General features: G+C 41.9%; 54 protein-coding genes, 1 other RNA gene and 2 pseudogenes. 9 read left to right on the top strand and 48 right to left on the bottom strand.

Translation table 11 applies throughout. The features are described from left to right. Window positions 1-138: 138 nt before the first annotated feature. The 4 genes from FC60_RS05615 to FC60_RS05600 form a co-directional block, all read right to left on the bottom strand. Window positions 139-1,491 (bottom strand): glucose-6-phosphate isomerase, encoded by a 1,353-nt coding sequence (locus tag FC60_RS05615; protein WP_056937460.1) that lies wholly within the window; start codon window positions 1,489-1,491, stop codon window positions 139-141. Window positions 1,492-1,642: 151 nt separating this feature from the next. Continuing rightward, complete coding sequence (locus FC60_RS05610) at window positions 1,643-2,518, bottom strand: GRP family sugar transporter (RefSeq protein ID WP_056937459.1); 876 nt, start codon at window positions 2,516-2,518, stop codon at window positions 1,643-1,645. Window positions 2,519-2,654: 136 nt separating this feature from the next. Further along, window positions 2,655-4,205 carry a sensor histidine kinase gene (locus FC60_RS05605; protein ID WP_056937458.1) on the bottom strand — a complete coding sequence of 517 codons (1,551 nt, stop codon included), beginning with the start codon at window positions 4,203-4,205 and terminating at the stop codon, window positions 2,655-2,657. A gap of 3 nt (window positions 4,206-4,208) precedes the next feature. Beyond that, a complete protein-coding gene (locus tag FC60_RS05600) occupies window positions 4,209-4,928 on the bottom strand; it encodes a response regulator transcription factor (protein ID WP_056937457.1) in 720 nt (239 codons plus the stop codon). A gap of 134 nt (window positions 4,929-5,062) precedes the next feature. Between FC60_RS05600 and ssrA the strand changes: the two genes are divergently transcribed. Beyond that, window positions 5,063-5,434: a transfer-messenger RNA gene (ssrA, locus tag FC60_RS09300) on the top strand. A 74-nt stretch (window positions 5,435-5,508) separates the two neighbouring features. Continuing rightward, window positions 5,509-6,066: a hypothetical protein gene (locus tag FC60_RS05595; protein WP_056937456.1), complete on the top strand. Its 558-nt coding sequence runs from the start codon at window positions 5,509-5,511 to the stop codon at window positions 6,064-6,066. A 177-nt stretch (window positions 6,067-6,243) separates the two neighbouring features. Here FC60_RS05595 and FC60_RS09820 read toward each other — a convergent pair whose 3' ends face one another. Then, entirely contained in the window at window positions 6,244-6,375 is a 132-nt protein-coding gene (locus tag FC60_RS09820; RefSeq protein WP_123383476.1) for a transposase, read from the bottom strand. Window positions 6,376-6,380: 5 nt separating this feature from the next. Then, window positions 6,381-7,790 carry an aminotransferase-like domain-containing protein gene (locus FC60_RS05590; protein WP_056937455.1) on the bottom strand — a complete coding sequence of 470 codons (1,410 nt, stop codon included), beginning with the start codon at window positions 7,788-7,790 and terminating at the stop codon, window positions 6,381-6,383. 139 nt (window positions 7,791-7,929) lie between these two features. Between FC60_RS05590 and FC60_RS05585 the strand changes: the two genes are divergently transcribed. Beyond that, complete coding sequence (locus tag FC60_RS05585) at window positions 7,930-9,345, top strand: amino acid permease (protein WP_056937454.1); 1,416 nt, start codon at window positions 7,930-7,932, stop codon at window positions 9,343-9,345. Between the two features lie 44 nt (window positions 9,346-9,389). Here FC60_RS05585 and FC60_RS05580 read toward each other — a convergent pair whose 3' ends face one another. The 21 genes from FC60_RS05580 to FC60_RS05490 form a co-directional block, all read right to left on the bottom strand. Beyond that, complete coding sequence (locus FC60_RS05580; RefSeq protein WP_056937453.1) at window positions 9,390-10,736, bottom strand: DUF438 domain-containing protein; 1,347 nt, start codon at window positions 10,734-10,736, stop codon at window positions 9,390-9,392. After that, complete coding sequence (locus tag FC60_RS05575) at window positions 10,726-10,959, bottom strand: DUF1858 domain-containing protein (RefSeq protein WP_056937452.1); 234 nt, start codon at window positions 10,957-10,959, stop codon at window positions 10,726-10,728. The genes FC60_RS05580 and FC60_RS05575 overlap by 11 nt, the downstream gene beginning before the upstream one ends. Beyond that, window positions 10,946-11,236 (bottom strand): metal-sulfur cluster assembly factor, encoded by a 291-nt coding sequence (locus tag FC60_RS05570; RefSeq protein WP_056937451.1) that lies wholly within the window; start codon window positions 11,234-11,236, stop codon window positions 10,946-10,948. Before FC60_RS05570 ends, FC60_RS05575 begins: the two co-directional genes overlap by 14 nt. A gap of 115 nt (window positions 11,237-11,351) precedes the next feature. Then, window positions 11,352-12,125, bottom strand: coding sequence for an L-threonylcarbamoyladenylate synthase (locus FC60_RS05565; RefSeq protein ID WP_056937450.1), 774 nt, complete (start codon window positions 12,123-12,125; stop codon window positions 11,352-11,354). An 11-nt stretch (window positions 12,126-12,136) separates the two neighbouring features. Next, entirely contained in the window at window positions 12,137-12,721 is a 585-nt protein-coding gene (gene leuD, locus FC60_RS05560) for a 3-isopropylmalate dehydratase small subunit (protein WP_056937449.1), read from the bottom strand. A gap of 9 nt (window positions 12,722-12,730) precedes the next feature. Continuing rightward, on the bottom strand, window positions 12,731-14,116 hold the full coding sequence (gene leuC, locus FC60_RS05555) for a 3-isopropylmalate dehydratase large subunit (protein WP_056937448.1): 1,386 nt from the start codon (window positions 14,114-14,116) through the stop codon (window positions 12,731-12,733). Window positions 14,117-14,133: 17 nt separating this feature from the next. Continuing rightward, window positions 14,134-15,174 carry a 3-isopropylmalate dehydrogenase gene (leuB, locus tag FC60_RS05550; RefSeq protein ID WP_056937447.1) on the bottom strand — a complete coding sequence of 347 codons (1,041 nt, stop codon included), beginning with the start codon at window positions 15,172-15,174 and terminating at the stop codon, window positions 14,134-14,136. A gap of 13 nt (window positions 15,175-15,187) precedes the next feature. Continuing rightward, window positions 15,188-16,360, bottom strand: a complete 1,173-nt coding sequence (locus FC60_RS05545) for a 2-isopropylmalate synthase (RefSeq protein WP_056937446.1) — start codon at window positions 16,358-16,360, stop codon at window positions 15,188-15,190. Between the two features lie 339 nt (window positions 16,361-16,699). Next, complete coding sequence (gene nrdG / locus FC60_RS05540; protein ID WP_056937445.1) at window positions 16,700-17,371, bottom strand: anaerobic ribonucleoside-triphosphate reductase activating protein; 672 nt, start codon at window positions 17,369-17,371, stop codon at window positions 16,700-16,702. Next, complete coding sequence (gene nrdD / locus FC60_RS05535; protein WP_056937444.1) at window positions 17,361-19,526, bottom strand: anaerobic ribonucleoside-triphosphate reductase; 2,166 nt, start codon at window positions 19,524-19,526, stop codon at window positions 17,361-17,363. The genes nrdG and nrdD overlap by 11 nt, the downstream gene beginning before the upstream one ends. Before the next feature lie 462 nt (window positions 19,527-19,988). Continuing rightward, the gene (gene sufB / locus FC60_RS05530) at window positions 19,989-21,392 is read right to left on the bottom strand and encodes a Fe-S cluster assembly protein SufB (protein WP_056937443.1); all 1,404 of its coding nucleotides are present in this window, start codon (window positions 21,390-21,392) and stop codon (window positions 19,989-19,991) included. Continuing rightward, window positions 21,393-21,839, bottom strand: a complete 447-nt coding sequence (gene sufU, locus FC60_RS05525; RefSeq protein ID WP_056937442.1) for a Fe-S cluster assembly sulfur transfer protein SufU — start codon at window positions 21,837-21,839, stop codon at window positions 21,393-21,395. Further along, a complete protein-coding gene (locus FC60_RS05520) occupies window positions 21,829-23,064 on the bottom strand; it encodes a cysteine desulfurase (protein ID WP_056937441.1) in 1,236 nt (411 codons plus the stop codon). Before FC60_RS05520 ends, sufU begins: the two co-directional genes overlap by 11 nt. Next, on the bottom strand, window positions 23,048-24,322 hold the full coding sequence (gene sufD, locus FC60_RS05515; protein ID WP_056937440.1) for a Fe-S cluster assembly protein SufD: 1,275 nt from the start codon (window positions 24,320-24,322) through the stop codon (window positions 23,048-23,050). The genes FC60_RS05520 and sufD overlap by 17 nt, the downstream gene beginning before the upstream one ends. Before the next feature lie 9 nt (window positions 24,323-24,331). After that, window positions 24,332-25,126 (bottom strand): Fe-S cluster assembly ATPase SufC, encoded by a 795-nt coding sequence (gene sufC / locus FC60_RS05510; RefSeq protein ID WP_056937439.1) that lies wholly within the window; start codon window positions 25,124-25,126, stop codon window positions 24,332-24,334. 22 nt (window positions 25,127-25,148) lie between these two features. Further along, on the bottom strand, window positions 25,149-25,319 hold the full coding sequence (locus FC60_RS09295) for a FeoB-associated Cys-rich membrane protein (protein WP_081478394.1): 171 nt from the start codon (window positions 25,317-25,319) through the stop codon (window positions 25,149-25,151). Next, window positions 25,319-27,433, bottom strand: coding sequence for a ferrous iron transport protein B (gene feoB, locus FC60_RS05505; protein WP_056937438.1), 2,115 nt, complete (start codon window positions 27,431-27,433; stop codon window positions 25,319-25,321). Before feoB ends, FC60_RS09295 begins: the two co-directional genes overlap by 1 nt. Then, window positions 27,433-27,714 carry a FeoA family protein gene (locus FC60_RS09665; protein WP_235806087.1) on the bottom strand — a complete coding sequence of 94 codons (282 nt, stop codon included), beginning with the start codon at window positions 27,712-27,714 and terminating at the stop codon, window positions 27,433-27,435. Before FC60_RS09665 ends, feoB begins: the two co-directional genes overlap by 1 nt. A gap of 27 nt (window positions 27,715-27,741) precedes the next feature. Continuing rightward, window positions 27,742-27,909 (bottom strand): FeoA domain-containing protein, encoded by a 168-nt coding sequence (locus tag FC60_RS09660; RefSeq protein WP_235806085.1) that lies wholly within the window; start codon window positions 27,907-27,909, stop codon window positions 27,742-27,744. A gap of 203 nt (window positions 27,910-28,112) precedes the next feature. Continuing rightward, on the bottom strand, window positions 28,113-28,997 hold the full coding sequence (scrK, locus tag FC60_RS05495) for a fructokinase ScrK (RefSeq protein ID WP_056937437.1): 885 nt from the start codon (window positions 28,995-28,997) through the stop codon (window positions 28,113-28,115). Window positions 28,998-29,134: 137 nt separating this feature from the next. Next, window positions 29,135-30,823 carry a phosphoenolpyruvate carboxykinase (ATP) gene (locus FC60_RS05490; RefSeq protein WP_056937436.1) on the bottom strand — a complete coding sequence of 563 codons (1,689 nt, stop codon included), beginning with the start codon at window positions 30,821-30,823 and terminating at the stop codon, window positions 29,135-29,137. A gap of 181 nt (window positions 30,824-31,004) precedes the next feature. On the opposite strand from FC60_RS05490, the gene FC60_RS09290 reads away from it, so the two are divergent. After that, window positions 31,005-31,415, top strand: a complete 411-nt coding sequence (locus tag FC60_RS09290; protein WP_082601354.1) for a zinc-ribbon domain-containing protein — start codon at window positions 31,005-31,007, stop codon at window positions 31,413-31,415. 36 nt (window positions 31,416-31,451) lie between these two features. Here FC60_RS09290 and apf read toward each other — a convergent pair whose 3' ends face one another. The 9 genes and pseudogenes from apf to ilvB form a co-directional block, all read right to left on the bottom strand. Further along, complete coding sequence (apf, locus tag FC60_RS05480; protein ID WP_056937435.1) at window positions 31,452-32,045, bottom strand: aggregation-promoting factor; 594 nt, start codon at window positions 32,043-32,045, stop codon at window positions 31,452-31,454. 298 nt (window positions 32,046-32,343) lie between these two features. Further along, window positions 32,344-33,165, bottom strand: coding sequence for a Cof-type HAD-IIB family hydrolase (locus FC60_RS05475; protein ID WP_056937434.1), 822 nt, complete (start codon window positions 33,163-33,165; stop codon window positions 32,344-32,346). 11 nt (window positions 33,166-33,176) lie between these two features. Further along, the gene (locus FC60_RS05470; RefSeq protein ID WP_235806083.1) at window positions 33,177-35,006 is read right to left on the bottom strand and encodes an acyltransferase family protein; all 1,830 of its coding nucleotides are present in this window, start codon (window positions 35,004-35,006) and stop codon (window positions 33,177-33,179) included. Window positions 35,007-35,036: 30 nt separating this feature from the next. Next, window positions 35,037-35,345: a hypothetical protein gene (locus FC60_RS05465; protein ID WP_056937432.1), complete on the bottom strand. Its 309-nt coding sequence runs from the start codon at window positions 35,343-35,345 to the stop codon at window positions 35,037-35,039. 191 nt (window positions 35,346-35,536) lie between these two features. Further along, window positions 35,537-36,863 (bottom strand): annotated as a pseudogene (locus FC60_RS05460) (MFS transporter). A 38-nt stretch (window positions 36,864-36,901) separates the two neighbouring features. Beyond that, a pseudogene (locus FC60_RS09655) lies at window positions 36,902-37,283 on the bottom strand (ATP-binding cassette domain-containing protein); the annotation flags it as partial. A gap of 1 nt (window position 37,284) precedes the next feature. Beyond that, window positions 37,285-37,729, bottom strand: a 445-nt coding sequence (locus FC60_RS09650) for an ATP-binding cassette domain-containing protein (protein ID WP_235806081.1), incomplete at its 3' end; no start/stop codon positions are given. A 76-nt stretch (window positions 37,730-37,805) separates the two neighbouring features. Continuing rightward, window positions 37,806-38,816: a ketol-acid reductoisomerase gene (ilvC, locus tag FC60_RS05450; RefSeq protein ID WP_056937430.1), complete on the bottom strand. Its 1,011-nt coding sequence runs from the start codon at window positions 38,814-38,816 to the stop codon at window positions 37,806-37,808. 32 nt (window positions 38,817-38,848) lie between these two features. After that, entirely contained in the window at window positions 38,849-40,516 is a 1,668-nt protein-coding gene (gene ilvB / locus FC60_RS05445; protein WP_056937429.1) for a biosynthetic-type acetolactate synthase large subunit, read from the bottom strand. Window positions 40,517-41,273: 757 nt separating this feature from the next. Between ilvB and ilvD the strand changes: the two genes are divergently transcribed. The 3 genes from ilvD to FC60_RS05430 are packed head-to-tail and all read left to right on the top strand — an operon-like array spanning window position 41,274 to window position 44,348. Next, window positions 41,274-43,028 (top strand): dihydroxy-acid dehydratase, encoded by a 1,755-nt coding sequence (ilvD, locus tag FC60_RS05440; RefSeq protein ID WP_056937428.1) that lies wholly within the window; start codon window positions 41,274-41,276, stop codon window positions 43,026-43,028. 17 nt (window positions 43,029-43,045) lie between these two features. Beyond that, window positions 43,046-43,366 carry a metal-sulfur cluster assembly factor gene (locus tag FC60_RS05435; RefSeq protein WP_056937427.1) on the top strand — a complete coding sequence of 107 codons (321 nt, stop codon included), beginning with the start codon at window positions 43,046-43,048 and terminating at the stop codon, window positions 43,364-43,366. Between the two features lie 22 nt (window positions 43,367-43,388). After that, complete coding sequence (locus FC60_RS05430) at window positions 43,389-44,348, top strand: bile acid:sodium symporter family protein (RefSeq protein ID WP_007122593.1); 960 nt, start codon at window positions 43,389-43,391, stop codon at window positions 44,346-44,348. Window positions 44,349-44,390: 42 nt separating this feature from the next. Here FC60_RS05430 and glmS read toward each other — a convergent pair whose 3' ends face one another. From glmS to murB, 5 genes are all read right to left on the bottom strand, one after another. Continuing rightward, entirely contained in the window at window positions 44,391-46,211 is a 1,821-nt protein-coding gene (gene glmS, locus FC60_RS05425; protein ID WP_056937426.1) for a glutamine--fructose-6-phosphate transaminase (isomerizing), read from the bottom strand. Window positions 46,212-46,384: 173 nt separating this feature from the next. After that, entirely contained in the window at window positions 46,385-47,731 is a 1,347-nt protein-coding gene (gene glmM / locus FC60_RS05420; RefSeq protein WP_056937425.1) for a phosphoglucosamine mutase, read from the bottom strand. Window positions 47,732-47,754: 23 nt separating this feature from the next. Beyond that, entirely contained in the window at window positions 47,755-48,606 is an 852-nt protein-coding gene (locus FC60_RS05415; RefSeq protein WP_056937424.1) for a CdaR family protein, read from the bottom strand. Continuing rightward, on the bottom strand, window positions 48,596-49,441 hold the full coding sequence (cdaA, locus tag FC60_RS05410) for a diadenylate cyclase CdaA (RefSeq protein ID WP_056937423.1): 846 nt from the start codon (window positions 49,439-49,441) through the stop codon (window positions 48,596-48,598). Before cdaA ends, FC60_RS05415 begins: the two co-directional genes overlap by 11 nt. Window positions 49,442-49,461: 20 nt before the next feature. Continuing rightward, entirely contained in the window at window positions 49,462-50,355 is an 894-nt protein-coding gene (murB, locus tag FC60_RS05405) for a UDP-N-acetylmuramate dehydrogenase (protein ID WP_056937422.1), read from the bottom strand. Window positions 50,356-50,491: 136 nt separating this feature from the next. Here murB and FC60_RS05400 point away from each other — a divergent pair, with 136 nt between their 5' ends. After that, window positions 50,492-51,025, top strand: a complete 534-nt coding sequence (locus tag FC60_RS05400) for a 3'-5' exonuclease (protein ID WP_056937421.1) — start codon at window positions 50,492-50,494, stop codon at window positions 51,023-51,025. Window positions 51,026-51,083: 58 nt separating this feature from the next. Here FC60_RS05400 and FC60_RS05395 read toward each other — a convergent pair whose 3' ends face one another. From FC60_RS05395 to FC60_RS05380, 4 genes are read right to left on the bottom strand one after another with little or no spacing between them, the layout of a single operon-like run. Next, entirely contained in the window at window positions 51,084-51,587 is a 504-nt protein-coding gene (locus FC60_RS05395; RefSeq protein WP_056937420.1) for a GNAT family N-acetyltransferase, read from the bottom strand. Next, entirely contained in the window at window positions 51,580-52,050 is a 471-nt protein-coding gene (gene tsaE / locus FC60_RS05390) for a tRNA (adenosine(37)-N6)-threonylcarbamoyltransferase complex ATPase subunit type 1 TsaE (protein WP_056937419.1), read from the bottom strand. The genes FC60_RS05395 and tsaE overlap by 8 nt, the downstream gene beginning before the upstream one ends. A 1-nt stretch (window position 52,051) precedes the next feature. Continuing rightward, the gene (gene pta, locus FC60_RS05385; protein WP_056937418.1) at window positions 52,052-53,029 is read right to left on the bottom strand and encodes a phosphate acetyltransferase; all 978 of its coding nucleotides are present in this window, start codon (window positions 53,027-53,029) and stop codon (window positions 52,052-52,054) included. Between the two features lie 18 nt (window positions 53,030-53,047). Next, on the bottom strand, window positions 53,048-53,734 hold the full coding sequence (locus tag FC60_RS05380) for a uracil-DNA glycosylase (RefSeq protein ID WP_056937417.1): 687 nt from the start codon (window positions 53,732-53,734) through the stop codon (window positions 53,048-53,050). Window positions 53,735-53,847: 113 nt separating this feature from the next. On the opposite strand from FC60_RS05380, the gene FC60_RS05375 reads away from it, so the two are divergent. Next, window positions 53,848-54,414, top strand: coding sequence for an LURP-one-related/scramblase family protein (locus FC60_RS05375; RefSeq protein WP_056937416.1), 567 nt, complete (start codon window positions 53,848-53,850; stop codon window positions 54,412-54,414). 25 nt (window positions 54,415-54,439) lie between these two features. Here the strand turns inward: FC60_RS05375 and smpB are convergent, their stop codons facing one another. From smpB to secG, 3 genes are read right to left on the bottom strand one after another with little or no spacing between them, the layout of a single operon-like run. Further along, a complete protein-coding gene (smpB, locus tag FC60_RS05370; protein ID WP_056937415.1) occupies window positions 54,440-54,910 on the bottom strand; it encodes an SsrA-binding protein SmpB in 471 nt (156 codons plus the stop codon). Window positions 54,911-54,924: 14 nt separating this feature from the next. After that, the gene (gene rnr, locus FC60_RS05365; protein WP_056937414.1) at window positions 54,925-57,261 is read right to left on the bottom strand and encodes a ribonuclease R; all 2,337 of its coding nucleotides are present in this window, start codon (window positions 57,259-57,261) and stop codon (window positions 54,925-54,927) included. A gap of 59 nt (window positions 57,262-57,320) precedes the next feature. Then, window positions 57,321-57,560 (bottom strand): preprotein translocase subunit SecG, encoded by a 240-nt coding sequence (gene secG, locus FC60_RS05360; RefSeq protein ID WP_040468719.1) that lies wholly within the window; start codon window positions 57,558-57,560, stop codon window positions 57,321-57,323. Between the last annotated feature and the right edge of the window lie 111 nt (window positions 57,561-57,671).

Here is a 57,671-nt window from a genome sequence, read left to right as displayed (position 1 = left end):
AATACTATAAATAGCACTGATTACTGCCATCAAAAAAATAGCTTTCCATGGATACAAGAGATTAACTAATCCAAGGCTAACTGTGGTGACTAAGCCAATTATTAATTGTTCATGTAATAATTTTAATTGATGCTTCAATTAGTCATCCATTTCAGCGCGCAATTGGTCACCAACTTCTTCAAAACCTGGTTTACCAAGCAAACCAAACATGTTGGTCTTATATGCTTCAACCCCTGGTTGGTTGAATGGATTAATTCCATTTAGGTAACCAGAAATCCCCATGGCTACTTCAAAGAAGTAAATCATGTAACCTAACGTATATTCATTTTCTTCATCAATGTGAACCGTCATAACTGGGACCCCACCAGCATTATGAGCAGCAACCACCGCCTTATATGCTTGAGTATTAACCCAATCGATACTCTTTCCTTCAAGATAGCCTAAACCATCAAGATCATTTGCCGCTCCTGGAACGTCCAAATCATGATTTGGTGTATCTAACTTGACGACCGTTTCCATCAGGTTCCGTAACCCTTCTTGGATATATTGGCCTAATGAATGAAGGTCCGTTGTAAAGTTGGCGCTAGATGGGTAAATTCCCTTTTGGTCCTTACCTTCAGATTCACCGGCTAATTGCTTCCACCATTCGGCAAACATGGCCATATTTGGTTCATAGTTTTCCAGTAATTCGGTCGTGTAGCCTTTCCGGTATAAGATATTCCGATAAGCTGCATATTGATATGCTTCATTCTTACTTAAATCAGGATCCACATAGGCCTTTTCGGCTTCCGCAGCGCCAGCCATTAATTGATCAATATCAGCACCAGAAGCGGCAATTGGTAATAAGCCAACGGCAGTCAAAACAGAGTAACGACCACCAACACCATCAGGAATCACAAAGGTTTCCCAACCATTAGCGTCCGCTTCCGTCTTCAAAGCTCCCCGTGCTCGATCTGTCGTTGCGTAAATCCGTTGGTTAGCAGCTTCTTCACCATACTTCTTTACCAATAATTCATGGAAAACCCGGAAAGCAATGGACGGTTCCGTGGTCGTTCCAGATTTGGAAATCACGTTAATGGAAAAGTCGTGATCACCGATCAAAGTAATTAAGTCTTGCAGATATGATGAGCTCAAGGAGTTCCCAGCAAAGACCACAAATGGGGCCTTACGGGCTTCTGGAGTTTGGGCTTGGTAAAAACTATTATGTAAGAAATCAATGGCCATCCGTGCACCTAGGTATGAGCCACCTATCCCAATCGTAACTAAGAAATCCGAATCAGCTTGAATCTTTTTGGCAGCGGCCTTGATCCGAGCAAATTCCTCTTGATCATATTCAGATGGTAAATGGAGCCAATCACGAAAGTCAGCTCCAGCTCCCGTCCCATTCCGTAACTGACTATCAGCCGCATTCACCATAGCTTGCATTTCACCCAATTCGTTATCGTGAACGAACTTCTTTAAAGCGCTACTATCAAAACTTAAATGAGCCATCATTACTACCTCTTTTTCTTTATTCTTATACATCTTTTATGATAAACGTTTATGAAACCCTTTTCAATAAAGGATACCGATTTTGTGTAATTTTAAACAAATCGTAAGTAAATAAAAAGTGACGTCGCTTTAGACGACGCCAATCAGCTTGTTAAGCAAAAATCGTTAAAACACTACCGACAATAATGCAAATAATTCCTGCTACCGTGTACTTCATTTCCCGTGGGCTCTTGTGTTCATGCAAAATTAGGATCCCCCCAAAGGTAGCAATGATCACATTTAACTGGGTAAGCACAAAGGCGGTATTCGTTCCTAAACCTCGTCCGGCAAAGATGTAGGCAAAGGCGGCAATCCCCCATGATAAACCTGGAATAATATTTAAGTATTGTTCTTTATCTTTAAAAGTTTTTAATTCTCCCGTAAAGATTAAGTAGAGTAAGGCCCCTAATAAAATCCCCAAGACTTCTGGTAAAAAGATTCCTTCTGAAGAATGGGCACCTAAATTAATCTTATTAAAGACATTCGGAAAAACCGAGTATACCCAGTAACCAATCGTGGTTACTAACAAGAATAAGACATTTCCAACGGTAATCTTCCCAGCTTCTTCACCGTTCTTATCCGTCACTGACGTTAATAGAGCCCCGATAACAACAATCACTAAGGCGCCAAAACCAATCGTAAGGGCTTTAGCACCTTGCCATTCTCCTAACCAAAGGGTTCCGATGATTGAATTTCCAACCAATTGGAAAACCGTTGATAAAGGAACCGTGGTTGAGACTCCCATCCGCTTGAATGAAATAAACTGACCAATCTGAGCCGTGGACCAAATGGCCCCACAAACCATGGAAAAAATAAAGGCTTGCCAGCTAACCGAAGGCTTTGTGATGATAAAAGCTAAGATCCCGATAATGCTGGCACCAGCTCCAATCCCAAAAATTTGGTTCTTCTCCGACCCACCAGCTTTGGTTGCTAGTAGCGGCATGATCCCCCAACCTAAAGCCGGGATTAAACCGATTAAATAATTCATTAAATTTTCACCTCATACAAATTTTGGTATTTTAATTGTCGACTTTGTCTAGTTTACTGACTGAATCCGCTTACTTCAAGTATTATTTATTTTTTTCACAAAAAAATCAGTAAGTTAACCTTACTGATTTACTATTTTATTCCTCTGGTTTTTTGGACCGTTTCGGTGAATATTGTGGAGCATGTTGGCGATCAGGGAAAAAGACAGTAAAGGTTGAACCCTGATTAGGCTTACTCTTGACCGTGATTTTACCACCATGTAATTCCACTAATTGATGAACAATCGCCATTCCCAGTCCCGACTCACCATATTTAGTACTCATCCGTGAAGGATCAGCTTTATAGTAGCGGTCCCAAATGTGTTTAATTTGATCTTCCGACATTCCAATCCCCGTATCAGAAACTGAGAACTCAGATCCATTCGCAACCAATTGTCCACTAATCGTGATTACCCCATTTTGGGTAAATTGAATCGCATTTTGAATGATATTAAACATAATCTGGACAAACCGATCATAATCAGCATAAACATCCATGGCTTTAGGAGCATATATTTCAATTCGATCTTGGTTAGCTTCCGCCTTCTTGGACAACTGTTTATGTAACGTTTCCAAGACAGCACTGGCATCAAAGATTTTCCGATCCATCGAAATTTGATTAGTCCGAATCTTTTCATAATCCAGATTGTCATTGACTAATCGAATCAAGCGCTTAGTATCATTTTGCATTAACTTAATACTTTGCATCCGATCTTCTTCTGGAATGGCATCATAAGCTAGCCCTTCCAGTAGTCCATTGATCGTGGTCAATGGGGTCCGCATTTCATGAGCCGCATTGGCCATAAACTGTTTACGACGTTCTTCTTGTTGGTGAATTTCTTCTTTTTGCGCAGCCAAGGAATCCACCATGAAGTTAAAGTCTTCACTCAGTTGATCCAATTCATCCTTACCTTTCGGATTCAAATGAATATCATAATCACCTTGGGCAATCTGATGAGTCGCTAACTGAATCTTCTTAATCCGATTAGTTAAAGACCGGGCAATCAAGTAACTCAAACCAATGGCTAAAATCATCGCAATAATAAAGGCACCGATAAAGTTTAGAATTAACTGATTAATCGATTGATGGACAGTTGAAACATAAGTCCCAATCGCAACCACTGCCACCAATTTATTCTTATAGAAATATGGTCGAATGATTTCCGTCATTGGCGGACTGATTTTTTTGCCGGATTTATCAGACTTCTTAGTATCTTTATCCTTGCTTGAAATGGTATCGTTTGGCTTTTTCTTAGCTTCCTTCTTGATGGAAGGATGATCAATCCGCCGATGAATCGTATCACCATCTTGTAACTTTTTCCAATCACTAGCCGTAATCTTTAATTGAAATTCGTTACTGGAGAAAACCTTCTTTTTATTACTTCCGTATATTACAAAATGAACATTTTGCATCGATAACAATTCGCCATTATAACGTAACGGATCATTATTAAAACCGACCACTTTTTGTTGGCTAGTGTCATAGCGGACTGAAGTACTGACAATACTGTCAGCATACTTACTTAGTTGCATCCAAGTACTACGATAGATGGTACTATTAGTAACGCTAATAAAGGTGATCGTCAGCATGATCATTATGGTCGCAATTACCACTAGGTAACCGATCATCTGTCGATAAATTAGTCGCATACATTATTCACCCGCATCGGAATCATCAAACTTATATCCGACCCCCCAAACTGTTTGAATTACCTTTGGACCAGCCTTTTCAATCTTTTGCCGTAGCTTTTTAATATGAGCATCCACAGTCCGTTCATCACCATAAAATTCGTAATTCCAAACTAATTGTAATAATTGTTCCCGAGTAAAGACTTGCTTGGGCTTCATGGCCATAGTCTTTAAGAGGTCAAATTCCTTTGGTGTCAGGTCCTCGATTAATTGATCATTAATGTAGGCCTCACGGGTCTTACTGTTTAACTTAAAGTGATCCGTTTGAACATCGTATTCAGAGCTTTCTGATTCGGTATCATCCGAAATTTGGCTCAATTGAATTCGCCGATGTAGGGCCTTAATCCGGGCAATTAAAGTAATTGGACTAAAGGGCTTGGTGACGTAATCATCTGCGCCCATTTCCAAACCTAAAACTTGGTCACTTTCTGAATCACGAGCCGTTAACATAATAATTGGAATCGTTGGCGACTCCCGCCGAATATCAGCAGCCACTTGCATTCCGTCTTTTTTCGGTAGGTTCAAATCTAATAAGATAATGTCATAATCACCATTAGCTTCACTAAATTTTTCAACCCCTTCTTCCCCGTCGTAAGCAAAAGTCGCTTCCCATTGTTCCTTTTTAAAGAACATGGCCATCATTGCCGAAACTGAATTATTATCTTCAATCATTAAAATTTTCATCGTATCGCTCCTTATATTCATAGAGTTCTAAAGTTATTATAAGCGACTTTATTGATTAAAGCATAGTCAAAACTTGATCGATTTATGAAATTGAAATTAAATTTAATTTGATGTACAATACTTTTACTCTTTTCGGGGATGTTCTTGGATTCGACGGGTATAGGTTGAGTTCCAACTGCGTTTCGAAGGTTGCGACTTCGTAAAAACGCTCAGTTTTAAATTATAACTGCAAACAATAATTCAAACTCTTACGCTTTAGCTGCCTAAACCACAGCGGGTGTAAATCCAGCTGGGCTCGTCCATGGTGCAGTCCTGGGTTTTAACAATAGTGGACTACGTAATTAATTGCTGTTAGAGATTAATTAAAGAGTTTTTCTAACTAGCTAGGAAGGTTAGCCTTGATTAGCGGCGGACGACCTAGCGAAATTTAAATAGTTAATCTATGAACGTAGACGTTGGAATGGCAATATGCTCGGACGCGGGTTCGACTCCCGCCATCTCCATTTTTAGGAATAATGAAAGATAATAATATCAAGTAGTTTTTTAACTTAAGTTAAAAATTTATTGGGGGGGTAAAAACATGAAAAAAGTAAAAACTATACTACTTATATTAACTACTCTTTGTTTTTCGATCGGAATGTTACTGGTAGTTAACGCTAATGCTGCTAAGGTAAGCACTGATAAATCAAAAACAGAATTGCAGGCAGCGGTGTCACAACCGATGACTAAGGATAACTATCAGAATTTAGAAAATAACCTGTTGGATGCGGCTAAGGTTGATGACATCCACAACAGCAGCGATCCGGGCACACAAGGATCACTTACCAGCTTTCATAATCAACTCGAGAACATCCTTGATAAAAAGGTTAGCAAAAAAGAGTTAAAGAAAGAAAAAAAGTATATGACATCCGCCGATTACAAGACATATAAAGGCTATGTCAAGAAACTAAATGCTTATCTCAACTCACTACATGATTATGCGAGTGAATACCAAACAGCTACTCCTGTTTTGAACGATAACAACACAACTGAATCTGAAAAATCAGATTATCATGAAGAGTTAAATGAGGCACAGACTAAGTTTAACGACAACAAACAAGCATGGAGTGACGCTTACGATAATATAATGAACAATTAGAGAATGTTTTTTAATTGAATTAACAATCTAGTAATATTAAACGATGACAACTATAATCGAGTTAAATGTCCAGCTTAAGATCGCCTAGGCGGGTACATTTATTGTTCCGGGTCTCCGTCAACTGGTATTGATAGACCTGCACACCACTCCTAATGCTGGGGGTGGTGCTTTTTATTTCTATGCAAATGAAAAATTAATACGTTTGAAAAAGTATTCAATATTTGAAAAGCCATAACAGCCACATCTAAGAGCCTTTATCTTACGTATAATACCTTCTAGCGGGTCGTTGGAGTTTTCTAATTTGGGCATAAAATTTAATCAAGCCTACTAATAATTTCTATCAATCGCTCAACCCCCACTTCAATCTGACTATCTTTAGCTGGAGCCAGCGATAATCTTAGATATTGATCCGGTTGTTGATCTACAAAATAACGATCACCATTTTCGACTAAAACACCCGCTTGTCGCGCCTGTTGACAAACATCTTTCGCTGAACTGTCTACCGATAGTTTCAACCAAAACCAGGAACAATGATCAACCGCTTGCCAAGTAATTGGTAACTGCGACTCTTTTAACAATTGATTTACGAGTCGGTATTGTCGTTGATAAACCATTTGCGATCGATGAAGATACCGTTGCCATGATTGACTCGTTAAACACTGTTCAAAGATTCGTTGGGCCAAACCTGAAGTTGATAAATCCGCAATTTGTTTAGCATTAACGATTCTTTCAACCATTCCTTGGGGTAAAACCATATAACCTAATCGAATGCCGGCAGCTAAAATACGCGACAAGCTCCGCAAGTAAATTACTCTCTCATCCCGATCGAACATCTTAATTGTCGTTGGTTGCCAATCTCCAGAAACATCAACTCCATAATCATCTTCAATAATCCAAAGATCATAATGATGAGCTAAACCGTAAATTTGGTGTTTTTGTTGATCAGTTAAGGAAAAGCCCGTCGGATTGGCCATGTTTGACATTAAATAAAGTAATTTGGGTTGGAATAACTTAATTTTTGCTTCTAAGGTCGCAATAAATTCCTCGCTTGGTTCGGGACTGATCCCGATTATATGAGGCCCACTAGCTCGAAAAGCGTCAATGGCACCCGAATAGCTTGGATTTTGCATCAAGACAATATCCCCTGGGTGTAATAAGGTCCGGGCACATAAATCAATTGCTTGTTGGGATCCTGACGTAATCTGGATCAGGTCAGGGCTAGTTACAATCTGATTATGATTTAAATAATCCCTTATGGTTTGGCGTAAACTAAATAAGCCCATTGGGTCATTCACCGTAAAAGCCTCCCCTCCTGCATCAGCCAGAACATGGTCTACCGCCTGCTTAATTTCCGCCACGGCCACCCGCTCTGGATGAAGAGAGTAACTAGCAAAATCGATCATTCTTTCTGCAGCTGGTAACTGGTGGCTCTCTTCGACACGATGCTGATTAGCTTCCACAATTCCTTGCGGAAGCTGATGAACATAATAGCCACTCCCCCGGCGGCTAATCACTTCTCCGGTCATCATTAAGGATCGATAAGCCGAAATTACCGTCACCGGATTAATTTTTAAATCATCGGCTAATTGTCGGATGGCGGGAAGTCGTTCATCAATTTGCCAATATTGTTGCTTAATTAAAGCACGTAATTGGTTCGCCAATTGCTGATACAATGGGATGGTCGCTTGATGAGTTAATTTGATTGGTATTTTTAATTTTTCCATCTTACTTACCCTCATGATTTGCTACTTAATTAGATTGTAAAAGGGATGTTATTAGGATTCAATCCCTATCGAAAATGATTACATTTCCATTAAAATTGTTTTAAAATAGTTACTAATAATAAGCAATTTGGAGGATATTATGGATCAAAATCAAGGTGAAATGAAACACTCCTTAAAAACACGTCATCTTTCAATGATCGCCTTAGGAGGGACGATTGGAACTGGATTATTCATTGCCAGTGGTTCTGCTATTTCTACAGCTGGACCAGGTGGTGCACTAGTAGCGTATTTAGTAATGGGGCTGGTGGTCTATTTCATCATGACCAGCTTGGCCGAAATGGGAACATTCAACCCTATTAGTGGCTCTTTCACCCAATACGCTCGGGAGTACGTTGATCCTGCTCTTGGTTTTGCCATGGGGTGGAATTATTGGTTTTGTGGTGCTATTTCAGTGGCCGTCGAGCTGTCAACAGTTGGGATTATCATGAACTTCTGGTTCCCGCATATTGCCAGCTGGTGGTTCAGTCTCGGAGCCTTTCTCCTCATTAGCCTGATTAATTATCTAACGGTAAATGTTTATGGAGAAACCGAATTCTGGTTAGCCTTCTTGAAAATTGCGGCCGTTGTGATTTTTGTAATCGTTGGGGCCCTCGTAATCATCGGTAAACTTGGCCATCAAGGATTCGTCGGCTTCAAATTTTTCCATTATCGCGATGCTCCCTTTGTCAACGGCTTCCTTGGAATCGTGAGTGCTTTTGTGGTTTCTGGATTTTCCTTCCAGGGAACTGAAATGGTCGGGATTGCGGCTGGAGAATCAAAGGATCCCAAGCAAAGTGTTCCCCGTGCAATTCACTCCACTTTCTGGCGGATTCTCCTCTTTTACGTTTTGACCATCTTTATCATCGCTTGCCTCATTCCTTATGACAACAAAAATTTATTAAGCTCTGATGTCACCGACATTGTTACCAGTCCCTTCACTTTAATTTTTCACCAGGCTGGTTTAGAATATGCGGCTACCTTAATGAACTTCGTTATCTTGATTGCCGTCTTATCTTCAGCTAATTCTTGGCTCTACGCGATTATCCGAATCTTATATTCCCAAGGACGTAGTGGGGATACTTGGCGGGGCTTCGGTTTTGTTAATCGTCGAGGGGTCCCGATTAATAGTTTCCTAGCGATGGCTGGTTTAAGCTTTTTGATCTGGTTAATTCAATTCGTCGGCCCGCAAGCCTACAATTATTTGATTGCCGCTTCCGGTCTAGGTGGTTTTATGGAATGGCTCGGGATTGCGTTAACCCATTATCGATTCCGGCGCGCTTATCTCAAACAAGAATATCAACTTAACGACCTCCCTTATCGTGCCAGCCTCTTTCCTTTTGGACCCATTTTTGCCTTTATCCTTTGTATCATTGTCATTGTGGGACAAAATGTAAATGCCTTCGTCACTTGGGATTGGCAAAGTATTTTGATTACTTATATGAGCGTCCCACTCTTCTTTATTTTTATGTTCTATTACAAACTTCGTCACCATTCCCATCCAATTCCTTTAGATTAAGTGAAGTTAAAATAAAAGGTCAGCCAATTTGGCTGACCTTTTATTTACCGACGTTGCTCACCAGTGAGCTCTTTAAATTTACTAATATCTTGACTACACTCCAGGCAGCCTAGGTATTGACCATCTGCATCATGGATCCCAATATATTGGACATATACAAAACGCTCGCCATGCAGATTAAACCAATACTCAAACCGATCCCGCGATCCCGCATGTAATTCAGCGATGATTTTCTTCACTTTATCAACACTACGCGGGGGATGACATTCAAAAACCGACCGACCTAGCACACTCTTGGTCCGCGGAAAAATTCGGTCATCTGTATCAGTAAACCATTGCACTCGATCATTTTCGTCTACAAAAGTTAAATCAAGGGGTAATAAAGGAAAGATGGCCTTTAATTCACGCCCGGATAGAGTCCCTGATCCTAAATCGATTCGGACATCATCACCTGTTAAAGCTACTGGAAGTTGCTTATCGTTTAATTGATCATAAACTTCCTGTGTTGACAAATGTCCCTGCGCTTGTGAATCTGCTTGCGCCATTTGAATGGCGGCCGCATTTAACTCTACAGCAATGGACGATTCATGTGGATGAGCTTTGGCTTCTTCAATTTCAGCCTGAGTAGGCTTCCATGGTAATGGAGGATTAATTAAAGTATAACCAAATTGTTCTTCATCTTGGCGCGCCGTTGCCCAATCTTCTGGACTAGCAACTTCCGCTAACATTGGAATCATAATGTCTTCTTCTTTAAAGATCATTGCCGTCACTTCATTGGCCGCATTCGTAACAGCGGCCTCGATCTCATACTTGTCGGGTAATGGATCCTGATTAACGAGATCATTGACTCTTTGAATCAAGTCCCGAATTTGATCATCGACCCCCCACATAACTTGCGGGGGAGCTGTAATTCCATACTTATTCATGATCGGAAAAATCGTTAATTCTTTCCGTTTATAATGGCGCCCAATTGCCTTTAAATCCTGCAAAGCCTTCCGCATCCGTACTAAATATTGATTATCAGCACCGTCTTGTTGCCATTTTTTCAAACATGGTAACAACTCATCATTAACCAGCGAATTGATCACCATATTTTCCAATTTCATAGTATGAACCGGGTGTCCCGGCTTTTGAAAGGCCGGGGTCCCTTGATTATCAGTAATCTGCCCCTCAAAAAGAGCCACATGAACATTACATAGATTTTGAATTTCAATTGGATTAAGTCCCCCGGCGATTAATTGTCGCTCGGCCGCCGTAATTTCAGCGACATCAACTTGATCAAATTGATCTTTAAACATTTGCTTGGCTTCATCAAAATCGCCGCCCTCATGTAAAAAGGTCAAAATTTTGACGATCGCCGCTTGCCGTTCTTGACTCAGTTCACTTGTCATCGTTGATTACCTCATAGCCAGCGTCCTTAAAATATGCCACAACCTTATCTTTTGGAATGCCCATAATCCGGCAACCTTTATTCAGAGTAACAAACCGGCCAACTGAATCTAACATTCCCGGAACAGTAATTTTAGTAAAGCCTAATTCCACCATTTGATCGACAAATTCAGGATTTTGATGGGCTAAATTTCGAACTGGTTGATCAAAATCAATTGTTTTCATCCTTTACCTCCACTGGAATTCCCAGGGTTGTTTTTGCTTGATCCGACATTTTTCCTAATCCCCATACGGGATACCAGACAAGTTCAATCTTAACCTGATTAATCCCAGCGACCTTAGTGACAGCCTCAGTAATATCATTTTTAATCATATCACTAAGCGGGCAGCCCGGAATCGTTAAGGTCATCGTAATAGTACATAAATCGTCACTAACATCAATCCCATAAATCAGTCCTAGGTTGACAATATCGACCCTCAATTCTGGATCAATCACTGTCATCAGGGCTTGTAAAATTTCATCTTGAATCGTAATCGCCTTCCTTCTAGATTATACTTTGCACAAGAAATTTTCTTAGTCTTAGTATACCGTGAAGGCCCTTGATTACTCAAAACTTTTAGTAATATTGACCATGTCGATAGTCCCAAACATCGTATTGATCGGCCAGATTCATCATAATCTTATCAATATCTAGCCCTTTGCGAATGACCACTGGGCATGCTTGCCCCGCTTCTGGTTGATCGTTAATGATCTTTCCGACTTCGTCTACCATTGAAACCATGACCCCTTGTTCATAACGGGTATCAATGGTTTTATCAGGCTGAATTGACTCCACATAATCATCAGCATCTAAAATTAGATCGGCCTTGGACTCGATCCGTTCACCGATCCCAGCAACTTTCCCCCGATTACCTTTTCCTGACGGGTTAGCGCTAGAGGCATATACCATCTTACCTTCTTGTTCCCACATTGCTTTAGCCATTTGTTCACTTGGCGTCCCAAACTTAATGACAAAACAACTAGTTTGGCGCCGGTCCATCATTAATTCTTGTCGATCATCATCTTGTAAATACTTTTCAATGGCTTCTGGTTGCCATGGCAAGATACAGCCTAGCAAAATATCTTCATCCCAGTGGCGTTGATATAATGCTTCAATACTTGGGGTTAACTGTGCTAACTCCTTTAATTCGTCCATGCTTCCACAAAGCACCACCCCCGGCTTATTCCGGTTCCGTTGTTTGGCATCGAACTTTCTTTCCAGCCCGGCTTTATCGTTAGTCATGATGATATAGCCCACCTTGGTTGGGCTAACAATCATACTACCTGGTTGATTTAAAGCATTGTATACTTCCTGGTCAATTTGGCCTTGCCATTGAACATGTTTTGTCATAATTTCCTCTCCTATCGGTATTGTGGAATTTGAGCTTCATAAGCTTCAATTTCTTGGATGTGTTTCATCGTGATATCAATATCATCATCACCTGAAATGAATTTTTCTTTCCAGGTTTGGTCAATTTCAAATGGGTAAGTATATTCCCCGTTTTTCACCACTTGATGTGGCAAATCAACTACGATGGCTTGATCGCTGTTTAATCGTGCCAGTTGATCCCGCGCTGCCTGCGGTAATTTAATTGGTAAGACCCCATTTTTGGTACAGTTCATATAAAAAATATCACTGAAACTTCCAGCGATCACCACGCGAATCCCCCAATCTTTCAGGGCCCAAGCCGCATGTTCCCGTGATGAACCACTCCCAAAATTAGAGCCCGTAATAAGAATCGTTGCTGCTTGACGTTCCGGAGCGTTCAAAATGAACTTGGGATCCGGGCGGCCATCAGGCAGGTAACGCCAATTATAGAAAAGAGCATTCTCATATCCGGTCTTCAGTAAATTCTTGAGAAATTGTTTCGGGATAATCTGATCCGTATCAATATCATCATTCATAATCGGGATGGTCGTTCCCGTATGTACTACGATTGGTTCCATAAAACACTCCTATCCTAATTCACGAATATCTACAAAGTGACCATGAACGGCGGCAGCAGCGACCATCGCTGGACTTGCAAGATGCGTCCGAGCTCCCGGCCCCTGTCGTCCTTCAAAATTTCGATTAGTGGTGGAAGCACAGTGCATGCCTGCCGGCACCTTATCTGGGTTCATAGCTAAGCAAGCCGAACAACCGGGATCTCGCCACTCGCAACCCGCCTCTTTAAAGACCTTATCAATCCCCAAACGTTCTGCATCCTGTTGAACCTTTCGCGATCCTGGGACAACCCAAGCTGTAACGTTCTTGGCTAATTTATGCCCACGCATAACTTCAGCTGCAGCTTGTAGATCAATCAAACGACCATTAGTGCAAGAACCAATAAAGACCCAATCAATCGGAATTTCTGATACCTTAATTCCTGGTTTCAAATCCATGTAATCATAAGCTTGTTGCATATTTTCATCTTCAATAGCCGGTAATTTTTCCCCAAAAGGCACAGCCATTGAAGGATTAGTCCCCCAAGTAACATATGGAGCGACGGTGCTTGCATCTAAATCGATAATTTCGTCAAAAGCCGATTCATCATCCGTATAATATTGCGACCAATATTCTTTCGCGGCTTCAAGATCTTGTGGCGCATACTTACGACCCCGAAGATATTCAAAAGTTTTCTCATCTGGTTGAATTATCCCCATCTTGGCTCCACCTTCGATAGCCATGTTTGTGATGGTCATGCGATTTTCAACAGGTAATTTTTCAATTGTCTCGCCATAAAATTGAACCGCATAGCCCACTCCAAAGCCAGTACCATGTTGGGCAATCAAAGCCATACTAATATCTTTAGCCGTAACTCCCGGTGCTAGTTCACCATGAATCCGGATTCCCATATTCTTAGGTTTCACTTGCCATATGGTCTGAGTACCAAGCACGTGTTCAACTTCAGAAGATCCGATCCCAAAGGCAATTGCGCCCATTCCACCATGAGTAGAGGTGTGCGAATCACCACACACAATCAAACGTCCGGGTTGACTAAGTCCTAATTGGGGGCCAATCACGTGGACGATCCCTTGATCTTGAGTCCCAATGGTAGCCAACTTGATCCCAAAATCACGACAATTCTTTTGTAAAGTTTCCACCTGAAGTCGTGAAATTCGGTCAGTAATTGCCTCAACCGAGTTCACCGGAGTCGGAGAAGTTGGAACATTATGGTCAACTGTCGCAAAAGTTTTATCGGGACGCCGAACCGGCCGATTATTCTCCCGAAGGCTTTCAAAACCTTGTGGTGAAGTTACTTCATGAACCAAATGAAGATCTACATAGAGTAATTGTGGTTCTCCTTCTTCACCTAATATGACATGTTGTCGCCAAATTTTATCAAATACTGTTTCCGCCATAGCGCACTCGATCCTTCCTACAAGTTCTGAATAATCTTGGATACCATTTCACTCGTTTTAGCTTGCCCACCAATATCAGCAGTCATTACCCCTTGTGATAAGGTTTTAGCAATAGCCGCTTCAATTTGATCTGCCAAATCAGTTCGTTTAAAGGAATAGCGTAGCATCAAACTAACGCTCCGAATCATTGAAATCGGGTTGATCCGATCTTGATTAGCTAAAGTTGGTGCCGAACCGTGAATTGGTTCATATAAGGCTTTTCCAGAAGCCCCCTGACTAATCGAGGGAATCATACCAAGCGACCCTGGCAAGACGGCTGCTTCATCACTTAAAATATCGCCAAATAAATTATCCGTCACAATGACATCAAAAAATGATGGTTCTGCAATAATCTTCATCGATGCCGCATCGACATACATGTAATCAACTTCAACCTCTGGATAAGCTGGTTGAACCTCTTTAACAATAGCCCGCCACATCCGCGAAGTAGCTAATACATTGGCCTTGTCCACCACCGTAAGATGCTGTTGACGCCCTTTAGCATACTCAAAAGCCACTCGAACGATCCGTTCAACTTCAGCGCGGCGATAGATTGTCGTGTCAAGAGCTTGATCAATTTCTTCTTCTCGCGGTTGACCAAAATAAATTCCACTGGTTAGTTCCCGCACGATCACAAAATCTGTATTTTCCAAGACTGACGCTTTTACTGGAGATTGATCTATAATAGCCTGATCAATGTGGGTCGGCCGAATATTCGCAAACAGTCCCAATGCTTGCCGGATTTTTAACAGACCAGCTTCGGGTGACTGTCCACCAACCGACCATTTGGGTCCCCCAATGGCACTTAATAAAATAGCATCCGCTGCTTGACATCCTGCAAGGGTTTGTTCCGGTAAGGGCTCCCCCACTTGATCAATTGCTTCTCCTCCAAAGGGGTAAGCTTCAATTTGATATTCAAATCCATTCTTCTGACTGACCGCTTTGAGCACGGCTAGTCCTGCCCGCATCATTTCCGGTCCAGAATAATCTCCATATAAAGCGGCAATCCGATTTGGCATACTCTCATCCTCACTATCCAATTTGTTGCATCATGTTAACCAATTCTGTTTCAGAAACAATTTTTTGATGATCCGCGATCTTTTGGAACCGTTGATAAATATCTTTAATTTGATCATCGGCCACCTCATACCCCATCTTCTTAAGTTTATTAATCACTGCATGAGAACCGGACAGTTTTCCTAGTGGCAAACTTGCACTGGAGCGACCAACTGATTGGGGGGTCAAAATTTCATAAGTTTGGCGATTCTTGAGGAAGCCATCTTGATGGATACCTGATTCATGAGCAAAGGCATTGGCTCCCGTCACCGCTTTATTGTTTGGAATTACCATTCCCGTTTTATCGCTGATCATTTGGCAAGTCTTAGCTGTTTGCTTCAGGTCAATGCCGTTCGTAAATGCCCCCATCTGATCTTGACGTACATGCATAAAGGCAGCGACTTCTTCTAGTGGAGTGTTTCCGGCACGTTCACCAATTCCATTAATGGTCCCTTCAATCCGGGTTACCCCATGTTGAATCGCCATAATAGCGTTCGCCGTAGCCATTCCCAAGTCATTGTGACAGTGAACCGAGAACGTAACCTGATCAAAACTCGGAACATGTTCGTGCAAATAATCAATCATATGACCAAATTCAGCTGGGTAAGTGTAACCAACAGTATCAGGAAGGTTGATAACAGTAGCTCCCGCTTCAATCGCCGTTTGACAAACCCGAGCTAGAAAATCCCATTCGGTCCGAGCCGCATCTTCGGGTGAAAATTCCACATTTGTAAAAGATTGTTTAGCATAGGAAACACATTCGGTGATTTTAGCCAGAACTTGTTCTTGATTCATGTGGAATTTGGCTTCCCGGTGAATTGGACTGGTCCCAATGAAAACATGGATTTGACCATTGGGAGCATCAGCCAAAGCCTTGACAACAGCATCAATATCACGTTTGACACAACGAGCTAGGCCGACAATATTGGCATTGGTCACTTCTTGACCAATTCGACGAACCGCTTGAAAATCCGTCGGCGAAGCGGCTGGAAAACCAGCTTCAATCACATCTGCTCCCCAATCAGCTACTTGATGAGCAATCTGAATTTTATCTTCGGTTGAAAAATTTACGCCAATCGTTTGTTCCCCGTCACGAAGACTCGTATCGAAAAATTGAATGTAAGTTTTGCTTGCTTGGTTGGTGGTCATGATTGATTCCTCCTAAAGAATGAAAAGTTAATTAGCGTCATTGAATCATTAAAAATAAAAGAGCCCTCATCATGGAGATGAGAGCTCTTTAATCGTTTATTGATTCGCCCTCATCTTGCATAAATAAGGGCCCAATCAACTAACCTAATCGGCTGTTAAATTGCGTCCTTAAAAATGTAATAAGAGGGCTAACGCTTGCTTAGAAGATGTCACTACGAATGCATTTACTTGTTGATTCATTAGTTCCACCTCCTTAGATTAGATCGCTTTAATTATTTTCTAATGAATATGTACAATTTACTATATGCTTTTTAACTTGTCAACAATTTCTCCAAAAAATTATCGAACTAATTTATCCCAGATCACTACATCACCGCTAGCTAAGGACTTGGGAACATCAATAATCCGTTGATTAGAACTTCCCCGGAACTGTAAGGTCAAGTCTTTCAGCGGTTCAATAAACCGTCCATCTACTAAAATATCAAGCAACTGCAAAAATTCTAATTTATCTTCGGAGTCCTGTAATAATTCTTCCCAGGTATAGCCAGACCATGACCACAAATCCTTACTATGACCGAATTCTTGGCGAACCCGATGGGCTAACCTTAGACAAATCTGCGTATTTACAAACGGTTCCCCACCCAGAAAAGTTAAGCCTTGCACATACGGTTGGCTCAGATCCTGCATAATCTGGTCTTCTAGTTCATCCGTATAAGGAAAGCCATAGTTAAAGTTTTGGGCAACTACATTGTAACAACCAGGGCAAGCGAACTTACAGCCACTTACGTAGATACTACAACGAATGCCTTCCCCATCAACAAAATTAAATGGTTTATAATCCGCCACCATCATTTTGGACAAATCACTAGCTAACCATTCTTTGGGAGCTGGATTCTTGGGTTGGCGTTGTCGACGGCGTTTGGGACGTCGAGTTTTATCCGTTCCCTGTAACTTATTAGGATCGATAAATTGGGTATCGCCATTAATACTAATCCGAATTTCATTGCTCATTTGTTAACCTCATGTTCTTCTCCCGTGAGGCAATTTCCACATGTCGACCATGAACCATTGGCCGTTGAAGAGGGTTCCCTAGGTAACCACAAGTCCGCTTTACACAATCACAGGTCTTGGGATCATGATTCCCACAATCTGGACATTGGAATCCTTTAGCCGTGGCCTTAAATTCACCTTGGAAACCACACTTATAACAATGATCAATTGGCGTATTAGTACCAAGGTACCCAACCTTATCATAAGCCCAGTCCCAAACGGCTTCTAGGGCGGCTGGATTTTGTTTTAGATTTGGATACTCACAATAGTGAATAAAACCACCCGCTGCATATTGGGGATAGTCTTTTTCAAAATTAAGCTTTTCAAAGGGGGTCGGATGTTTGCGCACATCATAGTGGAAACTATTAGTGTAGTATTCCTTATCGGTAATGTCTTTAACTTTCCCAAATTTTTTAGTGTCTAACCGGCAGAAGCGATCAGTCAAAGACTCACTCGGCGTTGAATAAACACTATAGTGGTAACCACTTTCCTGCTCCCATTCCACACATTTATCGTGCAACACCTTCACAATTTCAACCGTGAAGTCATGAGCTGCCTGATTATGTTCCCAATTAGGACCGTAAAAGACTGTTCCCACTTCATAAAGGCCAATGTAACCTAAGGAAACCGTTGCCCGGCTATTCTTAAATAGCTCATCGACTGATTCGTCTTCACCCAGCCGCTTACCAAAAGCTCCATACCGATACAAAATCGGGGCGTTTTCCGGTAAAGCTTCCTTGGTCCGCTCAACTTTAAAATACAAAGCATCTTTGGCAACCTGAAGCCGTTCATTAAGAATTTCCCAGAATAAATCCATGTCGCCGTGCGATTCCATGGTAATCCGAGGCAAGTTAATGGTGACCACCCCAAGGTTCATCCGACCAGAATTAACTTCCCGACCATTTTCATCCCACCATCCTTGTAAAAAGGAACGACATCCCATCGGGGCCTTAAAGCTTCCCGTTAATTCGATGATCTTATCATACATAAGGATATCGGGATACATCCGCTTGGTAGCACACTCGACAGCCAGTTGTTTAATGTCATAGTTAGGTTCATCTGGTGCATAATTCAAGCCTTTCTTAATTGTAAAGACTAATTTAGGGAAAATGGCGGTTCGTTTTTCTTTACCAAGTCCTTCAATCCGTACTTGCAAGATTGCCTTTTGAATCTCCCGGGCGATCCAAGAAGTGCCCAACCCAAAACCTAAGGTCGTAAAGGGTGTTTGGCCTTGTGAAGAAAAGAGTGTATTAATCTCATATTCTAAGCCTTGCATGGCATCATAGATATCTTTTTTCGTTCGTTTAACGGCAAAGGCCTTTTGCTTATCCTCATCGTCGATAAATTCAGCACTTTCTTTTAAGTGCTTTTCATAATTACACTTTGCAAACGGCTCTAATACTTCATCCACCCGATCGGCTGAACATCCACCATATTGACTAGAAGCCACGTTAGCGATAATTTGGGCCATTTGAGCCGTTGCGGTTTGAATTGACTTTGGACTTTCCACTTCCGCATTGCCAATCTTAAAACCATTCGTCAACATTTCTTTGAAGTCGATTAAACAACAATTCGTCATAGGGCTTAAGGGAGTGTAATCTAAATCATGGTAATGAATGTCCCCCCGAACATGTGCCTTAGCAACATGCTCCGGCATTAATTTTAACCCTACTGTCTTTCCTACTGCCCCAGCAGTCAGATCCCGTTGCGTATTAAAGACTTTACTATCCTTATTAGCGTTTTCATGGACCAAAGTATCTTCATTGGCCACTAACCGGTTAATTCGTTGCACTGGATCAACTTGGTGTTTCCAGTCTAATTCATCTTGTAAACGATAAGCCACGTACGCCTCAGCAGCTTGCTTAAAATTATGTTCCCGCAAGACTTTGACTAAAATTTTGCTAATGGCAATCGTGCTAATCTCAGATAAAGCCGCCAGTTGAGTTTCTAAATCCCCCATCACTTCAGCTTGATCAGCTTTTAAAAGTCCTAACTGATCTAAGACCGCCTTAATTTTGTATTCATGAAAATTAAATTGGGATCCATCGCGCTTGATTACCATCCAGGTGCTCGGCTTTGATGTTTTGGTAACTGATTGTGTTTCAACTGATTGCATTGACTTATCCTCCTCCGAAATTTACTTAGTCTAGTATAGTCAAAATCAGCCTCGAACACAATATATAGTTTTTAATTTAAGTAATGAACACAATATCTTGTGTTTGATCTGTTTTTTATCATTTGATAATCACACTTAGCAACTGTTATATCACCATTTTTGGACGGTATTTTGTTTGCTAAATCAAATTTTTGATTTTACTAACTAGCCTTATTTTTCACCTAATAAGTTAGAACTGCTTTCAAATTATCTAAACGTTCGCTCTTACGCCTGATCGCTAATCAGACTGCGTCTTTAAAATTTTAAATTTGTCGCTTTACCCAGCAAACTCGCCAACTTGAAAGCCCTCTCATGCACTAGCCAGATTTCCAAAACAATAACACTTATCTCCCACCAAAATAAATTTTGTACAAAAAAATAGTTTGACAAATTCAACTTTGCCAAACTATTTTTTGCTTGTAACTATCCAATTGATCCTTCCATTTCAAAACTAATCAATCGGTTCAATTCGACGGCATACTCCATCGGTAATTCTTTCGTAAATGGTTCCACAAATCCCATAATGATCATCTCGGTAGCTTTCTTTTCTGATAAACCTCGACTCATCAGATAATAGAGCTGTTTTTCAGAAATTTTTGAAACCTTAGCTTCATGTTCCATCGCAACATTAGGATTATCAATTTCATTGTAAGGAATCGTATTTGATGAAGACTGATCGTCCATAATGATCGTATCACACTCAACATGTGCCTTCGAGCCACTCGAATTTTTCGCAAACCGGACCGTTCCACGATAGTCAGTTGAACCACCCGTCCGCGATATTGATTTTGAAATAATTGAACTGGAAGTTTTGGGGGCATTATGGATCATCCGTGCCCCAGAATCTTGATGAATCCCATTTGAGGCCACGGCAATCGATAACATGGTTCCCCGAGCACCTTCGCCATTTAAGTACACGCTCGGATATTTCATGGTCACTTTGGATCCTAAATTTCCATCAACCCATTCCATGGTAGCATTCTTATCAGCCGCCGCCCGTTTGGTTTCGAGACTATACACATTATCCGACCAATTTTGAATTGTTGTATACCGGCAATAAGCATCTGGGAGCACATTTACCTCTACAACAGCCGCATGTAAACTATCTGAAGAATAATTAGGCGCTGTACATCCTTCGACATAATCGACACTAGCACCTTCATCAACAATAATTAAGGTCCGTTCAAACTGACCCGTATTCTCATAATTTAGCCGGAAATATGATTGAATGGGAGTCATGACTTTGACGCCTTTTGGTACATAAATAAACGATCCCCCTGACCAAACCGCCCCGTTTAAGGCCGCAAATTTATTATCAGTTGGTTGGACCAATTTACCAAACCACTTTTTAAATAATTCCGGATATTCTTTGAGGGCTGAGTCGGTATCGGTGAAGATAATCCCCTGCTTTTCGAACTCATCCTTCATATTATGATAAACTACTTCCGACTCATATTGTGCTGATGATCCCGCCAAGTATTTGCGTTCCGCTTCCGGAACCCCTAACCGATCAAAGGTCCGTTTGAGATCTTCTGGGACATCATCCCAATCGCGGAATTTCTTATCAGTCATCTTCTGATAATAAAGCATCTCATCTAGATTTAACTGCGATAAATCGGGGCCAAATTGTGGTAAGGGCATGTTGATATATTCGTGATAACACTTTAAACGGTATTCCAGCATCCATTCCGGTTCATCCTTTTCTGCTGAAATCTGCCGAACCGTCTCCTCAGTTAAACCACGACCCGTAGAATAAATTGGTTCAATATTGTCATGAAAACCAAATTCATATTCTTGGTCATTTAAAACATCTGCTGCACCTGCCATCTAATCACTCTCCTTTAATAATGCCCGTTGCAAAGTCCACCACGCCAAAGTAGCACACTTAATACGAGCGGGAAACTCCATCACACTCGTTAATAACTGTGCATCACCGAGCCGATTTAATTGATCTTTTGAAACTGTTTTGCCTATGGCGGCATCGGAAAAAATTTGCGCGAGTTCAAGAGCTTCATCAACCGTTTTGTCTTGTACCACCGATGTCATCATGCTAGCTGACGCCTGACTGATCGTACAGCCGGTTCCTTCAAAGGCAATCGCTGTAATCACTTGATCTGGACTGACTTTAATCGTAACCGTCAATTCATCCCCACAAGTGGGATTATCCATTGACATTTGACAATTGGCATCAGGAACCGTTCCTTGATGACGTGGATGTTCAGCATGATCAAGGACCACTTCGCGATAAAGTTGATTTAATTTATTAAGCTCCATGATCGAAAAACTCCTTGGTGGCCTGCAAGTCGGTAACTAATTGATCAACCTCAGCTTTAGTATTATAAAAGGCAAAACTGGCCCGTACGGTAGCAGGTACTCCTAAATAGTCCATCAGCGGTTGGGCACAATGATGGCCTGCCCGGACTGCAACACCAGCCATATCTAAAGCTGTCGCGACATCATGCGGATGGATTTGTCCTAGATTAAAGGAAAAAACTCCTGACCGTCGCTGGGCTTCTTTAGGGCCATATAACTTAAGCCCATCGACTTTCTTCAATTCTTGAGTAGCATATTGAATAAGGTCACTTTCTTGTTGCTGAATCCATCCCCAGCTTAGGTTATTTAAATAATCAATTGCTGCGGCCAAGCCAATGGCCCCCGCTACATTTTGGGTCCCCGCTTCAAACTTATATGGTGCTTGGGCCCACGAACTTTCCTGACGTTGAACTCGTGAAATCATTTCACCACCATATTGATATGGCGGCATCTTTTCCAATAACGATGCTTTTCCATACAGTACCCCGATCCCCATTGGTGCTAGCATCTTATGGCCAGATAAAGCATAAAAATCAACATCCAAATCTCTGACGTTAACTGGTTCGTGAAGGACCGCTTGAGCACCATCTGCTACTACCACTGCTCCTTTTTGGTGGGCTAACTCCACAAGCGTTTTGAGAGGGGTTATGGTCCCCATCACGTTACTGGCATGGTTGATAGCAACTAACTTAGTCTGATCAGTAATCTTTTCTTGCGCATCTGTTAGGTCAATCTCCCCTTCATCAGTCAGATCAATATATTTTAAGATTGCCCCCTTCTGAATAGCCAATTGCTGCCAAGGAATCAAATTGCTATGGTGTTCTTGAATGGAGATTACAATTTCATCACCAGCTTGAATTTGACTCATTCCATAGCTACTAGCAACTAGATTGAGGGCCTCAGTACAGCCTTTAGTAAAAATAATTTCCGTTGGCGATTCAGCTCCCAGAAATTGTCGCACTGTCTCCCGCGCTTGTTCGTACCGATCGGTCGCCCGTTGAGCTAAGGTATGGACCCCACGATGAACATTGGCATTATCATGAAAATAAAAATCTTCGACCGTCTTCAAAACCGGGGCTGGCCGTTGAGATGTTGCCGCATTATCAAGATAGGCTAAGGGAGCTTGGTTAACCATTTGATCTAACGCCGGAAAGTCATGTCTAATCTCTTCACTCGTCTTGTCCATGCGCTAACTTCCTTTCCAGAATATCAATCATCTTTTGCCGCAATAGTTTGGATGGAATTGCAGTGATTACCGGACTTAAATAGCCTCGAATTACCAGACGCTCGGCTTGCGATTGGGGAATTCCGCGACTTACTAAATAATACATCTGTTCTGGATCTACAGGCCCCACACTAGCAGCATGACCGGCAATTACGTCGTTTTCATCAATTAATAAAATGGGGTTAGCATCGCCGTGGGCATCTGGTGACATCATCAAAACTCGATTTTGCTGTTCGGCTTCCGCACCATGGGCACCGTGTATAATTTCCCCGATCCCGTTAAAAACCAGTTTCGATTGCTCCAAAAGTACCCCCCGTTGATTGATTAAGCCTTCCGTATTTTGTCCATGGTGGGTCACCCGATTATTGATACCAATTTCTTGTTGCCGGGTGCTGACCGCGATCGTTTTCGAATCAGCCTTTCCGCCAGTCCCGACTAATTCTGAATCAACATCCCCAACTACATTACCATCGCTCATCAACCCAATTGACCATTCAACCTTTGCATCACGTCCTATTTGCGCCCGGCGTTTGAAATATTCGGTCGTGTTGGTCCCTAATTCATCTAGCGATGCAAAACTAACCTGACTATTCTCTTTGGCAATAATCTCGACCATTAAGCTAGCCATAGTTTTTTCTTCACCGAGCGTAGCCAGGTGTTCAACAAACTGCAACTTAGCATTCGCTTCCGTCACAATTAAAACATGATGCACCAACGGGTTTGAATTCGTCGCATCCTGATAAATCATGGTTTCTAATGGGATGGTCACCTCAACATTTTGTGGAACATACACGAAAATTCCATTATTCATCATTGCTTGATGATAGGCAGTAAGCTGATTCTCATCAGCTGAAACCACAGTCATCAGAGCTGGTTGAACTAAGTCAGCATATTGCTCAGCAGCCGTTGCTAAATCCGTTAAAATAACCCCTTGTTGGCGAACATCATCTGGCAGATTAACATAAGGGGTTGTAGTACCCACTTGAACTAAATGTGCTTTATCCAATTCCGTTGCTTCATCCAGGTCACTGGTCGCTGACGGATCAGGGAGTGACATTAAATCCCAGTCCCGAAAGTCAAACTTTTGCATCTTAGGAGCTGGCGCCGTTGTTAAGGCTTGCAACCCGGCTTGACGTTTTTGACTTAACCAACTTGGCTCCTGACGCTTACGAGAATTAGCTGCCACCACTTGACTCATTTTTTCAAAATCAAATGTCATTAAGATCACCTACTCTTCATCAGTTAACTTAATATCCAGGCCTAATTCATCCCGTAAGCCGGCATATCCTTCAGCTTCTAGTTTCTCGGCTAAATCAGGTCCACCGGTTTTTACGACCTTGCCCCCCATCATGACATGAACGGTATCAGGAACGATGTAATTTAAAAGTCGTTGATAGTGCGTGATAATTAGCGAACCAAAGTTTTCTCCCCGCATGGAGTTAACACCTTTAGAAACCACCTTTAAAGCATCGATATCAAGACCAGAGTCAATTTCATCTAAAATGGCAAATTGGGGCTCAATCATGAGTAATTGTAAAATCTCGTTTTGCTTCTTTTCTCCACCTGAAAAGCCTTCATTAAGGTAACGATCAGCAACGGATTCTGGCATATCCAATAATTCCATTTTTTCATCTAATTTATTAATAAATTCCATAACCGGAATTGGGTCATCCTCTGGACGGCGAGCATTAATTGCTGCCCGCAGAAATTCAGTGTTTGTGACCCCTTGAATTTCGACAGGATATTGCATGGCTAAGAAAAGTCCACGACGGGCCCGTTCATCAACTGGCATGTCCACAATCGAAACCCCATCTAATAAGATATCTCCTTGGGTAATCCGATAGCCAGTTTGACCCATAATGGTTTGCGAAAGCGTCGATTTCCCCGTTCCGTTAGGTCCCATGATGGCATGGATCTCACCCGTTTGCATTTTTAGGTTAACCCCTTTTAAAATTTCTTTTTCGGCTTGACCTTCATTATCGATGACGTTAACATGTAAATTTTTTATTTCTAATGTAGACATTCGCTTTCTCCTCACTCAATGCTTATTGATGATTATTAAAGATTCCTGATGCTGGCTGTTGCATCGTGTCATTCAAAGGGCAACCCTTATCAACACAATCGTGGCAGCCACCCTTATGTTTGAAAAATCGACTATAAATTACATATACAAAATATCCAAAGATCAACACCGCTAAGATTACCGTCGCAAGCATTAACTCACCTCCAAGGTTGATTGACTATTAACAACTGATTTCTCTCTTTTAATAATAATTCCATAAATAACGATTAACAATCCCACAACCGTTAAACCAACGTTCCTGATCGTCGCTTGACCAATTAAGCATTGATAACCATTATAAATGGTCATGGCAACGATATAAGCTAAGATTGTTTGGTAGCTAACGGCACGAAGCGTCCATTTAACATCGCCATATTCCTGATACATGGTTCCGATTGAGGCAAAACAAGGAGCACATAGAAGATTAAAAACCAAGAACGAATAACCAACAATCGCCGAATAAGATTGTAATAATTCGTGTCGGAACCAAACATTTGATCCACTACCAAAAGTAATCCGGAGGGTATCAACACAGTTTTCCTTAGCAATTAAACCAGCAATTACCGCTACCGTTGCATGCCAGTCCCCAAATCCTAAAGGAGCAAAAATTGGAGCCATAATTTCACCTATGGATCGCAAGAGACTATGATTTTCATCAACAGACTGGAAGCGCCAATTGAAGCTTGAGAGGAACCAGATAACGACACAAGAAACAAAAATAATTGTCCCAGCTTTTTTAACAAAAGCCGTCGAACGCGCATAAACATACCGACCAATGTTACCAATTACCGGTAGATGATAAGCTGGCAATTCCATTACGAAAGGTGCTGGTGGGCCGGCAAAGGCACTGGTCTTCTTTAGAAAAATTCCCGAGCCGATAACAGCTAAAATTCCAATGAAGTATGCCGAAGGTGCCACCCAACTTTGCTCGGGAAAGAAAGTCCCGGCGATCAAGGCAATTACCGTCAGTTTGGCCGAACACGGCATAAAAGTGGCAAGCATAATCGTCATCTTTCGATCTTTTTCGGATTCGATAGTCCGGGTCGACATAATTTCCGGCACTCCACAACCAGTTGAGATCAAGATGGGAATAAAAGATTTCCCTGATAAGTTAAAGCGGTGAAAAATCCGATCCATTACGAGGGCAATCCGGGCCATATAACCACAATCTTCAAGGATTCCTAAACACAAAAAGAGCATAATAATTTGTGGTAAGAAACCAATTACCGAACCAACCCCAGCAATAATTCCATCAACGATGAGTCCCTTCATCCAGGCGGCGACGCCCCAAGAATTCAAGACGGCGGTCGCCCAATTAGGAACCCACTCTCCAAAAAAGACATCATTGACCCAATCAGTTCCCATTGTCCCGATCGTTTGAATCGACACGTAATAAACTCCCCACATCACCAGCGCAAAAATGGGCAGCGCCAAAAACCGATTGGTAACAACTAGATCAATGCGGTCACTAAAACTCATCTTAAAATCAGCTTCGTCAACCACACACATATCGACTAGCTTAGCAATGAGGTCATAGCGAGCATTAACAATAATACTATCGGCTTCATCATTAAAAAGTTGTTCCGTAATGGTAATGATTTCCTGGATATTCTGCTGTTTGGCGGCGTCCAATTGCAAAATTGGAACGACCTTTTCGTCATTTTCAAAAACCTTAATAGCATACCAACGTAAGTCATTATCAGGTACCAAGCCGTTTAATTCATCTTCAATTTCAGAAAGGGCACTTTCTAACCGATTATCATATTTGGGATAAGCATACGGTTTGGTTTTATCTGAACCCAGATATTTCTTTAAGTCATCAATCCCCGATCGTTTTAAAGCACTAATCGAACAGACCGGGACCTGAAGTAAATAACTTAATTTGTCTTGATTAATCCGGCGCCCCTGTTTTGCCAACAGGTCACTCATGTTCAGGGCTAAAATAATTGGCACGCCAGTTTCCATTAACTGTAGCGTTAAATAAAGATTCCGTTCAATGTTAGTACTGTCAATAATATCAATGATCTGATGTGGTCGTTGATTAATCAGAAAATCACGAGCTACTACTTCTTCGGTCGTATAAGGTGAGAGCGAATAGATTCCGGGTAAATCCACAATCGTTTCCTCGTGGTTACCTTTTAATTGTCCCTGTTTTCGTTCTACCGTTACCCCGGGCCAATTACCAACATATTGATTTGATCCAGTGAGGGCATTAAAAAGGGTCGTCTTACCACTATTGGGATTTCCAGCTAAAGCTACAACTTCCATTAATCCACCTCCTGGACCATTATCGTTTGGGCTTCATATTTACGAATACTCAAGTGATAACCACGAACGACCAATTCTAAGGGATCACCTAACGGAGCGACTTTCGTAATGGTTACCATTGTATTCCGCGTTAATCCCATATCCATCAAACGCTTCCGCACCGTCCGATCGCCATTAACTTTAGTAATTACACAAGGCTTTCCTACCGGAATATCAGCCAGATTTTTATCATTGGCATCCGCGATTGATCCAACCTGACCCACTTCAATACATCGGGCCATACTTTAACTTAAAGCAAAACGCTGACCCTAAAACATTACAACTAATCCATTGGAATTTTGATTAGTTGAAATCACATTAATAATTCGTCCCTTAATCATGCCGACCTCACGTAGCCGGCGCGTTAAAGCTTTTTCACCATTTATTTGTAAAATGACATAACTTGATCGTAGGTCAACACTTGCTAAGGTTTGCATTGTAATTTCCTTTCTTATTTTTAATTAAATTTTAATTTAACTCCTTTCAAAACTCAACTTAATTTAGCGAAAAACATTATTAAATTAACAATAATTCCCAATTTAATAATCCTTTTTATTAAGGGGCCGTTTTCATGCTCAGAAACAAAAAAATCGGTCTGCTCAAAGCACACCGATCTTAAATATTAAATTTAACTGATAAACTATTCGTTAATTTCCTGCAGGGCTAAGGCAAAGTTACCAATCGTAGCTGAACCATTATTCTCTGCCAATGGCATCGAAATGTATTCCTTCAGATCTCCAACTTCAACATAATCATTCATTAGTTCCTTAAAGTGGTCCCGAACCATATCTAAGAATGGTTCACTAACGACCCCACCCCCAAAGATGATTTGAGCTGGTCGGAACATTAAAGTAGCATTCAAGGCTGCTTGGGCGGTGTAATAAGCCATAACGTCCCAAACCGGATCCGTTAAAGGAACATCTTTCCCTTTTTTACCAGTCCGAGCTTCAAAGGTTGGTCCACTAACTAATCCTTCAAGACAGTCCCCATGGAAAGGACAGATTCCTTTAAAATCAAGGTCAGCTGGATGACGCTTTAATCGAATATGTCCCATTTCTGGATGTCCCACATCACCAATAAAGCGACCATCCACCACGGCTCCAGCACCGACACCAGTTCCGATAGTATAGTAGACTAATGAATTAATCCGGCGATTAAAGAGCGTTGATAAAACATACTCCCCATAGGCGGAACCATTAACATCAGTTGTCCAATAAATTGGCACATCAAAGGCTTCTCTGATAGGACCGACGAAATCAGTATCTGCCCACCCAGGCTTAGGAGTCGAAGTTACATAACCATACTTAGGCGAATTCCGACGAATTTCAATTGGTCCAAACGAAGCAATGGAAATCGCCTTTAGATCTTTACGGTATTTTTCAAAAAATTCAATTGTTTTGCCCAAGGTTTCGGCCGGACTTGTGGTTGGGAAAGTGACTTGATCCTCAATTTGATAGTCTTCATTTCCCACAGCACAAACAAATTTAGTTCCACCAGCTTCAACACTTCCTAATAATGTAGTCATTGCTATCCTCCTTGTAAGCGGTTGCATTCGGTTATTATAGTAATCCTCATTTATCAATGTGTCAACCCGATGTCACAAAAATCGGTAATTATCCTGAATAATAAAAAAGCCCGCTATCTAGCGAGGCTTCCAATCTCTTATAATTCCATTAATACTTTCAACATGGCCCGAGCTGAATCGTGCAAGGCTTCCGCCGACCGATCGTAGCCAAGATGGGTGTATATTTCACCAACATAAATTCCGGCATCAAAGAATTTTTTAAAGACGTCGTCAATAATTGGTTGCGTTAATTCTGGTTCTTGCACCGGACCAAATGGGTTAGCAAAGAAGGTAGTCGTCATCCCTGACTCGTCAGTTGTCCCTAAGGCCTTCCGCTTACCAGCAACAAAGACTTCTTTAGCAGCCGTTTCATTTTCAAATTGGTGAATACCGACTTCAGCATCGTAGTTGTTGGCGTAAACCCACATATCCACATGGTGATGAGCAATGACATTTTCAATTGAAGTAACCGGAATGATTACCCGTGCGTTCTTCAATTCTGGATTCAAATAGATTCCCCGGTCCATATTGTTAAAAGCAACCGCACTGCTCAAATCATCTAGCCGAACAAAGGCACCGGTTTCGGTTCCCTGAGCATAAACCTTATCACCATCAATAGTAAAGGATCCCATATCATCAAAAATCGTTTCCATATCCACGATTTGTTCATCAGCAATTTCTTGCAGAGCTTCTAACGATTCAGACTTTCCGGCTCCTGAATCACCAAAGAAGACTACGTTTTTAGTCTTACCGTTAGCAAAGGCAATCCGAACCATCGAACCGTGAATTGGCAACTTGCCTTGCTTAATCTGATGAAGATTATGCAAAGTCAAACACATTTTTTTCATGTAACCAAAGTAAGTCGTTTTTACTGTGTTTGGAACTTCACCCACCCAAATATCATTGGCTTCATCATAGAAGTAATGACTAACGTCCCCTTCGGTCTTATCTAAACCAAAGAAGAGGATCAAATCTGGTTTACGACCTTCAACTTCATAATCATGTGCCATGGCAAATAAGTTGGTCAAAGATAAACCACTCACCATAAAGTCTTCATGAAAATAGATATAAGCAATACTGGTCCCGATTTTGGCTGGGTAGCAGTACCATTCACCCTTTTGCCGTGCGAACTTTTTAACAGGATTTTCCGTAACGGGACTGAAAACCCCTTCCCGCTTGTTGCTTGGGGTATGCATCATTAATGGTGGTCGAACCATGGCCGTATCAATGAAATTGATCTTGTCCAAGGCTTCATAGCCAGCTGGAATTGGCCATTGATGATGTTTTGTTAATAGGGCTGCATTAGAAGCAGAACTGATTTGACGATAACGATTAACCCGACGACCCCGCACTTCATCCGTTAACGTTCGGTAACAAGTCCGGAACAAATCGTTTAAGCGATCATCAATATCAAGAAAGCTATTAACTAAAACCTGATTCATCCCGTCGGTGACGGTCACCCGTAAGAAATTCCGGAAATAAGTATAGGCGTCTTCATAGCAACTTAACAAAATTTGGCGATCTAAATTGGCAAAGACCGTTTCATCATGAGCCAAAATCCGTTTCGTCATTTTAATAAATTGATCGGCCGTCAAATTGCGATAATCTTCATAAGTATTAAATAGATTATCGGTCTTTAGATATAAGGTGACTAATTCTTTAAATTCATCGCTATCCACGAGTTCATTAACTCCAGTGAAATATTGCTCATTCAAATTCATCACCAAAATCCGTCGTTCGGGATTTACATATAATGACTTAGTACGAATTGTGCTCTCTTGTGCCATAAGGCAACCTCCTATAAGTGAATTCTTTAACATTATAGCAAATTTATATCGAAATAGTTAGGATTTTCTGACTTTATCATTTTTGACACGACAAAGTCACTAGAAACCTTTAAAGGCCATCACCCTTCCCAAAATTTTCTGTTAAAATAAATTTAATATTCATCAAAGGAGTTATCAATTTATGAAGTTCTGTCCAAATTGCGGTACTCAATTAGAGCCTGGGGCTGCCTATTGTTTTGCCTGTGGTGCCAAAATCCCTAAGCCTAAAACCCCTTTATCAGCGTCAACGACAACCTCGACTAATGAAATCCCCGTTGAAAATAGCCTTTCTAGCGAAAATCTTCAGCAGCCGCCGAAATACGATAATTATCAAACCATCCCTACTGAGAATGAGTATGACGAGGACACCGGATCAATTGCTTGGGGAGTAATTGGCTTTTTACTCCCCCTCATCGGCTTAATCTTATTTCTCATTTGGCATCGTCCCATGCCAAAAAATGCCAAATTAGCTGGAATGGGGGCACTAATTGGCTGTATTGTCCAAATTATCTTATTCATTATTCTGGTAGCACTCTCAGTCATGACCAACTAAAAAAGACCCCTTAGCGGAGTCTCTTTGGTAAAAATATTAGTACCAACCGTTAGCTTCCCAGAATGCCTTAGCGGCTGTCCATGAACCATAACGACTAGCAACGTATTGATCAGCAACCTTTTCTTGGTTAGAGGCTGATAGGTCACCATTTAAGTATGATAGTGACAATTGGTAACGACCATAGTAGTTTCCGTTACTTGCGGTATAAGAACCACTGGATTCCTTTTGAGCAATCCATTCCTTCGCTTCAGCTTCACTGCCGGAGACAGATGAAGTATAGCTCGAAGAATCAGTTGTCGTTGAACTGTTGGAATCAGTATTAGTACTGCTATCAGTCGTAGTTGATGAATTGTTATTAGTTGATGTATTATCACTACTATCGGTTGGGATAGTAAGTTGTTCACCAACATAAATTACGTTTTGGTCACTGATATTGTTAGCTTTTACAATTGAACTAACTAATGATTTGTCACCAACATATTGTTGGGAAATACTATTTAAAGTGTCACCACTCTTAACAGTGTAAGTAGTATCGGCATTAGCAACAGTTACGGCAGCAGTTACTCCCAACGCTAATGCTCCTAAGGTCGTCGTTAATTGGATTAAGAACTTTTTCTTAAACTTAAACATGTAATATATCATTCCTTTTCTTTGTACTTGCCTTAGCGACAAGTAATATACTACTGGAATAAAATTACTGATTCATCACAAAAAGATTACGTTCCCTTTCTCTTTTGTTATCTTTTGTCATTTAATCATCTGTTTTAAGACGACCATTCCATTTAAATCTGCTACCGAATCCTATCACTAAGCATTTTAGCGATATTTTCACATTATCGTTATTTGATGTAATATTTACTCCCTAAATTTTTGCAAAAAAAGGGCTAAATCAAGGTTAATCACCTTAATTTAGCCCTTTTTAGTTCTTTTATTGCAGCAATGTTACAAATTTATTCTCAATGTAAACTGCCACGCCGTCTTCATCGTTAGATAAAGTTTCGTGATCGGCAATTGCTTTAACAGCCGGCAAACCGTTCGCCATCACCACTCCATCACCAGCCGCTGCTAACATTTCTTTATCATTATCAGCATCACCAAAAGCCGTTAGGTCTGCAAAGGTCATTTCAAAATGCTCCAGTAAGTGCTGCAAGCCCACTGCTTTATTTAATCCCAAAGGAATAAATTCTAAGATATGTGGTTGCGATTGGACCACCGTAAAGTGTTGCCCTATTTGAGTATCATCCCGAGCTAAAGCTTTCACCTGCGCCATTTGGGCTGGATCTACCGCAATAACCGCTTTACTGTATAATTTATCTCCCGCTGGTAAGTCTTGATAATCATCATTGGTAAAGTCAATCCCTTTCACCGTAGCACCATATAAAGACTTTTGTTCGGTTTTAATTTCATATACTTTATCAAAATCAAGGACATCTAATGGTAATTGGTGTGCCATGACAAATTCATACAAAACATCTAAATCTGACTTTACAAGTCCTTTTTGAAATAAAAATTCGCCCGTTTGATTATTAGTTACGAGGCCTCCATTAAAGTTAATGGTATAGTCTTCCGCCTGATTGAGTTCCAGTTGATCAAGATAATTCCGAATGGCGTTTATTGGTCTCCCGGTGCATAAAACAACTTTGACCCCGGCTTGATGAACCCGCTTCAGAGTCCGTTCATTCCGTGGACTGATTTCTTTAGCAGAATTAAATAAAGTATTATCTAAATCTAAGGCGATCATTTGTTGCATTATCATTACCTCTACTTATTATATTTTAATATCGTGGTTGCAATCAGCCGCGTAAATTGCACATTACCCTTTTCTTGCATATGAACCTGATCACTAGCAAACCAGTCATTATAATTTTTACTTAATTGGTACCAATCGACAAGATGAACATTTTGGTGGGTTTTCGCCGCTTTTTTGATCTGGTCATTAACCGAATCTTGCCATGATCTAGTCGGCACATGCGCAGTTACCCAATATACCTGGCGCTTACTACCAATAATCGATAACATCTCATCCACCGCTTGATCCTTAATTGGACCATTGGTGCCTAAATTAAGAACGACAATATTGGCCAAGCGTCCTTGACTAGCCAAAGTCTTTAAAACAGTAGGTGTATCGTTTCCTTGACGGCCAACCTGACCATCAACATATGCGAGGGGCATTAATTGTTGAATCGATTGAGATGCATCCAGCATTACGGAATCACCAACGGCGGTAATTTTTAATTGCTGTAGTTTCTTGACCTGCTTTGTAGTTAAATTATAACGCTGCTTAATCGAATTACTATTAACATTCACCTGAGGTGTCTTGCCAGCCGCAATTTCTTGATTTCGTTTCGCAATCATTTTAGCATTTTGCGTAATTCGTTTTTGAACCGCTGTCGCTGTTGGTTTCGGTTCAGGTAAACATAAACCGTAGACGGCAATCCCGGTTAAGATAAGAGCCGGGCCAACCACTAGCCACCGTCGCCATTGCGTCCGATTAAAGAGACTCCGTAAGGTCTGTCCTAGATTATGCCAATCATAATTAGCTATTGGGCGTTCGAAGTAACGATAAGATAATTCACTAATTCCCATAATAATCGCCAGCTGGATAATGCCGTGAATTAATGGATGATTTCCCACCTTAACAACATTTTCATAAAAAATCATAACGGGAAATTGATAGACATAGATTCCATATGAGCGTTTCCCGATCCAGGTAAATAAACGATTAGTTAATAGACGGTTCATATGGGCACCTGGATGAACAATCGTCGCTAGCAAGATCGTCCCCAAGAAACTATAACCAAACATTGCTCCTCGGTAAGTAGCGGCACCCTGCCCCGATAGGGTAAAGAAACCAAAAATAGTCCCCAATAAGGTTAGGATACCCAAAAAATCTAGTGCTGCTGCCCACGCTCGGTCAATATTCGGTCGAAGATGATTAATGGGCCAAATCAAACCTAAAAAGGCCCCTAACATAAGCGAAAAAGCTCGCGTATCGGTCCCATAGTAAACCCGATTTAGGCTTGCCGGATGATATAAGATCGCCATTTCAAGTGCTGACAGAATCGCCAATAATAATACTACCCACCGAACGCGCTGACGACGTTGATAAAACATCATCAACAAGATCACTAAGAGCATTGGCCAAAGAACATAAAACTGAACCTCAACCCCCAGCGTCCATAAATGGGTAAAAGGAGATTCGCCAGCAAAGCGATCAAAATAAGATTGTCCATGTCCAATTTCCCACCAGTTATAGACCCACAAAAGATTGGTCCAAATCGTCGACCGCAAATTTACTAATAAGGATCTTTGAAACAAGGTAATATAGGCCGTCGTCGCAATCAACATCGCGACTAAAGTTGGATACAACCTTTTAAATCGTTTATGATAAAAATGAAAGAAGTCAATCCGATTCGTGTTGTCATACTCGACCACTAATTGACAAGTGACAAAGTAACCTGAAATCAACAAGAAGATGGGAACTCCCAAAAATCCCCCTTGCGCGACGCTGGGCATTAAATGATAAATAATTACCCCAATAACCGCGATTGCCCGTAATCCATCAACCCCTGTAATATGTCGTCTTCCCATTTGCCTATTCCCCATTTATTTTCCCCAATTTTATCCAACGTGGTTATCCTGCACGATCGTTTGAACCCACTCATCCGCTTCATCATTTCGCGGCCATTCTTCCCAATGATCCATTGATTCGTCTTGCATTTGATAATGTTCGTTAACATACTGTTCATATTTAATCACAGTTTGTGAGTGTGGAATATTTAATTTTAAAATTCGCACTTCCTTAATAAATCCCCGTTCAGCGGCAAGTTCGGCACGACCATTGTGCACCATATTACCAATTTCGTAATATTTACTCCCATCTAAACGGGTAATTTGTTCAATTAGGTCTAAGACCCCAATTTTAGCCATATTCTCACTCCTTCAACCAATAATTATAACCAATCCCAATAAAAAAATCACCGCCTATAAGACGATGATTGGCATAAGAGAGAAAGAGAATTGATTAGAAGGTAATTCCTTACCTTATGTCATAATAATACTAAAAGGTGTAAGCGCTGTCAAATTCTTTTCTATAAATTTTCTCTTTCTTTCTATAATATTTATTTAGTAAAATCGACTTCCTTAGTTTCATGCATCGTTAATAAAGAAACTACACATAAGACCGCCATTAATGATAGGTATAGGCCAACGGAATGAATTCCCCAGTTTGCCGCTAACCAAGCCGCAATGGTTGGCGCAAAGGCTGCCCCCACAATCGCCGCCAGATTATAAGCAATTCCCGAACCAGAGTATCGGACTTTCGTCGGGAATAGTTCTGGCAAGACTGCGCCAAGTGGACCAAAGGCAATCCCCATTAATGCAAAGCCAACCCCTAAGAAAGTCAGCGCTCCCCCATACATTATGATGACCGGTTAGTAAATAAGGGAACAATAGTCCGAAGATAACTAAGGTCACGGCACTAAATAAGAGTACTCGTTTACGACCAAAGGCATCTGAAATCCGAGAAGCGAATAGAATTAACAAGGCGAAGATGACGACCGTTCCCATGAGCATCATTAAATATGCTTGTTTACTAAATCCCAGGGTAGTTGTTGCATAGGATAATGACCAAGTTGCGAGCGTATAGAAAAGCGTGTAAGTAACCGCAACGATGAAGGTTCCTTGAACTATTTCTAACCAATTACTTTTAAAAACCTCTACTAATGGTGATTTCGTCGTCGCACTCCGTTGTTTAGCCATCCGGAACAATGGCGTTTCTTGCATCTTCTGCCGAACCCAGAAACCGACTACTACTAGCACAGCTGATGCTAGGAATGGAATCCGCCAACCAAAACTTTCCATTTGACTAGGGCTTAGGGTAAACTCTAAAACTACGAAAAGGCCATTGCTTAAGAAGAAACCAAGTGGTGCCCCTAATTCTGGAAAGGCCCCGTATAAAGCCCGCTTATTAGCTGGTGCGTTTTCCGTCGCCACTAAAGCTGCTCCAGACCATTCACCACCCAGACCAATTCCTTGAACGAATCGGCATAGGCATAGAAGAATGACAGCCGTTAAACCTAAGGTATTGTATCCCGGTAAAAGGCCAATTAAAACCGTTGAACATCCCATTAATAATAATGAAATCACTAACGTTTTCTTCCGCCCCATCTTATCGCCATAGTGGCCAAAGACAAAGGATCCCAATGGCCGCGCAATGAAGGCAACCCCGAAAGTCAACAGGCTTAGTAATAAGGCAATCGTTGGGGTAACTTCTGGAAAAAAGACCCTTGGAAAATATGCTGCCGACGCCGTTCCATAAGCGTAAAAATCGTAGAATTCAATCATGGTCCCGACCATGGAAGCCAAGATAACTGTTTTGACTGAATCCTTTTTTAATGTTTTCCTTGGTAAACTAAAATTTAATGATTGTGATAAATTGTTCTCCATAACCTATCTCCCGTAACCAATTCTCTTTTTCTCAATCTCTATTTTCTTAAATAAACTAAGACGTGGTCGTTTTCATTACGTAGCACTTTAACTGGCGCCCCATAGAATTCGGTCAATTCATCTTCAGTAAACATTGCTTGTCTTGATCCTTGATCAAAAATTAACCCGTCCTTTAACAATAAAACCTTTTGGAAACATGGTAATAACTCTTCAGTATGGTGTGAAACAATTAGCATGGCCGGACTAGCAGGATCGGCAGCAATTTTTTCAATATTAGCCAACAAGCGGTCCCGTGCAAATAGGTCTAAGCCATTACAAGGTTCATCCAAAATTAATAGTTCTGGCTGAGCCATTAGGGCTCGCGCAATCATTACTAATTGTTTTTCGCCTTGCGACAAAATACGGTATGGTTTGCCCAGCNGTTTTTCGCCTTGCGACAAAATACGGTATGGTTTGCCCAGCAAGGAACCACCGCCGACCCGTTTCAATAGGTCTACAGCTGTTGCTTGTTCAGCTGGGGTAGTCTCTTCATAAACTCCGATGCTGGCAAATTTACCAGATAAAACAATTGATTCGGCGCTATCCCCAGGATGTAGCCAATCTTGCAGAGCATTACTGACCCAACCAATTTTTTTTCGTAAGTCATTAATGTTGGAATGACCAAATATATGGCCCAAGACTTCCATTTGACCACTCGATGGCCAAATATCACCATGTAGTAATTTCAGTAAAGTGGTCTTACCGGCCCCATTAAGTCCTAAAACGGCCCAGTTTTCACCCGATTGTATTTCCCAATTGAGATCTTTTAAGATCGGTTTCCCCGCTCTTGTAAAATTCACATGTTCTAATTTTAAGACTGTCGCCATCTGCCATCCTCCATCTTAATTCAGCTAATTTTTGCCATATAAAAGAGGATTGCCAAACAATCCTCCAAAAACTTAATTAATCACTGTATTTGTCTTCGGCCGCAACGAATGGCATCTTAGCCCTTAATTCGTCCCCAACCTTTTGCAATTGTGATTGTTCCATTTCAGAACGGTAAGCGTAAAGCTTCTTGAAGCCATTGTGGTAATCATCCATGAATTCCTTGGCAAAAGTACCATCTTGAATTTCTTGCAGGTTTTGCTTCATTGCCCGCTTAGATTCTTCATTAACAACTCGTGGTCCCCGCGTGTATGAACCATATTCGGAAGTATTGGAGCAATCCTTGTACATCTTGGCAAACCCACCTTCATAGATCAGATCACAAATTAACTTCATTTCATGTTCAACTTCAAAGTAGGCTAATTCAGGTGAATAACCAGCTTCCGTCAAGACTTCAAAACCTGTTTCAATCAAGGCCGTAATCCCACCCATCAAAACATTTTGTTCACCGAAGAGATCTTCATCCGTTTCTTCTTTAAAGGTCGTTGCAAGCAAACCGGCCCGAGCAGCACCGTTTGCCTTCGCAAATTCTTTAGCTAAGTCTTCGGCATGTCCAGAATGATCTTGGTAAACTGCATATAAAGCTGGCACCCCAAATCCTTCTTTATAGGTCCGACGACAAAGGTTACCGGGACCCTTTGGTGCCATCATAACAACATCTACATCAGCAGGTGGCACGATTTCTTTATAATAAACATTAAACCCGTGTGAGAAGCCTAACACATTTCCTGGTTCAAGGTTATCAGCTACTTCATTCTTGTAGACATCAGCCATTACTTCATCTGGTGTTAACATTTGAACCCAATCAGCTTGCTTTGCTGCTTCAGCAACACTGTATACTTCAAAGCCATCATTTTTAGCCTTGTCAGCTGATTGACCCGGACGAACCCCGACGACCACTTCAACACCAGAATCACGAAGGTTATTAGCCTGGGCATGCCCTTGTGCTCCATAACCGATAAAGGCAACCTTCTTGCCTGCTAAATAATTTGTCGTAACATCCTTTTCGTATAACATTTCAACCATAATTTATATCTCCTTTTCTCTTATATAAAGATTCATTACCCTAATAACATATTTGTGTTAGCTTCCCCAGCAGGGATCATTGGAAAGACATTCTCATCTGCTGGGATTTCAACTTCAATAAATGCTGCCCGCGAACTAGCCAGGGCATTCTCCAACTCAGCTTGCCAATTGTCTGGTGACAAACGGTAGGTATCTAAACCATAGCCTTGCACAATCTTTTGAAAATCAGGCTGATCGGCAAAAACCGTTCGACTCCGGTGTTGATCAAAGAACAGGTCTTGCCATTGCTTAACCATTCCTAAAGCGTGATTGTTAAACATCACTACTTTGACATTCAACTGATTTTCACGAATCACATCCAATTCTTCACTCGTCATCTGAAAACCACCGTCGCCCAAGAATAAGACAACATCCTGATCAGGATGAGCTAGTTTAGCCCCAATTGCGCCGGGAATCCCAAAGCCCATCGTCCCCAGACCACCACTGGTTACCAAATGACTTGGCTGTTGGAATTGATAGTATTGAGAAACCCACATTTGATGTTGACCAACATCGGTTGCCACATATGCTTGCCCATGTGTGGCTTGGCTAACCGCTTCAATCACGGCCTGTGGTTTCATAACTCCTGTTTCCTTTTGATAAGTGAATGGATGCTCGCTTTGCCAGCTTTGCACCTGAGCTAACCAAGCTGTATGGTCATCCGTTGGCTCACTTTGACTAGCATTGACAAACCATTCCATCGCGACCTTCGCATCCGTCACGACTGGGTAATCCGTTGTAATAATCTTACCTAATTCATGTGGATCAAGGTCAAAATGGGCAATGGTAGCTTGACTAGCAAATTCACTCGGCTTCGTAGCCAGTCGATCATCAAAACGTGAACCGAGATTCAACAAGAAATCACAATTACTTAAGGCCTGATTAGCTGCATAAGATCCATGCATTCCACCCATGCCAAGGAAGTTAGGATCATTACTTGGTAATACTCCCAAGCCTAAGAGGGTCGCAACGGTTGGGGTTTGGGTCTGGGTGACAAATTCCCGCACTAGGCGACTGGTTTCCTCCTTAGCTGCCCCATTACCAACCAGTAACAAGGGCTTTTTAGCCTTTTTGAAGGTTTCCCATACCTCTTGAAATTGCACTTGATTATCATCTGGCAATGTCTCGCTGACTGGTGCTGGCCGAGATGGCAAATAAACATCAGCCGTGGTAATATCCTTAGGCAAATCGACTAACACTGGACCTGGTCGTCCATCCTGGGCGATCTGGAAGGCCTTACGAACCGTTGGTACTAATTCGCTAGGTGTTAAGACCTGAAAAGTCGCTTTTGTGACTGCTTTTGCCATGGAAACAATATCGACTTCTTGAAAGGCATCCGTCCCAATAAGGGCACGCCCTACCTGACCGGTAAAGACCACCATTGGGACCGAATCAAGTTTCGCATCAGCAACCCCCGTTAAAGCATTTGTCGCCCCTGGACCAGAAGTGGTGAAAACAACCCCTGTCTTTCCGGATGCCTTCGCATAACCTTCCGCTGCATGCGCAGCGCCTTGTTCATGACGAACTAAAATATTATGATATTTCTCTTGATAAACTTCATCGTAAAGTGGAATCACTGCCCCACCCGGATAACCAAAGACGACTTCAACCTGTTGTGCCGTCAGCTCATCGAGTAGCGCTTTTGATCCGCTTGTCTTATTCATCCTGTCACCTCCAAAGCTAATTTAACGAATTTACTAGCCCGATCCATTAACGAAAAAACACCCATCATTTCTGATGGGTGTTTAGTCCACTCCACCAGAAGTTGTTTACTCTAGTGGACTGGTATTAGAAATTGGATTGACTAAAAAGCCTACCTACCTAATCCACTATAATCGCGAATAATGACAGCTAAGATAATAATGATCACAATAATGATAATTTGAACTTGGATGACATTAATAGCGTTCATAGTGAATTAGCTCCTTTCTGAAATACTTAATAAATTCGATGGCGTAACTATAGACTATTTATCCTTAAGCTGTCAACACATTTTCTAATTATTTTTTAATTACCATCGTCAAATATCTTGGTTATATAAAGGATCAATTAATTTTTAAAAAGTTAAATTTTTTCTTGAAGTTAGCCCGACTGTGAGTTTGCGGCTAATTTAGATTTATTTTAAAAAAAGGTTGACAATGATCCTTGTCAGATTTATATTAGAACCAATTTAATCAGGTTAGATTTATCTAATTTAGATTAAGTAAAGCAAACATACCAAGAGGAATAATATGAATCAACAATTACCAGTCATTTTAATTACTGTCATTAGCATCATCGTCATTTAGTAAGACGGGTGCCTTTTAATGATGCCCGTTAGTAATTAAACAAAACGGGCAGTAATTGATATCATCGCCGATCAGGAACTGTCAGCTTCCTGATCGTTTTTTATTTCTTGCCGTGATGAAAAGGAGAAGTTGTATGGGCACATTAAGTTTTTCGATCGATGCTAGTAAACTACAAAAACGAAGTGATGAAATCACCAAAGGGGTCGATCGTGCCCCTGGCCGAAGCCTGCTATACGCTACTGGAATGGTCAAAAGTCCTGAAGATATGGATAAACCTTTTATTGGCATTTGTAATTCCTATATTGAAATCATTCCAGGTCACGTCCACTTACGTGCTTTAGCGGATATCGCCAAAGAAGAAATCCGCAAAGCCGGCGCCATTCCATTTGAATTTAACACCATTGGTGTTGATGATGGGATTGCAATGGGTCATATTGGGATGCGGTATTCACTACCCAGTCGTGAGATTATTGCTGATTCAGCCGAAACCGTGATTAACGCCCACTGGTTTGACGGCGTCTTGTTTATGCCTAACTGTGACAAGATCACTCCTGGTATGCTAATGGCAGCGGCACGGACCAATGTCCCATCCGTTTTCGTTTCCGGGGGACCAATGAAAGCTGGTTTGGATCCAAATGGTAAGGCAATGACTCTTTCAAACATGTTTGAAGCCGTTGGAGCCTTTAAAGATGGTGCCATCACCAAAGAAGAATTCTTGGAAATGGAAATGAACGCTTGTCCAACTTGTGGATCGTGTGCCGGGATGTTTACGGCTAACTCCATGAACTGTTTGATGGAAGTCTTGGGAATGGCCCTGCCATATAATGGAACTGCCCTGGCCATTTCCGAGCAACGAAAAGAATTAGTTCGTCAAGCCGCTCGTCGCGTTGTCGAAGTGGTTAAGGAAAACTTACGTCCACGCGATATTATGACCAAAGAAGCTTTTGATGATCTTTACGCTGCTGATATGGCCATGGGTGGTTCAACTAACACTGTTCTTCACGGATTAGCAGTGGCTCATGAAGCCGGCATTGAGTATACGGAACAAGATATCAACACCATTGCTAAACGCACGCCGCACATTGCTAAAATTGCTCCATCGTCAAGTTGGACCATGGAAGATGTGCATAATGCAGGAGGCATGCCAGCGATTATGAATGAATTAGTTGAACTCGGTGGTGATGTTTTCCATCCGGATCGTCCATCTGTGACTGGTAAAACGATTCGCGAAAACGTAGCTAATCACTATTCAACTAATAAAGAAGTCATTCGACCGGTTGAAAATGCTTACTCAGCCGAAGGGGGCTTATCCGTCCTATACGGTAATATTGCCAAAAAGGGATCCGTCATTAAGTCGGCTGGGGTTGACCCAGACATTAAAGAGTTCACGGGTCGAGCCGTTTGTTTTGATTCCCATGATGAGGCGGTCGAAGGGATTGATAATGGAACCGTCAAGAAAGGCGACGTGGTTGTCATCCGCTATGAAGGTCCTAAAGGTGGTCCCGGGATGCCGGAAATGCTCAATCCAACTTCTGATATTATTGGTCGGGGTCTCGAACGCGATGTCGCCTTAATTACTGATGGGCGCTTCTCAGGAGCCACTCACGGGATTTGTATTGGGCATATTTCACCAGAAGCAGCTTCTGGTGGTGAAATTACCTTAATTAAAGATGGTGATCAAATCCATATTGATTTAACTAAACGAACCCTTGATCTACTGATTTCTGATGAAGAAATGGAAAAACGTCGACAAGAACTTCCACCATTTGAACCAAAGGTTAAGAGTGGTTACTTGGCACGATACCAGGCCTTAGTTACTTCCGCCGATACTGGTGGGGTAATGGTTGGCTATGACGTCTTATCCAAAGTTTCAAATCTGAAAAATTAAATTAACGGAGGTAATTTATGGCTAACTCAACAACGGAATCGATTCAAGATCGGATGATTAAAGCACTTCAAACGGTTATCGATCCAGAATTAGGGATTGACCTCGTTAATCTCGGTCTGATCTATAACGTGGAGTTAGACGATAATGGTAAGGCTACGATTCAAATGACCCTTACGACCATGGGGTGCCCCATATCAGAAGTCCTACAACAAATGATTAAAAGCGCCTTGATGAAAGTTGAGGAAGTGACAGAAGTCGAGATCCAGTTAGTCTGGTATCCGGTCTGGTCACCCGACAAAATGAGTCGATTAGCTAAAATTACCCTTGGTTATCATTAACGGCATTTAGGAGGAAGAGTTCATGAATAAAGTGGTTGCATTTGGAAAATGGTTAAGCAAGTGGTTTACCCTCTTTGTGGTTGTTTGGGCCGTCTTCAATTATTTTTTGCCCAGTGTTTCGGCCCCTTTAGTTCCCAATACTAAATATCTTCTGGGGATTATTCTCTTTGGTATGGGTTTAACCCTTACGGGAAAAGATTTTGAACGAATCGTAAAACGTCCAATCCCTGTTATCATGGGGACGATCGCCCATTACATTATTATGCCGGGCTTAGCTTGGCTATTATGTTTGGTCTTTCAATTAAAGGGAGCGACCGCCGCTGGAGTCATCTTAGTTGGCTCTTGTCCTAGTGGGACTTCTTCAAGTGTGATGGCCTACTTAGCTGGCGGTGATGTGGCTTTAGACGTTTCCATTGAAGCCCTTTCAACCCTACTAGCCCCCTTAGCTTTACCTTCAATCCTGTACTTCTTAGCTGGACGTTACGTTACCGTTCCGGCGCAAAGTTTATTTACCAGCACTTTAGAAATTGTGGTGATTCCAATTATCCTGGGGGTACTGGTTCACACCTTCTTTGGTAAAAAGTTACGTCCTATCTTAGAATTTTTACCGATTGTTTCACAACTAGCTATTCTATTAATCATCGGAGCAGTGGTTTCAGCTAACCACGCCAACATCTTCACTGCTGCTACGGCGATCGTTATTCCAGTCGTGATGCTTCATAACCTCCTTGGTTATAGCTTGGGATACTTATTCTCCCTAGTCCTGAGGCTCCGTCAACCCCAACAAAAGGCCCTTACTTTTGAGGTTGGAATGCAAGATTCTAGCCTAGGGGCTACTCTGGCTTTGGCCTACTTCTCGCCTGCAGCCGCAATTCCATCTACGATTTTCAGTATTTGGCATAATATTTCTGGTTCCGTGCTTTCCTCTTGGTGGAAGAACCATACCAAAGAATCGGTGGAAGAAATGTTGGAAACAGCTTAATAAGCATTTAAAAAAGTCGATGCAGGTGCATCGACTTTTCTATTACATGACTGTCACTGACTTAGCTAAATTCCGTGGTTTATCAACATCATAACCCTTTCCTAAACTGGTGTAATAAGCCAACAGTTGGGCCGGCACAACACTTAGGAGAGGCGTCAAATTATCATCAACATCAGGAATGATAATCGTATCGGTTTCTTGCGCTAAATGCCGTGACACAATCGTAATGGCATTGGCACCGCGAGCAACCGTTTCTTCTAAATTACTCCGGGTCAAACCAGCTGTCTTATCCTGGGTAATAATCCCAATCACCGGGGTACCATCCTCAATTAAGGCAATGGTCCCGTGTTTTAATTCCCCCGAAGCGAAACCTTCTGCTTGCACATAAGAAATTTCCTTAAGTTTCAAAGCCGCTTCAATGGACACTGACCAGTCAATAGCCCGGCCAATGTAAAAGGCATTCCGAGTCTTAGAAAGGAAACGCGAAGCAATTTCTTCAATATCATCCTTACTATCAGTGATCGCTTGCATGCCATTGGCGACCATCCCTAGTTGACTCCGCAAATCAAATTCATCCGCTTCAGGATGCTTTAAGAACTGACCAAGAGCCTTAGCTAACACTGCTTCGACGGCAATCTGAGCAGTATAAGCTTTAGTTGAAGCCACGGCGATTTCCGGACCAGCATGTAAGAGCATCGTGTAGGTTGCTTCGCGAGATAAGGTTGATTTATCAACATTGGTCATCGTTAAACTTGGCCAATGGTTCTCATTCACCTCTACCAGCACTTGGCGACTATCTGCGGTTTCCCCACTTTGCGATAAGAACAAGAAGAACGGATGCTCACTTAACATCGGATGATCGTAGGCAAATTCGGATGAAATATGAACGGTCGTAGGGATGTGAGCATATTTTTCAATCATCCGCGCCCCAACTAAGCCGGCATGATAACTAGTCCCAGCACCAATGATATAGAGATGATCAGCTTTTGCAAGGGCGTCTAGAATGGCCTCGTCTACTTGCGGGTTGCCAGCTTGATCAAAGTATTGACCAACAATCCGCCGCATCACCGCCGGCTGTTCATCAATTTCTTTTAGCATGTAATATGGATAGGCACCCTTATCTGCGGCATCTGCATCCATGTCAACCACGAAACTATCCCGACTACGTTCTTGACCTTCAAAATCTTCAATTTGAATGCGATCGGGTTTCACAATTACTAATTCGTGATCCTCAATTTCCATGAACCGATTTGTTTCTTTCAGCATTGAAATCGCATCTGAACCAACTAAATTATATCCATCTGCTAGCCCAACCAATAGGGGGCTTTTATTTTTGGCAACGAAGAGCGTATCTGGTTCTTCCCGATCCATGAGGACAAAAGCATATGAAGATTCGTTACTGATTAACCGTAAGACCTTTAAGAAGGCTGACTTGGTCGTCATGTGGCTTTCATGAACAAAGTGAGCCACTAATTGAACAATTACTTCCGTATCTGTTTGACTATTTAGTTCCACTTCGCCAAGGTATTCACGTTTTAATTGCTCATAATTTTCAATCACGCCATTGTGAACTAAATAGAAGCGTTTGTCATTAGAAAAGTGTGGATGGGCATTCTTTTCACTAGGTTCCCCATGGGTTGCCCAACGAGTATGTCCAATCCCAGCTTTCCCATGAATATCATCGGTTAAGGCGCTTTCCAGATTCTTAATCCGCCCTTGACGTTTCACTAGGTAATCGTGACCGTCTTGATCATTCACATAAATCCCGGCCGAATCATAGCCCCGGTATTCTAAAGTTTTTAAACCATTAATTAAAATTTCAACACTACGGTCATTTCCCATAACCCCGACAATCCCACACATTTGATTGCCCTCCTAAATTGGTATAGATGTTTAACAATTTACTTTGTTTCACTAAACATTGTAATGATACCGGGTTCGAATACTTATGTCAAATAATCATTCTAAATTGGTCTAGGTGACTTCATAAAATTAAAAAAGATAACCACCCTCATAGGATGATTATCTCATTGGCTTTATAAGACCCGCCGTGCTACTTCTGCAATCTTTGTTACATATTGATGTACTAATTCTTCCGTCGGAGCTTCAGCCATGATCCGTAGTAAAGGCTCCGTCCCACTCGGCCGCACAAGTACCCGTCCGTCACCAGCCATTTCCTGTTCAACCTCATCAATTACCGCTTTTAGTTCCGGATTTGATAGAGCAGCTTGTTTGTCTTGAACCGTAATATTAACTAACTCTTGCGGATAAGTCTTAACCTCGCTCGCGAGCTCGCTTAATGTTTGCCCCGTTGCCTTAACCACCTGCAATAATTGCAAAGCCGTTAGCATCCCGTCACCAGTGGTATTGTGATCCAAGAAAATAATATGTCCCGACTGTTCCCCACCGAGATTATAACCATTGGCCAACATTTCCTCCACGACATAGCGATCACCAACCTTAGTTTTGACGCTTTGCATATCGTGAGCTTCTAATGCCTTGTACATACCAAGATTACTCATTACGGTGGTAACTACCGTATTATGTTTTAAGCGGCCGTTTTGTTCTAAATACCGACCGCAAATATACATGATTTTGTCGCCATCAACCAATTGACCGTGTTCGTCAACGGCAATACAACGATCACCGTCACCATCAAAAGCCAAACCCAAGTCTGCTTCATGCTCCAGCACGGCTTTTTGTAACCCTTCTGGATGAGTTGACCCACAATCTAAATTAGTATTTAATCCGTCGGGTTGATCATTAATCGGAATCAAATCGACGTTTAAATCAGCAAATAAAGGTGAAATAAAGGCACTTGTGGCGCCATTAGCAGCATCGACCACTACTTTTAAACCACTTAAGTCCGTTGAGATCGTTTGTTCTAAGAAAGAAGTATACTTGAGGGATCCTTCCAAGTAGTCATCGACCATCCCCAAACCATCAGCAGAAGGTCGTGGTAATTCATCAACCGGAGCATCGAGCAATTGTTCAATTTCATATTCTAAGTCATCAGATAGCTTAAACCCATCGGCACCAAAGTATTTGATCCCATTATATTCAATTGGATTATGCGAGGCGGTGATCATTACACCAGCGTCCGCTTCTTGGGCCCGTACTAGATAAGCTACCCCCGGGGTTGTGACCACTCCTAGGCGTAAAACTTCAATTCCCACAGATAATAAACCTGCCACCAAAGCGTTTTCCAGCATTTGGCCTGAAATCCGCGTATCCCGGGCTACCAGCACTTGGGGCTGTTTCCGTTCGGAATGGCGGGTTAAAACGTAACCACCAGCTCGACCAACTTGAAAAGCCAGTTCCGGGCTCAAATCTTGGTTGGCAACTCCTCGCACCCCATCAGTACCAAAATATTTTAAATCCATTTTCTTATCTAATCTCCATTTCTTTACTTATCACTACTAGATGAACTTGCGGAACTCGAACTAGTCGAAGAACTCGATTCGCTAGCGCTGACCGCCGAACTTGATGAGCTAGTGTTATCAGAATCACTAGCTTGACTACTACTAGACTGATCATCCGCACTCACGGGAACGGTAACAGAAATTGTCCCTGGCGTAACCACAACATTTAGGGCTTTTCCATTTTTGTCAACTGCTTGTAAGGTGACCTGCTGATGTAAAGTCGCAGTCGTATTTTTAGGGACCTTCACATAGGCGATAACCTGCGATACTTGTTGGACTTCACTGCGCGCTCCAGTAACCTGAACGGTATCTAAAGCTGGTTTAGCATTGCCCAGCTTGTAATCACCATCTAAAGATGTATTGCTAAGCTGTACTTTCACACTAGCAGTAATCGTACTCCGTGGTTCAATGTTAACGGTAATTTTAGCAGGGTTAACCGTCGCTTTAACATTGGAATTTAAACCACTTGTTTTTACTTTTACCGTATGTTCACCAGCCGTTAAATCACTCAAATTAATGTAGGCTTTAAAGTTTTGGGTATTAACGGATGTCGTTACTAGGGCCGATGGACCAGTTAATTTCACTTTAACAAATTGTGGATAGCCGGTAACCACATATTTGTCAGTATTAGCATTTACTGTTAAGGGAATTTTAACGGTCGTCGATTTCGATGAGTTCAAAATACTAGTACTATTATCGTTATTGCCCCGCGTCGTCTGCCGTAAAAAGCCATCACTGCCACCATTAACATATAAGAAAAGCACGATCGCCAAAATCAAGGAAACAATTCGCAAAAATATCGGTCGAGTCCACAGACTCTTTTGATTATTTTTCATGACGACCTCCTTTCCCCCGCAGAAGCAATAAGAAACGCGTCAGCAAATTACTAACTGGCTGGCTTTCCGATCGGTATAAGTTGGCCCGCATAAACTTAAGATAATTGTCTCGAGTCATCCCTCGCAATAATTCATTATCTTTCGTAAAGGATACCTCACCCGTCTCTTCAGAAATAACAATGGTCAAGGCATCCGTCACTTCACTAATTCCAACAGCTGCCCGATGTCTAGTTCCCAATTCTTTCGGAATTAATTTACTGTCGGAAAGGGGTAAATAAGCAGCCGCCACCGCAATTCGACCATCTTTAATGATTACCGCTCCGTCATGCAGGGGCGTATTCGGAATGAAGGTATTGATCAGCAAGGCTGAAGTTACGTCAGCATCCATTGGAATCCCAGTTTCAATATACTCTTCCAGTCCAGTCCCCATTTCGATCGTGATTAAAGCTCCAATCCGTCGTTTTGACATATATTGGATCGCCTGGTCTATCTGCGTGATCATATGCTCTTCGGCTTCATTTTCCGTTCGATTCCGGGTGAAAAAGGAGCCGCGCCCAATGTGTTCTAGTCCTCGGCGAATTTCTGGTTGGAAAATGACCACAATGGCGATGACCCCCCAGTTAATAACTTGATCCATCACCCATGAAACCGTACTAAGGCCACAGTACCAACTAATAATCTTTAAAATGATGATCACTAGTATTCCTTTAAATAGTTGAACGGCCCGGGTTCCTTGAATCAAGACGATCAATTCATAGATAAAGAACCAAATTAAAAGTATATCAATTAAACTGGCCACATTATGCCAGGTTAAAAGGCTGGCTAACCAATCCATATTTTTCTCCCTTCATCGAATCAGTCTCGTCCGATGATTCTAACTTCCGTTTCCAAGGATACACCAAACTTAGCTTGTACCGTTGCTTGCACATGATGAATCACTTCCAAATAATCAGTGGCTGTGGCTTGGCCAATATTAACAATAAAGCCGGCATGTTTTTTAGAAACTTGCGCGCCACCCACTGTGTATCCTTGTAATCCCGCATCATGAATTAACTTTCCTGCATAATAGCCTTCCGGCCGTTTGAAGACACTCCCACAAGATGGTAAGTCTAGAGGTTGTTTGTCAGCTCGCCGTTGATTTAAATCATCCATCATTGCCGAGATCACTTCTTGATCACCAGTTTTCAAGCTAAAAGTAGCCGATAAAACGATTGAGTCAGTGTCTTGGACACTACTATGTCGATAACCAAAGTCGAGTTCTTCATGCGTTAGAGTGGTCACTTCTCCAACCGGACTAATGACAGTTGCTGATTGAATCACATCTTTAGTTTCGCCCCCATACGCTCCTGCATTCATGAAGACGGCTCCACCGATACTACCTGGAATGCCGGCAGCAAATTCTAAACCAGTTAGGGCATGATCGCGAGCCACCTTAGTCGTTTCGATATAAGATGCACCCGCTTGATCAATAACTTGTTCGCCCGAAACCTGAATTTGATTCATCTTCGTTAAAATTAATACTAAGCCAGCAATGCCACCTTCTTTAACGATTAAGTTACTAGCATTACCAAGTACTGTTAATGGTAAATGTTGCTTATTAGCATAGCGTACTAAAACTTGGACTTCTTCAACGGTTTGCGGAAAAGCCACCCAGTCGGCCGGGCCACCCGTTTTCGTATAAGTATATTGATCAAGCCGGTCATTCGCTTTGATTTCAATTGTCGGGAATAAACTAGTAAGATTTTCCATTATCTGTCCTCCCCCTTATTTTCAGTTACACACGTAAAATTATATCATCAAACGTAGGAAAATTATCTATCAATTGCATTTCCCCCTGAAAGTCTATAAAATCGATACTAATAAATACTAGGAAAGGAGTTTCTCAATGGACTTCGTTGCTTACGATTTTGAGACGGCCAATAACTATCGTTTCTCTGCTTGCTCTTTAGCTTTGATTGTTGTCAGAAACAATCAAATTACTGATGAATTGTATAGTTTAATTAATCCGCAAACTAACTTTGCTTGGCGCAACGTGGCAATTCATGGAATTCACGAAGCTGATGTGGCTGACTCACCTACCTTTGACGAGCTATGGCCTCACTTAAAGAGTTTTTTTACTCCCGACCAACTGGTGATTGCTCATAATGCACAATTTGATAATAGTGTTTTGAAACACGCTTTACAACACTATGACCTACCGGTACCAACCTTTAAAAGTCTTGATACCGTCCGGACCAGTCGAAAATTATCACCAGAACTAATTAACCATAAACTTGATACGGTCTCACAAGCCTATCAAATTGACCTGCATCATCATCATAATGCCTTAGATGATGCCCATGCCTGCGCTGAAATCTTGATCCATCAAGTTAACAATTTTGGTATTGAAGCAATTCGACCATTTATTAAATCTGTATAAACAATGGAGGTTGAGAAGAATTTTTTCTTCATCAACCTCCATTTTACTTTTCCCCGCTTTAATTGGTAAATTCCATTAAAATCGTCGGTTGCTGATTACCAGTTGTATCCGTAATCTCCGTTTCACCAGTTATTGCAAAACCATAATGTTGGTACAGCCTTAACGCTCGGGAATTACTCTTAAATACATCCAAAACTAGATGCTCCAAAGGGGCATAGTTTTGATGCCAATACAGCGCTTCATCAATTAATAATGATCCAATTCCTTGATGCCAGTAATCTTTTAAAACCACAATTCCCAGTTCGCCGGCCTGTTGATGATCAGGTAGTGGCATAATTGTCAGCATACCAATCACCTCAGCTTCAAGGCATGCTAGTAAAACCAAGGCATCACCTTGTTGCGCGATGGTCTTTAAATTGAGGGCTTCGACGGACTCATTAACGGATTCAAGGTGTGGAATTAAGATGACATTAGTTTCCTGGGCCGCTTGTCTTAAGAAACTTAAAACTCGTTTCGCATCCGTTTGGTCAGCTAATTTCAAAGTAACTTGTTCATCACTCATGTTCGACAAGCTCCTTTACTACTTGATCAAAATGGTCTCCATGCGGTTCCAAAGTAACGGAGCGCACTTCTTCGCCAGCCTGATCACAACGGTTAAAGGTGATTGCTAAATACTCTGATGGCAGCTCATCAGCAACAAATTCAGCCCATTCCACCACACTGATTCCATCGCCTTCAAAATACTCTTCTAAGCCTAAATCTTCACCACCACCTGTTTCCAACCGATAAACATCCATATGATATAATGGCAACCGCCCATCTAAGTATTCTCGAATAATGGTAAAAGTGGGACTTTTAATCACCCGTTGAATTCCTAAACCTTTGGCAATTCCCTTGGTAAAGGTGGTCTTTCCTGCCCCTAAATCTCCATTTAAAACAATCACATCTCCAGCAATTAACAATGGCGCTAAGCGTTCACCTAGCGCCATTGTCTGAGCTGGATTATTTAATCCAATTGTCGCCATCTTAATCTTCCAAAGCTTGAGCTGCGGTAATCAAGGCAACTTTGTATACTTCGTCTTCATTGGTCCCCCGTGACAAGTCTGCCACAGGAGCATTAAGACCTTGCAAAATTGGGCCCACCGCTTCAAAGCCACCAAACCGTTGGGCGATTTTGTAACCAATATTACCTGCTTCCAGACTTGGGAAGACAAAGACATTCGCATGCCCAGCCACCTTGGAATCTGGTGCTTTACGTTCCCCAACTGATGGTACAAAAGCCGCATCAAATTGTAATTCGCCGTCCACTGGATAATCAATCTTAGCTTGAGCTAGCTTAGTTGCTTCAGCGACTTTGGTAACCATTTCACCAGCAGCCGAACCCTTAGTCGAGAAACTCAACATGGCAACTCGCGGTTCCAAACCGAACATGTGCGCCGTTTCCGCACTTTGGGCAGCTACTTCAGCCATGGTTTCAGCATCTAGTTCGATATTAATAGCACAGTCAGCAAAGATATACCGTTCATCACCCTTTTGCATGATAAAGGCACCGCTAATTCGCTTGTTACCAGGTTTCGTTTTAATGATTTGTAATGCCGGCCGGACCGTGTCACCAGTTGGGTGAACCGCTCCTGATACCATCCCATCTACTTTCCCCATGTAAACTAACATAGTGGCAAAGTAACTTACATCCTTCAACATTTGATCAACTTGTTCGGAAGTGTTTTTCCCATTCCGCCGTTCTAACAATGCATCATGCATGGTCTTTAAATCGTCAGCTGGATATTGAGTTGGATCCAAGGTCTCAAGCGCTGATAAATCCCAGCCATGCGCTTGGGCTACTTGAGTCATTTTATCTTGGTTACCTAATAATAATGGAGTCACTAAGCCATCCGCTTGTAGACGCACGGCGGCCCCCATTACTCGTTCATCTTCCCCTTCTGGAAAGACAATCGTTTTGTTTTTGCCTTTTAATTGATCAGCTAAATTTTGAAAAATATCCATTAATTTTATCCTCCAAGCCTATTCAGTAACGTTCATTGGTAACTGCCAATCGATGGGCTCCACTCCCCACGACTGCAGAGCCAGATTAGCTCTCGAGAAAGGACGTGACCCAAAGAAACCACGATAAGCAGACAATGGACTTGGGTGCGCAGATGTGATGACATAATTGCGGTTTAAATCTATCAGGCGTTCCTTTGCCTGGGCCGAGCGTCCCCACAAGATAAAAATCACTGGTTGTGGTCGTTGAGAAAGGGCTTGAATCGCTGCATCAGTGATCGTCTCCCAGCCCATTCCCCGATGTGAGTTAGCTTGACCTGATCGAACGGTGAGGACCGCATTTAAAAGTAAGACTCCCTGATCAGCCCATGACTTTAAATATCCATGATGAACCGGTTGGACACCAACATCGGTGGCTAATTCCTGATAAATATTTTTCAGCGACGGCGGTAACGGCACCCCCGGTCGTACTGAAAAACTACACCCATGTGCTTGACCAGGACCATGATAAGGGTCTTGCCCTAATATCACGACTTTGACTTGACTGTAAGGAGTCCAGCGAAAAGCATTGAAAATATCTTCTGCTGGTGGATACACTGTCTGAGTCTGGTATTCATTTATCAGAAATTCCCGTAATTGCTGGTAGGCAGGCGCTTCAAAAACATTTTTAAGGACCGGCCACCAGTCATTATGGATAAGCTCTTGCATCTTCGTCACCTCTGTTTTATTTTACCATAAGGTACGGTGACTGTTTACCTGCATTTCATGATGAAGCCTGCTAAAATAGGTATGTAAGCAATTTCTGCGAGGAGGTTTTCAGGATGCAAAAATTATACTTACCTGACCACCAAGCTAATGAAGCCGCTACTTCGGTAATTTTAACGGACAACGGTCGTCAACGATATCTCCTGACGGGAAAAAACGGTCTTCGTAGTAATCATCTAGAAGTTCAAAATCTCCAAGGAACCGTTTTAGCTGCTGCCCACCAACTGGGGTGGGGCTTGCGTTCCAAATATCAACTCATTAATAACCAGCAACCAGTTGGGACTATCACTAAACCATTTGGGATTATGCCCGAAGTCCGCTATGTCAGTGGCCTCAATTGGGTTATCATTGGCAACGCTTTAAATAATCATTACCGCGTCTTTCGGACAGGACGACTGGTCTTTATGATGCAACCAATGATTTTATCTGATACTACATATTATGAATTGGCGATTACCAACGAAGCTGACGAACCCTTAGCCATCCTAATTGCAACCCTTGTTAACCGTTGGCAAAGAAAATATCGCCGACTACCTGGCAAACTGTACAAACCGAGTTTGAATGGGCCGGCGCTTGGCTACTCATACCAATTAAAAACAGGAGCAAACCGGACTCGCTGCTAATGCAGCTTGTACCGTTTGCTCCTTTTTAATAGTGTTTTAATACCCGTTCAATTTGGCGATCTTGTTCCCGCTTCTTAATATCATTTCGCTTATCATATTCATGTTTACCCTTGGCGACTCCTAACAAAACCTTGGCATAACCATGTTTAAGATACATTTTCAACGGTACTAGGGTAATCCCTTTTACACTTATCTCACCCCGAATTTTTTTCAATTCTTTTTTATGTAAAAGTAACTTTCGATTGCGTAAGGGATCATGATTAAAAATATTTCCGCCAGCATATTCGCTAATGTGAACGTTCATTAACCACAATTCATCACGATGAAACTGCGCATACCCATCTTTTAAATTAACCCGCCGGTCACGAATCGATTTAATTTCCGTTCCAGTTAATACTAACCCCGCCTCATAAGTATCCGTCACGGCATAATCGTGACGGGCTTTTTTATTTTGTGCCACGAGATTTTCATGATTTGACTGATGCTGTTTTGCCATGACGACTCCTTTCATTAATGGCGACGACGCCGGTCGCGTTTTTGTGGTCCATCATCATGCGGTCGATGTCTAGCTTGACCACGATTGATTTGGCGGTTATTCCGATTCCCATTATCCCGATTCCGAGAGCTATGAGTGTTCCGTGGTCCACGCCGACCACCACGGCGATCATCCGCCTTGGGTACCCGTAGTTTAGTAACGGGAGCTTCGCGAGGATTAACCAACTCAAAGTCCACTTCCCGCAAGTCTTTATCAACACGAAGTAACTTCACTTTTACCGGTTGACCAATTTGAAAAATATGATGGTGACTCCGACCAACCAAAGCCATATGTTTTTCAACATATTCGTAGAAATCATCCTTCATCACACTAATGTGAATTAGGCCTTCTACCGTATTAGGTAAGGAAACAAATAATCCAAATTTCATCACCGATGAGACGACCGCATCAAAGGTTTCTCCAACGTGATCTTCCATATATTCTGCTTTTTTCAGGCTATCAACGTCGCGTTCCGTATCAATCCCACGCCGTTCCGTGACTGATGTGTGTTCAGCAATCTCACTTAATCGATCGCGATATTTAGCTTTGGCTTCCTCACCCTTACCATGGTCGTAATACCATTTAATTAAACGGTGGACCGTAGTATCAGGGTATCGACGTATTGGCGAGGTGAAGTGGGTATAGTATTGAGCACCTAAACCAAAATGACCGCGTTCTTCATCAGAATACTTGGCTTGTTGCATACTCCGAAGCATCATGACTTGCACCATCTGCTCTTCAGGGGTACCAGCAACATCTTTTAAAACGTTTTGGAGCATTTTAGGTTGAACATTATTTAAGTCCCCCTTCATTTGGATCCCAAAGACACTCAAAAACTCCGCAAAATTCCGAATCCGTTCACTATCTGGATGCTCATGGATCCGATATAAGAATGGCACATGCATTTGATCATAATGCTTTGCTACCGTTTCATTAGCTGCCAGCATAAATGATTCAATCATTCGCTCCGATAATCCCCGCTCCCGGACCTCAATATCAATTGGGTGTCCAAAATCATCCACGATAATCTTAGCTTCTGGCGCTTCAAAATCAATCGCTCCCCGATGCTGCCGATGTTTTAAGAGAATCCGATGCAAATCCGCCATCGTTTCAAACATTGGGACTAAATCTTGATATTCAGCTCGTGTTTTTTCATCATGGGATTCTAAAATTAAGTTGACGGCTTTATATGTCATCCGGGCATGGGAACGAATCACGCTAGGGAATATCTTATGGTTAACCACATTTCCCTGTGGATCAATTTCCATTTCACAACTCATCGCCAAGCGTTCTTCATTCGGATTTAATGAACAAATCCCGTTGGAAAGTTTCTTGGGAAGCATTGGAATAACTCGATCAGTCAAATAGACTGACGTACCACGGCGATAAGCTTCTTCATCGAGTGGGGTCCCCGGACGGACATAATGACTTACGTCCGCAATGTGGACTCCTAGATGATAATTTCCATTATCTAATCGCCAAGCTACCACCGCATCATCTAGATCTTTAGATTCAATACTGTCAATCGTAATCAAAGGCTGATCCGTTAAGTCTGGACGCCCTAATTTTTCTTCTGGTTGAACCGTTTCTGGAATTAAATCGGCTTGCGCTAAAGCTTCCTCAGGGAATTCATGAGGAACATCATGCGCATAAACCACGGATAAAATATCAACACCCGGTTCATCTTTATTCCCCACAACTTCCATTGCCGGCCCTGTCATGACCTGAGGAGCATCATCGTTAGGATAAGTAGCGATCGTTCCGGTGACGACATCATTATCCTGGGGATTAATCCCTTGATCAGTAACGTAAAATTTATAATTAGCTAGCTTTTTGTCTTTAAGGATAATTTCACCAATAAAATTCCCCATCGTGAGGTGTTTAAATTCCCCCACTACTCGCGTGTAGCTGTGCGTAATAATTTCCGTTACTTGTCCTTCTGGTCCTTGCTCCTTACCGTTGCCAGGACGCAGGATTTTGACGACGACCTCATCCCCATTGAGTGCATGCATTGTATGATCGGCATTTACATATACATCGGCTTGATTTTCATCATAAGCAACAAATCCGAATCCTTTGGGATTACCATGAAAAATCCCCGTAACCTGTTGGGGTTGCGCTACTGCTTTAAATTCACCCAGGTCGGTGACTTCTACTTTACCTTCACGTTCTAATTGGGCCAGCATTTGAATTAAAGAGGTGAATTCATCGGCCGAATTCATTCCTAGATTACTACCGAGGGTTTCGGCTGCAAAGCCTTGATTGCTATGAGCTTGTAAATATTGTAAAATTTGTTCTTTTATTTCCGCCATAATATTCCTTTCATGATGAAAAGACCTCCCAGATGTGCTAGGAGGCCTTTAGTGATGAATTAGTGTGATGATACAAAAACGAGCGCTAGCGCTAAGGCAAAGAAAGCGAAGCCAAAAATGGTCGTCGCAATTTGCATAACCGCTTCAAAGCCTCGTACTTTACGACGGGCAAACAAATCACCGCCACTACCTGAAAAGGCAGACATGGCATCATTGTCGTTTTTAGCCGGTTGCATCATAACGCAAGCAATCAACACTACACAATCAATTAAGAAGAGGGTCATTAAAGTATTTTGCACAATGTTTCCTCCAATTTTATTCGACCTATAACCACCTAATCATAACACACTCTTAGCGTTTTGGCTATGATCCCATCTCATGCGTATCTGTCAAGTTTTCATAGGTTAACC

It is taken from the genome of Limosilactobacillus gastricus DSM 16045 (assembly GCF_001434365.1).
In the GTDB taxonomy this organism is placed as follows: Bacteria; Bacillota; Bacilli; order Lactobacillales; family Lactobacillaceae; genus Limosilactobacillus; species Limosilactobacillus gastricus.
The sequence above is the reverse complement of the archived record's forward strand: the minus strand, read 5'-3'. Positions and strand labels throughout refer to the sequence as shown.

Bases quoted from the DNA above. Each gene is read 5' to 3' on its own strand.
- FC60_RS09665 (WP_235806087.1), bottom strand. From the start codon at position 27,714: ATGGCCCGATGTATTGAAGTGGGTCAGGTTGGATCAATCGCGGATGCC.
- FC60_RS05475 (WP_056937434.1), bottom strand. From the start codon at position 33,165: ATGCAACAAATGATCGCCTTAGATTTAGATAATACTTTATTTAATTCT.
- FC60_RS05565 (WP_056937450.1), bottom strand. From the start codon at position 12,125: ATGACAAAACATGTTCAATGGCAAGGCCAAATTGACCAGGAAGTATAC.
- FC60_RS05590 (WP_056937455.1), bottom strand. From the start codon at position 7,790: ATGGAAAAATTAAAAATACCAATCAAATTAACTCATCAAGCGACCATC.
- FC60_RS05570 (WP_056937451.1), bottom strand. From the start codon at position 11,236: ATGACAGTGATTGATCCAGAATTGAGGGTCGATATTGTCAACCTAGGA.
- leuC (WP_056937448.1), bottom strand. From the start codon at position 14,116: ATGGCGGAAACAGTATTTGATAAAATTTGGCGACAACATGTCATATTA.
- FC60_RS05585 (WP_056937454.1), top strand. From the start codon at position 7,930: ATGGATCAAAATCAAGGTGAAATGAAACACTCCTTAAAAACACGTCAT.
- FC60_RS05605 (WP_056937458.1), bottom strand. From the start codon at position 4,205: ATGCGACTAATTTATCGACAGATGATCGGTTACCTAGTGGTAATTGCG.
- FC60_RS05610 (WP_056937459.1), bottom strand. From the start codon at position 2,518: ATGAATTATTTAATCGGTTTAATCCCGGCTTTAGGTTGGGGGATCATG.
- FC60_RS05465 (WP_056937432.1), bottom strand. From the start codon at position 35,345: ATGGCTAAAATTGGGGTCTTAGACCTAATTGAACAAATTACCCGTTTA.
- FC60_RS05575 (WP_056937452.1), bottom strand. From the start codon at position 10,959: ATGAAAACAATTGATTTTGATCAACCAGTTCGAAATTTAGCCCATCAA.
- leuD (WP_056937449.1), bottom strand. From the start codon at position 12,721: ATGGAACCAATCGTAGTACATACGGGAACGACCATCCCGATTATGAAT.
- sufB (WP_056937443.1), bottom strand. From the start codon at position 21,392: ATGGCAGGTGCAGCAGATGTTTTAAATGACCAAGAATATGAATTTGGT.
- FC60_RS09820 (WP_123383476.1), bottom strand. From the start codon at position 6,375: ATGCCCAAATTAGAAAACTCCAACGACCCGCTAGAAGGTATTATACGT.
- FC60_RS09660 (WP_235806085.1), bottom strand. From the start codon at position 27,909: ATGCAAACCTTAGCAAGTGTTGACCTACGATCAAGTTATGTCATTTTA.
- cdaA (WP_056937423.1), bottom strand. From the start codon at position 49,441: ATGGATTGGTTAGCCAGCCTTTTAACCTGGCATAATGTGGCCAGTTTA.
- FC60_RS05490 (WP_056937436.1), bottom strand. From the start codon at position 30,823: ATGGCACAAGAGAGCACAATTCGTACTAAGTCATTATATGTAAATCCC.
- sufC (WP_056937439.1), bottom strand. From the start codon at position 25,126: ATGTCTACATTAGAAATAAAAAATTTACATGTTAACGTCATCGATAAT.
- FC60_RS05430 (WP_007122593.1), top strand. From the start codon at position 43,389: ATGAATAAAGTGGTTGCATTTGGAAAATGGTTAAGCAAGTGGTTTACC.
- FC60_RS05375 (WP_056937416.1), top strand. From the start codon at position 53,848: ATGCAAAAATTATACTTACCTGACCACCAAGCTAATGAAGCCGCTACT.
- FC60_RS09295 (WP_081478394.1), bottom strand. From the start codon at position 25,319: ATGCTTGCGACGGTAATCTTAGCGGTGTTGATCTTTGGATATTTTGTA.
- ilvB (WP_056937429.1), bottom strand. From the start codon at position 40,516: ATGAATAAGACAAGCGGATCAAAAGCGCTACTCGATGAGCTGACGGCA.
- FC60_RS05595 (WP_056937456.1), top strand. From the start codon at position 5,509: ATGAAAAAAGTAAAAACTATACTACTTATATTAACTACTCTTTGTTTT.
- FC60_RS09290 (WP_082601354.1), top strand. From the start codon at position 31,005: ATGAAGTTCTGTCCAAATTGCGGTACTCAATTAGAGCCTGGGGCTGCC.
- FC60_RS05380 (WP_056937417.1), bottom strand. From the start codon at position 53,734: ATGCAAGAGCTTATCCATAATGACTGGTGGCCGGTCCTTAAAAATGTT.
- FC60_RS05615 (WP_056937460.1), bottom strand. From the start codon at position 1,491: ATGGCTCATTTAAGTTTTGATAGTAGCGCTTTAAAGAAGTTCGTTCAC.
- murB (WP_056937422.1), bottom strand. From the start codon at position 50,355: ATGGAAAATCTTACTAGTTTATTCCCGACAATTGAAATCAAAGCGAAT.
- nrdG (WP_056937445.1), bottom strand. From the start codon at position 17,371: ATGAGCAATGAAATTCGGATTAGTATTAATGGCGATACCCAATTTATC.
- FC60_RS05580 (WP_056937453.1), bottom strand. From the start codon at position 10,736: ATGACAAGTGAACTGAGTCAAGAACGGCAAGCGGCGATCGTCAAAATT.
- pta (WP_056937418.1), bottom strand. From the start codon at position 53,029: ATGGATATTTTTCAAAATTTAGCTGATCAATTAAAAGGCAAAAACAAA.
- FC60_RS05600 (WP_056937457.1), bottom strand. From the start codon at position 4,928: ATGAAAATTTTAATGATTGAAGATAATAATTCAGTTTCGGCAATGATG.
- glmS (WP_056937426.1), bottom strand. From the start codon at position 46,211: ATGTGTGGGATTGTCGGGGTTATGGGAAATGACCGTAGTGTTGAAATT.
- leuB (WP_056937447.1), bottom strand. From the start codon at position 15,174: ATGCCAAATCGGATTGCCGCTTTATATGGAGATTATTCTGGACCGGAA.
- FC60_RS05400 (WP_056937421.1), top strand. From the start codon at position 50,492: ATGGACTTCGTTGCTTACGATTTTGAGACGGCCAATAACTATCGTTTC.
- FC60_RS05415 (WP_056937424.1), bottom strand. From the start codon at position 48,606: ATGAAAAATAATCAAAAGAGTCTGTGGACTCGACCGATATTTTTGCGA.
- FC60_RS05435 (WP_056937427.1), top strand. From the start codon at position 43,046: ATGGCTAACTCAACAACGGAATCGATTCAAGATCGGATGATTAAAGCA.
- glmM (WP_056937425.1), bottom strand. From the start codon at position 47,731: ATGGATTTAAAATATTTTGGTACTGATGGGGTGCGAGGAGTTGCCAAC.
- smpB (WP_056937415.1), bottom strand. From the start codon at position 54,910: ATGGCAAAACAGCATCAGTCAAATCATGAAAATCTCGTGGCACAAAAT.
- scrK (WP_056937437.1), bottom strand. From the start codon at position 28,997: ATGACTACATTATTAGGAAGTGTTGAAGCTGGTGGAACTAAATTTGTT.
- sufD (WP_056937440.1), bottom strand. From the start codon at position 24,322: ATGACATTTGATTTTGAAAAAATGAGTCAAGTGGTGGCAGCTAATTCT.
- FC60_RS05520 (WP_056937441.1), bottom strand. From the start codon at position 23,064: ATGGACAAGACGAGTGAAGAGATTAGACATGACTTTCCGGCGTTAGAT.
- feoB (WP_056937438.1), bottom strand. From the start codon at position 27,433: ATGGAAGTTGTAGCTTTAGCTGGAAATCCCAATAGTGGTAAGACGACC.
- FC60_RS05395 (WP_056937420.1), bottom strand. From the start codon at position 51,587: ATGAGTGATGAACAAGTTACTTTGAAATTAGCTGACCAAACGGATGCG.
- nrdD (WP_056937444.1), bottom strand. From the start codon at position 19,526: ATGCAATCAGTTGAAACACAATCAGTTACCAAAACATCAAAGCCGAGC.
- ilvD (WP_056937428.1), top strand. From the start codon at position 41,274: ATGGGCACATTAAGTTTTTCGATCGATGCTAGTAAACTACAAAAACGA.
- tsaE (WP_056937419.1), bottom strand. From the start codon at position 52,050: ATGGCGACAATTGGATTAAATAATCCAGCTCAGACAATGGCGCTAGGT.
- rnr (WP_056937414.1), bottom strand. From the start codon at position 57,261: ATGGCGGAAATAAAAGAACAAATTTTACAATATTTACAAGCTCATAGC.
- apf (WP_056937435.1), bottom strand. From the start codon at position 32,045: ATGTTTAAGTTTAAGAAAAAGTTCTTAATCCAATTAACGACGACCTTA.
- sufU (WP_056937442.1), bottom strand. From the start codon at position 21,839: ATGGAGCTTAATAAATTAAATCAACTTTATCGCGAAGTGGTCCTTGAT.
- FC60_RS05545 (WP_056937446.1), bottom strand. From the start codon at position 16,360: ATGACCACCAACCAAGCAAGCAAAACTTACATTCAATTTTTCGATACG.
- FC60_RS05470 (WP_235806083.1), bottom strand. From the start codon at position 35,006: ATGGGAAGACGACATATTACAGGGGTTGATGGATTACGGGCAATCGCG.